This window comes from Pseudoalteromonas sp. KG3, assembly GCF_030436385.1.
GTDB classification, from domain to species: Bacteria; Pseudomonadota; Gammaproteobacteria; order Enterobacterales; family Alteromonadaceae; genus Pseudoalteromonas; species Pseudoalteromonas prydzensis.
On record NZ_CP098523.1, the window covers coordinates 3,456,715 to 3,514,385 of the forward strand.

The following is a 57,671-nucleotide window of genomic DNA, read 5'->3' on the forward strand; positions in this document are numbered from 1 at the left end:
TTCTTTTTTGTAGCATTGCTAATTGATTAACTCAGCAATACTGAGTTTCCCCGCTAACATTAAACTTTGCTTTATGGCAGCACGTATTTCATTAGGCTTGTTTTGACTAAGTTTAAAATTGCCACGCCATTGACTAGGAATAAATTTAATAAAGCTCAATTGTTGATACATTGCTTGGCGATGCTGTACGGGTACTTCATTAAGTTGCCATATATCAGTCGCATGTTCGCTAAAGTGTTGCTCAAAATGATCGGTTAATCGTTGCATTATCTGTGCTTTTTCATCTTCATTTGTGATCAGCTGCACCTCAGCCGTCACATAAACACTCGAATAAAGCCAGCTAGGCAAGGTTTTGTTATGCGCATAAGAGGGCGATAAATAGCAATCATCACCACTAAATAATAAGTTTACCGATTGACCATCAATTGATGATAGCGGATTGTACTTGGCCACATGGCCGATAAAAATCTCGCGAGTTGAGTCAAATAATAATGGCACAAGGCATACATCATTGAGTTGGCTTTGTGGATTTGGCATTAAAATGGTTGCCAGTGGATAGCTACTTACTAACTGTTGTAATTGCTTACTATCATGTTGTTGAAAATGCCTCGCTGGGTACATTATAGCTTTCCTTCTAACTGTGATTTTATGGTCGGCCATTGTTCATCAATAATGCTGAACTGAGCGGTGTTTCGATATGAGCCATCAGCAAGTAATCTGTCTTTATAACTAATACCTTCAAAGCGGGCGCCAAGGCGTGCTATAGCATTACGCGATTTTTGGTTTTGTTCATGGGTATTAAAAGTAATACGGACTAGGCCTAATTCTTCGAACGCATATTGCAGTAGCAAGTATTTCGCGTGAGTGTTTACAAAACTACGTTGCCACTGTTTAGCAATAAATGTGTGGCCAATCTCGGCGCTGCGATTTTGTTTATCTAGCCTAAATAAGCGTGTAGTGCCAAGCACCTGGCTACTTGCTTTATCAACGATGGCGTAAACGACTTGTTGTTCGGCATTAAACTGTGCTGTATTAATAAACCAATCATCGAGCGTTGCACGGGTTTGAGTGTAATTCATTAACACCCAACGCCATATTTGTGGATCTTGGCCTGCTTGATGCAGCTGCTCTAGGTGGTTTTGTGTCAGCGGCTCTAAAGCCAGTTTATTGGTTTGATGAATGTGTTTTGTAAACATGATAAGCCCCATACTTTGCTATTTATGATTAACAAAGGTACGCTACCTTGGTTAGTAATAAACAACCAGTTTTATCTTTTTAACTAGACCAGTTTAGAGTGTTTTGGAGTCGAAATGCAGCCGTTAGTTATTGAATTTGATGAGTCAGAGCTTGCCAAATATTTGCAACTGGCCAGCGCGATACGCAGTGCCATAATGCAAGGCAAGCTCGCGCCAGGAGTAAAACTCAGCTCGGCGCGTGTCATGGCAAACACTTATCAGCTCAATCGCCATACCGTGATGAATGCATTGCAATTATTAGTAGCGGAAGGCTGGCTTGAATCACAAGAGCGCGTAGGCTACAAGGTCACCAAGTCATTGCCCATTCAAAGTAGCGTCAGTACCTCAACGACCCCAATACTGAAAGTAAAACCCTATCAATTTGCGAAAACATTGGCTGTGCCTGCTGCTGGAATGGATTTAACTGCGTACAAATATAATTTTGCTGGTGGTTTACCGGATCTTGCCAGTTTTCCACAAAAAGAATTTAAACGCTCCGTCAGTCATGTCTGTAATCACTTAGATATCAATCAACTGCATTATGGGCAGGTCAGTGGTAACGAGCAATTAAAAGCGCATATTTGTGATTACTTATACAAAGCGCGTAATTTAAACGTAAGCGACGTATTGATCTGCAATGGCTCGCAAGAAGCACTGTTTTTAATCGCAAAAGCGTTTATAAAACAAGATGATTTTGTCGCAGTAGAAACGTTAGGTTACCCGCCTGCAAGGCAAGCATTTGCAGCGAGTGGTGCGCAGCTTATCGATATTAAGCAGGATGACGAAGGCTTATGCGTTGATGATTTAAAAGCTCAACTAGAATGTTATCCAATTAAAATGCTGTACTTAACGCCGCTGCACCAATACCCAACTACCGTGACCTTATCGCCAACCCGGCGCTTGCAAATTTATCAACTGTGTTATGCCTATAACGTGATGATCATTGAAGATGACTACGACCATGAATTTCATTATCGCTGTCAGCCATTACAACCTATGGCCGCCGATGACCCCGCGGGCATTGTTATTTATCTATCGACGTTTTCTAAGATTATGTTTTCAGCCGCACGTATCGGTTATATCTGCGCAGCGCCTGAAGTATTAGCGCAATTAACCGCGTGGAAGCAGTTAATGAACCATAAGAACGATGTGCTCATGCAATTAGCTGTGGCGCACTGGATGAAAGAAGGTGGCTTTGAACGGCATTTAAAGCGTATGACCAAACTGTATAAACAGCGCTATGAAGCGATGGATTCTTACTTAGCAGCGTTACAAGCTGATGGCTACCCAATTGAATATAAAAAGCCCGACGGCGGCATGGCAATGTGGGTAAACTTAAATAAAGACACTCAGCATTTAAAAGCACAGTTAGCAAAGCAAAGTGTTTACTTACAAACCGAAGCCGAGTTTTACTTTACCAACTCAGTACGTAGCTTAAAACCCATAAACTATAGCTATGCTCGGCTTGGTTTTGCAGGACAATCGAGTGAGAAGATGCAGCAAGGTTTACAGCTTGTAATGCAGGAGTTGTATGCCAGTGTACGAAAATAATATAGTAGAAAGTTAATCATAGATAACTTTATTGCTATTACTTTTGTTATGGCTTTAGTTATTAATTTTTCATAATCTGGATCTATATATAACTTTAAATATTTTATTAATCAGTCGGTTAATCATATAAGAATATGATTGAAAACTGAGCTAACATGTAGTGGGAGTAGGGGCTATGGACAACAAGTAAGACAGCTTACAGTTGAGTTGCATAAATTGAATTGGGGGGGGCTTAAATTTACAATGAGATTTAGTGTTCAAATTGAGTACTTGCTTGATGCTATTTTAAGGAACCAGTTCATCTTAGCAACATCAATTACTTCAGTGGATTTAAACCAACTCGAATAAACTAATGAATAAACCTGCTTTATCGGGAATAAAAAATTAAGGGGGATGATTATAATAGCTTTAACGTGGTTTTTTCTTATAATCCAATTAGTGGTTTTATTGATGACGCTAAAGAGTCATTTTTATATTTATCTTCTACTTTTCATTATAAATACACTTTTTTTATTTTTTTATAGAAAACGTAAGTATGAAGATGACGTATTTTTGCCACTTAGAATTGCTTTTTATTTAGGTTTATCACTTTTAGTATTTGCAATTGCATTTAGAATTTTAATTTTTTTAGAAATTGTTGATTAGAAAAAAAATAAATCGTGTCAGGTCTTTCTTTTTGCCTGTCAACTTATTTGAACTTGAATTAGAGTAAATACCTGTACGTAGCGTTAGTTGGCGCACCTTTAGCTAAAACTTCCGTGGAAACATGACGTGAGGTGACGGCTTCACCAGCGCGAGCTATAACGCTATGGGTAAACCCACGTAAATATTAAAAGATGTGCAAACCCTCAACTTTACTTGTGGCCCGCAACATCAGCGTTTTATGTAAGTGAACGCCAATGACACCACGTATTACAGCGACAAACTTTACGAAGAAGAAATTGACTGCACAAAAACCACGAACAAATAGGGTTCAGCTCACTTGCTTCATAATAGCTTGTCATAATTCCTCAGTGACGGTTTTTCGATGCTGGCATATAAGTAGTGTTATGAAGCAATAAACCTGAATCTGTAATTCTTAAGGCTAATATTTTTGCTTCAATAATACAAATAGCGCTATAAAGACTATTATTGCCAAAATAACCAAACAACCTGTGTAATTTGTTTCTAATTGCTTTCTTCTGGCTTCACTTTCTTGATCATAAGTGGCTTTAAACTTTACGACAGCTTGTTCTAATTGTGACTTCAATGAGTCTTTACTTGTAGCTTCTTGCTCTTTAGTGTCACAAGGTATTTTTTCTGTGACTAAAGCAAAATCACCTTTAAATGCATGTACGGTATAATTGTAATTCCCGTCTGCAAATGTATTTTTTTCAAAGCCTAAGTTTAATATTGCATTGTAACCAGCTTCTTTTGCTAGCTTTGTTATATGCTCACGGCCTTTGTTAGGATCTTTAAAAAAGCGAGTATTTATAGTGTTACGCAGTTCAACTTTACCATGCTTTGGTTGATTGTTTTTGCTTGTGAAAAAACTGACAAGTTGATCTTTAAAAAAGACCTCTGGAACTTTAACTTTTTTAGCAGCTAATCCTTTAGGGCTTGGAGTTGGATCAAATTCAATCACAACACCTTTAATTAACTTATTTTCATCTGCTTTATTGAGTAAGGTAGAAAAATGGAGGAAATAACGTTCTCCATCATCCCCATTAACAAAGCCAAATTTTTTATTTCGTACGTAAGATACCACTTTTCCTTTCACTACTGATTCCTATATATATGGTTAAGCGTAACAATTTTCACTTAGTGCCATTGTTAAAATTAAATAAATCATGTTCTTATACTATAATAAACTCATTCAAAAGTTATATTTCATTATGAATCGCCCCGAGTTCATCGGAGACCAGTTTGTTTAAGTCAGGCCACTTTACCTGACTCGTTTAAATTATCATAGTAGTCTGTTTCATATTGAGCTGGTGAAATATACCCAATTGAAGATAATAAGCGTTGATTATTAAACCAATTGACCCACTCTAATGTTGCGTATTCAACAGCATCAACATTCTTCCACGGGCCATTTCTGCGAATAATCTCTGTTTTAAATAATCCATTTATTGTTTCAGCCAATGCATTGTCATAAGAGTCACCCACACTGCCTACAGACGCTTGAATTCCAGCTTCAGCAAGTCGCTCAGTGTATCGTATAGACAAATATTGGCTGCCTCTGTCGCTGTGGTGAATTAACCCTTCGGGGTTGCCACGATGCCAAATAGCTTGCTCTAACGCATCAAGAATAAGCTCTGTGTGCATTGTCGTTGATACACGCCAACCTACAATGTATCGTGAAAAAACATCTATCACGAAAGCGACATAAACAAACCCACTCCATGTGGCAACATAGGTGATGTCAGCTACCCAAAGTTGATTTGGCTGCTCAGCAGTAAATTGACGATTAACTAAATCAAGTGGCTTATCTTGTTGCTCGTCAGGTATCGTTGTCTTATGTGCTTTACCCCGACGAACACCTTGAATTCCCATAACTCGCATCAATCGTTCGACTGTACAGCGGGCGACTTGATGGTCGTCAAGCTGTAGCTGCTTCCATATTTTTCTTGCACCATAAACTGACATATTATCCTCCCACACTTCGCGAATGAGTATTATCAGCTCAGCATCACGCTTTTTGCGGTTAGACAGTCGCTCAGGCTCTCTTTGTATCTGTTTATGAGAATAATACGTTGATGGTGCAATCGGCAATTCCTTGCAAATTGACTCGACACCGTAATGCTCTCTGCAAGCATCAATAAAATCCACTATTACTTCTGTTTGCGGTCGAGCTCCGCTTGGGCGAAAAAAGCGGCAGCTTGCCTCAGGATATCATTCGTTCGCTTGAGCTCTTTATTCTCGCGCTCTAAGACGGCAAGGCGTTCTTCAGTTGATTGCGTATTAGAAGAGGGTTTAGACGGTTGAGCTTGAGATTTCTTGACCCATGCTCTAAGTGTTTCTGGGGTACATCCCAGTTTATCTGAAATCGATACTAGCGCAGCCCAAAGAGAAGGGTATTCATGCTGTTGTGTGGTAACAAGCCTAATTGCACGTTCACGAAATTCTGATGTATAGCGATTTGATTTTTTCATAGTTCCAGTTTCTCAAGTTATTGAGTCTCTGGCAAACACGGGGCGATTCATTCACTCAATTCATCTAAATTTACTAAGCAATTTTTCTCAAAGTTATCCATAAATATTTGGACTTCTGGCATTTCTTTTTTATAGGTATCAAGTATTGCTAACAAGCGTTTTTCTATCGTTGAATGAATAGGGGTCAGATCACTTGCTTCATAATACTTTGTTATAATTGCTCTGTGTGGGAGAGTAGGGTCAGGTCTTTCTTTTTGACTTTTATAGTAAAAGGCATGATGCAAGACCCTGCTGATTCCTTTATATTGCGTAGTCATGTTTCTCGATTTAAGGCAGGTCTTGTATTGGATGGATTACAATCATGATACAAATTCAAACAATCGGCAAAGAGGATTTTCTTTGTTATAGCCTTGACCAGCTTTCACTAGCAATTAACAAAGTAGCTGGTTGCCATGCTTCAGTTAAGTATCGCCAGAGAAGTGGGCTTAGTAGAGTTCTGTATATAACAGTAACCGCTGGTGGCGTAATTAAAGATACCTATACTGAAAAAGTATTTGAAATAGATGAGCTATGGCGATTACATCTCATATAATCTCTAATATTGATTTCAATCGGTAGCCTATTTCTACAAATATGTTTTAATACATGCAATTAAACATTTGGATTAAAAAAATGAACTTCATAAAAAAATCAATCTTAGCACTATCAACGCTTTCACTGGCAGCTTGTATGTCTACTCAGCCACCTGTTATAACAATGGAATCAAATGAAGTTTATCAATTTGACGATGATGCTAGCTTTGCGTTGAATGTGGCTCAAATGACACGCAAAACGGCAGGTTTATCAGATGTAGCGTTACCAGAAGAAGCGCAATTCAAAGCTAATGGAGCATTAGTTGGGGCAGAGTACGCTATGTCTTTTCTAACTGGTGGCTTAATCGATTTAGCTGGGAGCATGGGTGCTCAATCAGAAGCAGACCGAGCCTTTAATTGGAAACCTATGCTTGTTTTTTTAGGTGATTTAGATAACCCAAATGTTGATGCTGATGCAGTAAAAATTGTAGAAGCTGAGCTTACTAAAACATTTGATAATATTGAGGACGCTAATTATTTAGGCTTGATGAGAGCAAGTACTGATGTTCGTGATGATAACTTTCTAATTTCTTTCGAAGGTCCTCTTTGTGACCAAGCTAAGCAAGCAAAAATCAATTACTCTAAAGTAATAAAAGCGGGTCTGTATACTGATGTAAAAGCTGAATATGATCAATCATGTGGAGCTGTCGTTTATATTGAATCACCGGGGAAAGTAAATTACAAAGGTGAAGTTTCAAGTGTAATTACTATAACGTTTATTGGAGGATACGAAACACTTTCAGATATTGTAGTTGGTACATCAGGCTTTGCTGTAGTTCCTAAAGTATATGGTCGTTGGGGAAGTGGCGTTCAATACACAGTTCCAGCCCCTTACGTAATCCATAACAATACTATGCATCTATTCACTAAAGACAATTCATCTTTTAAATTGAAATAGGTAACTTGCTTATTTGCCAGCCTATTAAGGCTGGCATTTAAACACATAAACCTATATCACCCGCCTTCTTCACTACCAAGTGTAAAGCCGAACTCACAAATTTGTGGACGAGGATACTTTGAGCAATCCAGCGGTTCATTCATTTTTTTCTTGATAGCTTTTGCCCCTTCTGCGGCATTGCTTGTTCTTTGCAAGGTCCTCTCAGTAGGCGTTTCTCTGTACTCAGAATTTTCATACCGCCCACTAGCACTCAAATCGTCTTCGTTTGATTCTGGTATTAAATTCGACTCAACCATTACACCAATCCATTCACTTAAATCGATTTGATTAAAATCTAACGCTTGTAATTCCTCATGCGTTAACCCTGAGCACTCAGTCATGCCCTGGGGTCAGGTCTTTCTTTTTGCCTTTTTATTTTATTATGATTAAAGCTTTGTAGTAAAATTTAAAATAACGTTGTTGGGAGTTTAATATGTTTAAAATTAGTGTTTCCTTGTTATGTGTTTTTTTTCAGTGCTGCTAGTTTAGTAGCAATGAAATGAACTGATGATCATTGGCGTGGTAAAGGTGTTGAAGTAGAAAATGTATACCTTCAGTGGGATAACCATTGGATACAATTTCATGGCAGTGATGGACGCTTTTATGTTTACTACTGGGGAGAGCAATTTTCACTTAGTGCCATTGTTAAAATTAAATAAATCATGTTCTTATACTATAATAAACTCATTCAAAAGTTATATTTCATTCACTCAATTCATCTAAATTTACTAAGCAATTTTTCTCAAAGTTATCCATAAATATTTGGACTTCTGGCATTTCTTTTTTATAGGTATCAAGTATTGCTAACAAGCGTTTTTCTATCGTTGAATGAATAGGGGTCAGATCACTTGCTTCATAATACTTTGTTATAATTGCTCTGTGTGGGAGAGTAGGGTCAGGTCTTTCTTTTTGACTTTTATAGTAAAAGGCATGATGCAAGACCCTGCTGATTCCTTTATATTGCGTAGTCATGTTTCTCGATTTAAGGCAGGTCTTGTATTGGATGGATTACAATCATGATACAAATTCAAACAATCGGCAAAGAGGATTTTCTTTGTTATAGCCTTGACCAGCTTTCACTAGCAATTAACAAAGTAGCTGGTTGCCATGCTTCAGTTAAGTATCGCCAGAGAAGTGGGCTTAGTAGAGTTCTGTATATAACAGTAACCGCTGGTGGCGTAATTAAAGATACCTATACTGAAAAAGTATTTGAAATAGATGAGCTATGGCGATTACATCTCATATAATCTCTAATATTGATTTCAATCGGTAGCCTATTTCTACAAATATGTTTTAATACATGCAATTAAACATTTGGATTAAAAAAATGAACTTCATAAAAAAATCAATCTTAGCACTATCAACGCTTTCATTGGCAGCTTGTATGTCTACTCAGCCACCAGTGATAACAATGGAATCAAATGAAGTTTATCAGTTTGACGATGATGCTAGCTTTGCATTAAATGTGGCTAAAATGACGCGAAAAACCGCAGGTTTGTCTGATGTAGCGTTACCAGAAGAAGCGCAATTCAAAGCTAATGGAGCATTAGTTGGGGCAGAGTACGCTATGTCTTTTCTAACTGGTGGCTTAATCGATTTAGCTGGGAGCATGGGTGCTCAATCAGAAGCAGACCGAGCCTTTAATTGGAAACCTATGCTTGTTTTTTTAGGTGATTTAAGTAGTCAAAACATCGATGCTGATGCAGTAAAAGTTGTCGAAAGAGAGCTTACTAATACTTTCAATAATATTGAGGGTACTAAATTTAACGCATTGCTACGAATAAAAAGCGATCACTTTGATAATAATTTTATGTTCTTTTATAAAGGCGGTGTTATATGCGATCCAAGTAAGAATACAACTTTCAATTTCACTGGTGAAATTGAAAACTCTAACCTTCTAAATTTTGATCGTAAGCTCAACGGTTCATGTGCCGCAGGCATAAAAATCGAAGTTGTTGGTAAAGTCGAATACAAAAATCAAATTAAAGATGTTATTACATTGACTTTTATTAATGGCTACGAAAGTTTTACTGATATGGCTGTTGCCACTTCTGGCTTTGCCGTTGTGCCAAAGTCTTATGGTGTATGGGGAAGTGGTATTAAATACACCGTTCCCGCCCCTTACGTAATTCATAACAATACTATGCATTTATTTACAAAAGAAAATTCATCTTTTAAATTGAAATAGGTAACTTGCTTATTTGCCAGCCTATTAAGGCTGGCATTTAAACACATAAACCTATATCACCCGCCTTCTTCACTACCAAGTGTAAAGCCGAACTCACAAATTTGTGGACGAGGATACTTTGAGCAATCCAGCGGTTCATTCATTTTTTTCTTGATAGCTTTTGCCCCTTCTGCGGCATTGCTTGTTCTTTGCAAGGTCCTCTCAGTAGGCGTTTCTCTGTACTCAGAATTTTCATACCGCCCACTAGCACTCAAATCGTCTTCGTTTGATTCTGGTATTAAATTCGACTCAACCATTACACCAATCCATTCACTTAAATCGATTTGATTAAAATCTAACGCTTGTAATTCCTCATGCGTTAACCCTGAGCACTCAGTCATGCCCTGGGGTCAGGTCTTTCTTTTTGCCTTTTTATTTTATTGTGATTAAAGCTTTGTAGTAAAATTTAAAATAACGTTGTTGGGAGTTTAATATGTTTAAAATTAGTGTTTCCTTGTTATGTGTTTTTTTTCAGTGCTGCTAGTTTAGTAGCAATGAAATGAACTGATGATCATTGGCGTGGTAAAGGTGTTGAAGTAGAAAATGTATACCTTCAGTGGGATAACCATTGGATACAATTTCATGGCAGTGATGGACGCTTTTATGTTTACTACTGGGGAGAGCAAGAGGGAGAGTAGAGTCAGGTCTTTCTTTTTGACTTTTATAGTAAAAGGCAAGATGCAAGACCTGACCCTGCTGATTCCTTAGTCACCGCCAGTATGAAAGGGTTTATGAATCCAAAAACCGGCACTTATGCTGATGCAGTGAGAAGAACAGCAATTGCAGGGGCTGTAGGTGGCACTGTGTCTAAACTGACGGGAGGCAAGTTTGCCAATGGCGCCATCACCTCAGCAATGCAATGGTGGTATAATGCAGAAGGGAATCCATCAATGGAAAGTAGGAGAACTTTGGGTATTACTAAAGAAGAGCGTGAATTTGCAAGACTAGGAAATCGAAATGAATCGCCCCGAGTTCATCGGAGACCAGTTTGTTTAAGTCAGGCCACTTTACCTGACTCGTTTAAATTATCATAGTAGTCTGTTTCATATTGAGCTGGTGAAATATACCCAATTGAAGATAATAAGCGTTGATTATTAAACCAATTGACCCACTCTAACGTTGCGTATTCAACAGCATCAACATTCTTCCACGGGCCATTTCTGCGAATAATCTCTGTTTTAAATAATCCATTTATTGTTTCAGCCAATGCATTGTCATAAGAGTCACCCACACTGCCTACAGACGCTTGAATTCCAGCTTCAGCAAGTCGCTCAGTGTATCGTATAGACAAATATTGGCTGCCTCTGTCGCTGTGGTGAATTAACCCTTCGGGGTTGCCACGATGCCAAATAGCTTGCTCTAACGCATCAAGAATAAGCTCTGTGTGCATTGTCGTTGATACACGCCAACCTACAATGTATCGTGAAAAAACATCTATCACGAAAGCGACATAAACAAACCCACTCCATGTGGCAAGTAGAGTAAGAGGCAGAGCGTAGTCGAACTATTTCTCTGCTTCTCCTCTCCGAACCGTACGTGCACCTTTCAGCGCATACGGCTCTCCGCTTAATTGTGGCTAACAGCCATTGCAACATCGTTATAGCGAGACGTGACGGTGTTTCTAATTTCATCTCTAAGATATGGGTTTGATTCGGGTAATCGCCATCGAAATTGTAATTTAGGACTACTCACTAACCTAAATAGTGATGCACCACATAAATTACCGCGATTACTTTCACCAAACAACACCCATGTCGTTGCCTGATTTGGCGTTGGCCGTTTGATCCATTTCATCATTAATGACTTAATAGAGCAGCGATATTTCCTCGCCAACCACTTAGCAAGTTTCCAGAAAATAATACGATCAATTTTACTGTAAACTTTAGCGGTATAATCAGTGTGTCGATAAAATTGTGACCAGCCCTTAAGTTTACGATTGAGCTGTTCAACTTTGTCTATCTTGCTACAACTATGATCTCCTGATAAAGCTTGGCTCAATGAATGAGAAAATGCTTTAGCTTTACCATGTGGAATACCAGACACCACACGCATATTACCTTTTGGTCCACGCTTTCGAATAATCCTATGTCCAAGGAAGATAAACCCATCATTTACATGGGTAATATGGGTTTTCTCCATATTAAGCGTAAGTTTTAGCTTACCTTCAAGGAAGTTTCGACACTGATCACGAATTGCTTCTGCTTGTTGTTTATTACCTTTGACAATCACGAGAAAATCATCGGCATAACGACAATAAGCAACCGCAGGGTTCCATTGTCTATTTTCCTTTAGTGCAATACTGCGCTTATCTTGAATAGTACGATTCCAGTACCAACGATTTTTACGTGCTTTCTTGCCTAAGTAACATTTATCCAAATACTGATCAAACTCGTTGAGCATGATATTTGATAGCAGTGGAGAAATAACACCACCTTGTGGTACACCTTCGCTTGTAGCACAGAATAAATTACGTTCAATGTGACCTGCCTTTATAAATCGCCAAAGTAATTTATTGAATCTCTGGCAACTAATACGCTTTCGCACACATTTCATTAATAATTGATGGTGAACTGTATCAAAGTAACTTGATAGATCTCCTTCAATTACCCAACGTCCCCTCGACTCATTTGCATCAGTTAGCTGTAGCTTAACTGTACGAATGGCATGATGAACGCTTCGCTCAGGTCTAAAACCATAAGATAATGAATGAAAGTCATTTTCCCATATTGGTTCCATCGCCATGAGCATGGCACGTTGCACTATCCTGTCTCTTAAGGTTGGTATACCTAAAGGGCGTTGCTTCCCATTGGCTTTAGGAATATAAATTCTTCTGGCAGGCATAGGTTGATAATTACCTGAGAGTAAATCATCTCTGATTTCATCTAGGTAGTCATTCAGATTAGCCTGTAAATGAATTTTCGTTATCCCATCAATGCCAGGTGTTTTGGCCCCCTTTGAAGAAAGCGTTACCTCGGCCGCTTGGCAAAGCCATTGCGGGTGACTGATAAGGCGCAGTAATCGATTAACGCGATGCGTTTTATCGGTTGCTGTCCATGTTGCTAATTTACGTTGCATTTCACTGATTATCAAAGGTCTTCACCCCATTAAGGTCAGATAATTTGCTCACGCAAATCAATTAAACTGCGCCCCTTCGCCATGTAATGGGCTTTCCCCATCTCGGACTACTACGAACGCTCCGCCAACTTGCGTGTCATCGGGGTCTTGCTCCCTTAACATTCACTGCAAGCCTTCCTCGGTTCACCTATTTGAACTCAAACATATTGGGGGGGATGCCGATCGCAGTCTTTAACCTTATCGTGCTGTAAGGTGATGATACTCAAACGCTTAAATTGTGACGTAAACTTTTGTCCATTAATAGATGCATATTTGTCATCTACTAAATCGAATAGAATGCACCTACCTATAACACTCTATTAGTATCATACTGCCTATTAATTCGTGTAGGCAGTGGCGACATTTCAGCCCACAGATGCGGGTTAATCGGTTCATGTTCTTCATCCGTCCAATACTCAGTCTAGAGAAGCATCTTGGCTTAACGAATTCGCCTCACTTCCCGTTGTCAGCAGGTTACGTCACCTCATTAGCATACAATGAGTCACCGCTGCCCAGACTCAACTACTTGCACAACCAAGTAGCGACGCAAATTAGCTAGCTTCTGCTATTTAATTTACGCATTTCAAATAGACTTGTAGTTCATTAAAGCAATCCTTGCTAGTGCTGAACTCCGAGCACACCATAGGTGATGTCAGCTACCCAAAGTTGATTTGGCTGCTCAGCAGTAAATTGACGATTAACTAAATCAAGTGGCTTATCTTGTTGCTCGTCAGGTATCGTTGTCTTATGTGCTTTACCCCGACGAACACCTTGAATTCCCATAACTCGCATCAATCGTTCGACTGTACAGCGGGCGACTTGATGGTCGTCAAGCTGTAGCTGCTTCCATATTTTTCTTGCACCATAAACTGACATATTATCCTCCCACACTTCGCGAATGAGTATTATCAGCTCAGCATCACGCTTTTTGCGGTTAGACAGTCGCTCAGGCTCTCTTTGTATCTGTTTATGAGAATAATACGTTGATGGTGCAATCGGCAATTCCTTGCAAATTGACTCGACACCGTAATGCTCTCTGCAAGCATCAATAAAATCCACTATTACTTCTGTTTGCGGTCGAGCTCCGCTTGGGCGAAAAAAGCGGCAGCTTGCCTCAGGATATCATTCGTTCGCTTGAGCTCTTTATTCTCGCGCTCTAAGACGGCAAGGCGTTCTTCAGTTGATTGCGTATTAGAAGAGGGTTTAGACGGTTGAGCTTGAGATTTCTTGACCCATGCTCTAAGTGTTTCTGGGGTACATCCCAGTTTATCTGAAATCGATACTAGCGCAGCCCAAAGAGAAGGGTATTCATGCTGTTGTGTGGTAACAAGCCTAATTGCACGTTCACGAAATTCTGATGTATAGCGATTTGATTTTTTCATAGTTCCAGTTTCTCAAGTTATTGAGTCTCTGGCAAACACGGGGCGATTCAGGTTTGGTGCCAAGTTCTCAAAATGCAGCTGGTGTAGTTTTAGAACCTGTGGGGAAGGGGTATCAATATATACAAACCATTGGGACAGACATTTGATAATATTGGACTGTTCAATGGTGTTCATGGCACTGTGATCGTACAGGGGATGACAAATTATGTCGAAAAAGAAAGCGGAAATTAAAGGGCAAGTTATGATTTATGCAATTTCCATGGCTTGTATATTATTTTTGCCGTTAGTTGCAGCAACAAAAGCTGCTGTTGAAACATATTTATTTTTACTAGCTGGAATTATTGCGTTAATTTTTTGGAAAAATTTAAGATTATTAGTTTTAAAAAATAAGTTGTTGAAGGGAGTTGTATTAATTAATTACCTTATATCATTAATAATTTGCTCTTTTAGTTTTTTTTATGAGTATCATATTCCAATGTTAATGGCTGTAGCTGTATATATGTTTTCTTTCAAAGCTAAAATAATCAAATATAGCGAGGAGATGATTCACCAAGAGAGAAATAAATAGAGGCAGATATTTCATTTTTCTTTTATTGCGATTAAAGCTTTATATTAAAATTAGTGTTTCCTTGTTATGTGTTTTTTTTCAGTGCTGCTAGTTCAGTAGCAATGAACTGATGATTATTGGCGTGGTGAAGGTGTTGAGATAGATAATGCAATACCTTCAATGGGATAACCATTGGATACAATTTCATGGCAGTGATGGACGCTCTTATGTTTACTACAGGGGAGAGCAAGTGATGCCTGATGAACAAGCAAACATGTTTTTCAATGTTATTAACAACATTTCACATACCTCGTTGAGTTTTCAGTCACTTTGACTGCAAATCTTCAGCATCAAAATAGAGCGGCTTTAAGGTGCCACAGTTGGCAAATTTATAGGTTAATTCGCTAGCATTTGGGACGCGTTTTGATGTGCGAAATTTTTGCAGACAGGCATTAGTTAAATCTGCAAAAATAAGGTGATTAAAACTCGGTGCTTGGGTTATTTTATGGATATAAATTCGCTCATTATTTTTGAGGGTGATCATGTCGTATTCTTGCCACTGCGATGATTCGTTCAAATCAGTTAATTCCCGCGCATAAAGTAATTTACTCATTACAATAGCTCTATGTTGATAAACCAAACTGCCATCGCGCTGGTAGTGTCCGGCATACACATCTGCCGTAATTGTTAGTTCTTCGCCACGCATTAGCCGTTGAATATTAAACGGTTGTGGTTTGATAGTAATAAGCTCTGCATCACGTACCAGGCTTAAAAAAGCGATATCTGGGTTTTCAATTTGATAAACAACTTGTACATCGTGAGGTAATTTATATGTCGGTAGGTTAACTGCAAAAATACGCGAGCCTTGATTAACGAGTACCATAGCATGTTCTGCATTATAAGCTGGGTTAATCGGCGGAAGTTCTTCTTTTATTGCTTCCTCTTCGGCAGTGGCAATACTCGACATAAATGCAAGTAATAAAATAAACAACAGTCGCATAATAATCTCAATAACGGTATGAATTTAAAGTGTAGTCAAAAATACTGTTTTAGCAGTTTTATAGTTTGCTTAAAAACGGGCAGCTTGCTCTACAACGATGGCGTGGCGTTTTGCAAGGCGCAGATGATCTTTGTCATAGCCACCGCCAATCACTGTCGCTACTGGAGTATTACTTTCAAGGCAGCGTTTAAGAACCAAGTGATCTCGTTTTTCAATGCCTTGCCAGCTAATATCAAGTTTGCCTAGGCCATCTTGTTGCCAAATATCGACACCGGCATCATAAAGGACTAAATCAGGGTTGAGTTCTTTGAGTAGAAAACTCAAGGTATCATCAACAATACCTAAGTATTCATCGTCTTGCATATTGTTGGCTAAACCAATGTCGAGATCGCTGGCTGACTTACGAAATGGGAAGTTTTTTTCACAATGAATTGAACAGGTATAGGCATAAGGTTGGTGTTGTAACATGGCGGCGGTGCCATCGCCTTGGTGAACATCTAAGTCAAAAATCAATACATTAGTAACTTCACCCGATTGGATCAGCGTTTGCGCAGTAAAGGCTAAATCGTTGACCATACAATAGCCAGAGCCAAAATCGCTGTGGGCGTGGTGTGTACCGCCTGCTAAATGGCATGCAATGCCGTGTTCAAGGGTTAAGCGTGCAGTTTGCAACGTGCCAATTGGCGCGGTAAAAGTACGTGCCATTAATTGTTCAGACCACGGTAGTCCAATGCGACGCATAGCTTTATCACCTAAGCGGTTATGCCATAAATCTTGAATGTAATTATCACAATGTACCAATTCAAGCGCCTCAGGGCTGCCAAGTTGAGGTGTTATAAGATTGCTATTAATTAATCCCAGCGCTTTGACTTGCTGGTATAAATTAGCAAACTTACTCATAACAAAGCGATGATTAGGATCAAAGTTAAACGAATAGTTGGGATGGTAAACCAGTGGTAGATGTGGATTTAGTGCCATAGTCAGATTGTGTTGCGAATTTTCTCTAGGGTAACCTACTGGATAACTGCAATCCAGTTACTTGCTTTACGCTCCATGGATCAAACTCTCAAGTTCACGATGCAATAAATCATCGTCGGCGAGATTCAACTCAATTAAGCGTTTTAAATGGGTGATACTATCAATATCAATATGGGTGCATTTTAAGCCGATATGTTGCTGCTCGATATGACAAATAGTGACCGTCATCGCGATGATGATATCGCTTTGTGGCAGTTTAAAGGCCAAAATAGCACTACTGTTTTTTGCAAAATTAAACTCACTATTGCGACTAACTAACGCACCATTTAATGAGATATCAAGCAACTGGCACGGATAACTGTGGGTATTATTGGTTAAATGCGCAGGGGTTGAAAATAAAATGCGCGTGTAATGTCGGCGATTTTTCATTGTTACTCCTTTTAGTTGCATTAAGTTAAGTATAGCGTGTTTTTTACTCGCTTGTAGCAAGCGTTTTTTGTTTCAGAAATAAAAAGCCCCACATAAATGCGGGGCTTAAAATATGTTTAGAACCTAGAACCTAGAACCTAGAACCTAGAACCTAGAACTTAGACCTAACCTATCTTCTTGTACTTAATACGCTTAGGTTGCGTAGCCGCAGTGCCTAAGGTCTTTTTAAGCCATTCTTCATATTCAGTGTAGTTACCATCGAAGAAGTTAATTTGGCCTTCGTCACGGTAATCTAAAATATGTGTTGCAATACGGTCTAAGAACCAACGGTCATGCGAGATACACATAACGCAACCTGGGAATTCTAAAATTGCATTCTCAAGGGCACGTAATGTTTCCACGTCCAAATCATTGGTTGGCTCATCCAGCAGGATAACGTTGCCACCGGCTTTTAATAACTTAGCTAAGTGTAAGCGGTTGCGTTCACCACCTGACAAGTCCTTAACAAATTTTTGCTGATCGTTACCTTTGAAGTTAAAGCGACTAACATAGGCACGGCTTTGGAATTCAAAGTTACCAATTTTTAGTACGTCTTGGCCGTTTGAAATTTCTTGGAAAACAGTATTGCTGTCATCCATATTGCCACGGAACTGATCAACGGTTGCCAGTTCAACCGTTTCACCTAGGTTAATTTCGCCGCTGTCTTGTTTGTCTTCACCGCTGAGCATTTTAAACAGCGTTGATTTACCCGCACCATTGGCACCGATAATGCCAACAATTGCGCCTTTAGGCACAGTAAAGCTTAGATCATCAATCAATACACGATCGCCAAAGCTCTTCTTCAAGTTTTTAACTTCAATAACTTGATCCCCTAAACGTGGTCCAGGTGGAATAAATAGCTCATTGGTTTCATTACGTTTTTGGTAATCAGACTGCTGCATTTCAGTAAATTGCGCCATACGCGCTTTTGACTTAGCTTGACGACCTTTTTGGTTTGAACGTACCCACTCAAGTTCTTGTGCAATTGATTTTTGACGGGCTTTTTCAGACTTTTGCTCTTGCTGCAGGCGCGCATCTTTTTGCTCAAGCCAAGAAGAATAATTACCTTCCCATGGAATACCTTCACCACGGTCAAGCTCTAAGATCCAGCCAGCTACATTATCGAGGAAGTAACGGTCATGGGTTACCGCCACAACAGTGCCTTCGTAATCATGCAAGAAGCGCTCAAGCCATGCTACAGATTCTGCATCTAAGTGGTTAGTCGGCTCATCGAGGATAAGCATATCTGGTTTTTCAAGCAGTAAACGACAGATAGCGACACGGCGACGCTCACCACCTGACAAAAATTCTATTTTAGCATCCCACTCAGGTAAGCGCAGGGCATCTGCGGCGCGCTCTAATACGTTGTCGATGTTATGACCATCGTGGGCTTGAATAATTGCTTCAAGCTCACCTTGCTCTTTGGCTAGTGCGTCAAAGTCAGCATCTTCCATCGCGTATTCGTTATATACTTCATCAAGACGGTTAAGCGCGTTTTTCACTTCGCTGACTGCTTCTTCCACAGTTTCACGAACCGTTTTGCTTTCATCTAGAATAGGCTCTTGCGGTAAGTAACCAATTTTAGTGCCCGGTTGAGGGTATGCCTCACCTTCAAACTCTTGATCAAGGCCGGCCATAATACGTAGCAACGTTGATTTACCAGAACCGTTTAAACCAAGGACACCAATTTTTGCGCCCGGGAAAAAATGCAAAGAAATATCTTTTAAGATAGTGCGTTTAGGTGGCACAACCTTAGATACTCGACTCATCGAGAATATAAACTTATCAGGTAAAACCATGAAAGGAGCCTTCAAATAATAATAAAAATTTCAATGTTGTATTGTAGTGGCTGACAGGTGAAACAGTCAACGAATCAACCAAATAACAATGTGCTAATTCGCGAGCAATACTCCTACACCGATTAAAGCAAGCAAGCCGCCTATTAACATTTTATTGGTAACGGGCTCGCGCTTTATAAACCAATGCTCATTACAATTAATGGCGCGGTTGCGAAAATCGTTTGTGCAATGGCTGGATCGGTATATTTAACTGCGCCAAGTTGAAGCCATAAACCAAGGAAAGTGCCTAAAAACACAGCCGCAAAAAACCATTGTTTGCCGCTAATTCCCCTCAGAGTTAGTGCTTGTTTAAATTCACAGCTTTTAAACACTGCAACAACTAAGGCCACAGTCATCGTACCTGCTGCTAATCTAATTAATGCCGCCCATAAGCTACTCATTTGTTCATTATTGAGTGCGCCTTCAGACATCACCATACCGAGCGCTTGGCAGATGGCAGCTACAAGGGCACATAAAACACCTTTGTGATAATGTTGCTGATCAACCTATGGCGATGTTTTTTCAGGCTTGATTGCTATTACTACGCCAATGGTGGTGAGTACAATACCGCACCATGAAAATGGCGATAAATAATGATTTAATAGCAGGATATTAAAAACCCCCACAAGGGCTGGAGCAAGGGACTCAATAATTAACGTGCGAGCAGGGCCAATATTTCGCAGCGCAGTAAAATAGGCGCTATCGCCAATTGCAATCACCCCACCAGCAATTAGCCAAAGCCAGCTTGTCAGATGATGTGGTAGTGCAGCGTCTTGAGTAATCGCAATGGTCGTTAACATCATGGCACTTGCTAACACGCTTTTACTGATGTTTAGCTGCATAGGCGTTAAGTGATGGCTAAAACCTTTATATAAAATGTTCGAAAGCGCCCAAACAATAGCTGCTAATATAGCAAAAAGTTCTCCTAAGCCTAGCCAATCAATCACGTTTACTATCTTAAAATAAAATCAACAGGCGCATTATGGCGAGCGGTTTTTAGAATGCAAAAGAATGGCTAAAATAAATTCATTTGGACATCTAAACATCTAGAGGTTGAAATTTCCAGCTATCCGTTCATAATTAGCCATTGGTTAAATATGCCTTGGAGATGAGTATGCCTATTACCGTTAAAGATGAATTGCCCGCAATTGCGAAGTTACGCCAAGAAAACGTATTCGTAATGCCAAAAAGCCGCGCTAAAACGCAAGAGATCCGTCCAATGCGGTTGGCGATTTTAAACTTAATGCCTAATAAGGTTGAAACCGAGGTGCAGTTTATTCGTTTGCTTGCTAATTCCCCCTTACAGGTAAATGTCGAGTTATTACGTTTAGACACTCATCGCAGCAGTAGTAACTCAGAGCAGCATTTAGACACTTTCTACCGTTATTTCTCTGAGGTGAAAGACAACAACTACGATGCATTACTCATTACCGGCGCACCATTGGCACATTTAGAATATGACGATGTAGCCTACTGGGATGAACTAAAGGTAATTTTAGATTGGGCAGAGCAGCATGTAACCTCAACATTATTTTCGTGTTGGGCGGCCCACGCGGGTTTATTCCACCACCATAATTTAAAGCGTGAATTAAAAGAAAATAAACTCTGCGGCGTATTTACCCACAAGTGTTATTTTGAACATGGCGCATTAACCCGTGGTTTTGACGACACCTTTGTAGTACCGCACTCGCGTTATGGCCATATTGATATTGAAAAAATTAACGCCTGTGATGACCTAGTAGTACTGGCAGGCTCAGAGCAAGTAGGTGCTTACTTAATAAAAAATAAATCCGGCAGCCAAGTGTATATTACCGGTCACCCCGAGTATGATGCAGACACCTTAAAAGGCGAGTATCAGCGCGATTTAGAAAAAGGCCCCGATGCGCCATTGCCTGAAAACTACTTTCCAGATAATAACCCAGATAACGAACCGTCGAAAACTTGGCAAAGTCATGCCTTTTTGCTTTTTTCGAACTGGTTAAATTATTATGTGTATCAAACCACACCGTATGATATTAATTTAGTTAGCCAAGCCGTAAGGACTAACAACTATGCCGAATAATTTAGAAAACAAACGTGTTGAGATAATTGACGCACTCAAACAGCGTATTTTAATCTTGGATGGCGCCATGGGTACTATGATCCAAGAGCATAAATTAGAAGAACAAGATTATCGTGGTGAGCGCTTTAAAGATTGGCATGTACTGATCAAAGGCAACAATGACTTACTAAGCTTAACGCAACCACAAATTATTGCCGATATTCATCGCGGCTTTTTAAATGCCGGTGCCGACATTATTGAAACCAATACCTTTAACTCGACCACCATTTCGATGGAAGATTATGACATGGCCAACATCAGTCGTGAGATTAACCTCGAGTCAGCTAAATTAGCACGCAGTATTTGTGATGAGTTCACGGCTAAAAACCCAGCAAAACCGCGTTATGTAGCGGGTGTATTAGGGCCTACTTCAAAAACCTGTTCGATTTCTCCGGATGTAAACGATCCTGGTTATCGTAATATTACTTTTGACAAGCTAGTTACCGCTTACGTTGAATCAACCCTTGCGTTAATGGAAGGTGGTGTTGATTTAATTTTGATTGAAACCATTTTTGATACCTTAAATGCTAAAGCTGCGTCATTCGCGGTTGAAGAAGCGTTTGAGCAAGCCGGTCGCAAGTTACCTGTGATGATTTCTGGCACCATTACCGATGCATCTGGGCGAACATTGTCAGGGCAAACCACCGAGGCGTTTTATAATTCGATTCGTCATATTAAGCCGATTTCAATTGGTTTAAATTGCGCGCTTGGTCCAGATCTACTGCGCCAATATGTTGAAGAGCTATCACGGGTTTGTGAAACCTTTGTATCAGTTCATCCCAATGCTGGTTTACCGAACGAGTTTGGTGAATATGACTTAGAAGCCCCTGAAATGGCAAAAGAAATTATCGATTGGGGTAAGTCAGGTTTTATCAATATTGTTGGCGGCTGTTGTGGTACTACGCCCGCGCACATCAGGGCATTTGCGAAAGGACTTGAAGGTGTTAAACCTCGTCCACTACCTGAGCTTGAAGTGCGTATGCGCTTATCGGGTCTTGAAGCGTGTAACTTAAATTAAGGTAGCCGAGATGACACAACAAATTGCAGTATTTACCAACGTCGGCGAACGTACCAATGTTACCGGCTCAGCCATGTTCAAGCGTTTGATCATGGAAGAAGATTACGAGACCGCCCTTAGCGTTGCTCGCGAACAAGTAGAAAACGGCGCGCAAGTGATTGATATCAACATGGATGAAGCCATGTTGGACTCAAAAGCCGCGATGGTTAAATTTTTAAATTTGATTGCTTCAGAACCTGATATTTCTAAAGTACCAATCATGGTCGATTCCTCTAAGTGGGAAGTTATCGAAGCGGGCTTAAAGTGCATTCAAGGCAAGGCAATTGTAAACTCAATCTCGCTAAAAGAAGGCGAAGAGCCATTTATTCGCCAAGCTAAAATTATTAAACGTTTTGGCGCCGCTGCAGTGGTTATGGCGTTTGATACCGACGGCCAAGCAGATACAGCCGATCGCAAGTTTGAAATTTGTGAGCGCAGTTACCGCATTTTGGTTGATGAAATAGGCTTTGCGCCAGAAGACATTATTTTTGATCCGAACATTTTCGCAGTTGCCACTGGCATAGAAGAGCACGATAACTACGCCGTTGAATTTATTGAAGGTACACGCCGTATTAAGCAAAACTTGCCACACTGTAAAGTGTCGGGCGGGGTGTCGAATGTATCGTTCTCGTTCCGTGGTAATAACCCTGTGCGAGAGGCCATTCACTCAGTATTTTTATATCATGCCATTCAAGCGGGCATGGATATGGGTATTGTTAATGCCGGGCAACTCGCTGTGTATGACGATATACCAGCAGAGCTTAGAAAAGCGGTTGAAGACGTTATTTTAAATACCGACCCAGGTGCAGGTGAACGCTTAGTTGAGTTGGCACCAAAATACTCTGGCATGGCACAAGCTGAGCGAGTTGAGGATTTAGAATGGCGTACTTGGCCAGTTGAAAAACGCTTAGAGCACGCGTTGGTTAAAGGCATTACCACCTTTATCGATGAAGACACCGAAGAGTGCCGCGCTGCTGCCGATAAACCTATTCATGTGATTGAAGGGCCGTTAATGGACGGCATGAATGTGGTAGGGGATTTATTTGGCGCGGGTAAAATGTTTTTACCGCAAGTGGTTAAATCAGCGCGAGTGATGAAGCGCGCAGTGGCCTACCTAGACCCTTACATTGAAGCTGAAAAAGAAGAAGGCGCCACCAACGGTAAGGTGGTAATGGCTACGGTTAAAGGCGACGTGCACGACATTGGTAAAAACATCGTGGGTGTTGTACTGCAATGTAATAACTATGAAGTTATCGACTTAGGCGTAATGGTGCCTGCCGATAAAATATTGCAAACCGCCATTGATGAAAAAGCCGATATTATTGGCTTATCAGGCCTTATTACGCCATCGCTTGATGAAATGGTGCATGTTGCCAAAGAAATGAAACGCCGTGGTTTTGAGTTGCCATTATTGATTGGTGGTGCGACAACCTCAAAAGCCCATACTGCTGTAAAAATTGAGCCGCAATATGACAAAGGCGTGGTGTATGTAAATAACGCCAGTCGCGCCGTGGGTGTGGTTTCTAACTTATTGTCGAAAGAGCATAAAACTGAATTTTTAGCAAAAACCAGCGCTGAATATGTGAAAGTACGCGAGCAGCAAGCACGCAAAAAGCCACGTTCAAAACCGGTTACTATTCAACGTGCCCGCGATAACGCCGCCAAGCTTGATTGGGATAATTACACCCCACCGGTGCCGAAAAAGCTGGGCGTGACAGAGTTTAAAAATGTCTCGATCAAGACGCTTCGTAAATACATAGACTGGACGCCATACTTTATGACTTGGTCAATCGCGGGTAAATACCCACGTATCATGACCGATGAAGTGGTTGGCGAGCAGGCGCAAAGCTTATTTAAAGACGCCAACGACATGTTAGACGATCTTGAAAAGTCAGGCAGTTTGCAACCGCTTGGCGTCATTGGTTTATTCCCTGCTAACCGCGTGGGTGACGATATTGAAATATATACAGACGAAACTCGCGCTGAACTATTAACCACGTCGTGTCACTTACGTCAGCAAACGGAAAAAACCGACTTTGCTAATTACTGCTTAGCTGATTACATCGCCCCGAAAGGTACACCTGATTACTTTGGTGCATTTGCGGTAACTGGTGGTCTTGAGGAAGATGACCTAGCCGATGCGTTCGATGCACAGCAAGATGACTATAATAAAATTATGGTTAAGGCCGTAGCTGATCGCTTAGCCGAAGCCTTTGCAGAGTACTTACACGAACAAGTGCGTAAAGAATATTGGGGTTATGCCCCCGATGAAAACCTCGCGAATGAAGATCTTATACGTGAAAACTACCAAGGTATTCGCCCAGCTCCAGGTTACCCAGCGTGTCCTGAGCACACTGAGAAAAAGAAAATCTGGCAGCTGCTTGATACAGAAAAACGTATAGGTATGCAGCTCACCAGCTCATATGCCATGTGGCCAGGCGCTGCGGTATCAGGCTGGTACTTCTCACACCCTGAAGCTAAATACTACGCCGTAGCTGCTATACAAAAGGATCAGGTAGAAGACTACGCTAAGCGTACCAACATGACACTAGCAGAAGCCGAAAGATGGTTATCGCCCAACTTGGGGTATGATCCGGAGTAAAAGATCAGCGGTCAGTTTTTAGCAGTCTGATCTGGCCCCGGTAAAGTAGACTCGGAGTTTCAATTCTGCGTACTATGGATGCTTACTAAGCTTTAGTGTTTTTTATTGTACCTATATTGAAATATATTGATATTCAGTATAATATTTGAACTTAATATCTAAAATTAAGGAAAGTTAGTGGAAAATCTCATGGAAATTAGATTAAGTATTAGTGGCTTTGGTATTGGCTTAGCTAATACCGGGTTTGGTGTCAATGCCGTTTCTGGTTGTTACGTTGAAATTCGTGAAAATTGAGGCGCTTCAACCAGAGTATATGGTGTTACAGATCATTTATCTCTAGGGTCAGATTCAAGTACTATATTAGTAGGGCATGTCTCTACCGAATGGATGAAAATAAAAGAAGGCAAGCCAAGAGAATTATTAAAACATACAAACCTAGTAGGCAAACTTTCAGATATAACAGTTTCAGGAACTACTATTGGCTCTAGTAACGCTGATGTTACTGTTAAGGTCGTGGATGATACGGGAACGCCGGTCACTGTAATTGATAAAATGGGGATTAAGGCTTCTGGTTTTCAGATATCCTCGACTAAAATAAGAGGAAAGCTTAAATCGCTCATAACAAAGCAACAATTAGAAGCAGTCAAAGGGAAATAAAATGAACCCTTTACCTTCTATAAAAAATGAAAGGGTCAGCTTGTGGAAACGGGTTCTGAATTCTGGGCTGTTATTTTTCCTTATAGTTTTGTTATTAGGGGTTTCAGTTATAGCATTCGACCGCGAGAGGTTTAGAGCTATTAGCGATGCAACATACGGTAATAGTGCTATTTTAATGCAATCTAACTTAATAGATATATTCGTTTCCCCTTGGTTTGCATATTTGTGCTTAGCTTTAATTCCAGTGGCTTTAATGAAAGAGCGATTATTGAAGAGTTATAACCCTAGGATTTACATAAATGCATTGGCTTCTCTTCTATTCGGAGCAATAACTTTTATATTTATAATTAATCTTTATAGATTGTAAAAAAGCATAAAATTTATGAGCTAATAATATTATGAATTTACTAATATAGTCATAAGCGAGCCTAATTTGGCTCGCTTTTTTGTGGTCAGGTTAGTAAAACAATTTTTAGTTTTTTATTCTCAGCTTATTTGATGTATTGATTTATCATGTTAAGTAAGATTTTGTTATCGTTAAATAATATAGAATGAGTTGTTATTGTTGCACAAGGAGGTTTTTTTATGAAAAAGTGGATAATTCCAATCTTGAATTCAAGTATTAAGTGCAATCATTATGCAGCCACCAGAACTTCTGATTGCCCCGTAAATAATTCATGAGGGGTTTTATACCCTCTTGTTTTTCTTGGCCGATGGTTGAGCTTATCAACTGCCGCCTGTATCTCTGCTTCACTTAGCGCCATAAAGTCAGTTCCCTTGGGGAAGAAGCGTCTAAGTAAGCCGTTGGTATTCTCATTTATGCCCCGCTCCCATGATGAATAGGGATGAGCGAAATACACATCAGCTTCTAATTTTTGTGCAACATGCTCATGGTGAGCAAACTCTTTTCCATTATCTAACGTCACGGTAATAACCTTACCTTTATATGGTGTCATACACGTGATCAGCGCATCGGCTGTTATTTTCGCATGCTTGCTTTCAATTCTGTGAACGACTGTATATAACGTTTTACGTTCAACCATTGTGACAAGCGCATTTTTACGCCCTTTACCTATCACTGTATCGCCCTCCCAATCACCAATCCTAGACTTTGAATCCACAATACTTGGGCGTTCATCAATGCTGACTCGATTAACTATCTGTCCACGTTTATCATAGCTTCCATAGCGTTTTTTATACTTTTTACATGCACGAGTGAGTGTCTTATGTAGCTTGCCACCACGAGCCTTGTCTCTGTAAATATATTGATAAATTGTTTCATGATGTAAAACGACCTGTTTCTCTAAAGCTAAGCGGCCTGCCACTTGCTCAGGGGAAAGTCCGTCATGCAACAATTTATTAATCCAGTGAGTGACGTCCTCTGTTAACTTACTTGCTTTGAAAGATGACTTACGTCTTTGTTCAGCAAAGTTATTGGCTTGGTTAGGCCGATAGCCTTTAAGTCCTTTATTGCGTTTTAGCTCTCTAGAAATAGATGACGGTGAACGAGTTAGTTCTTCAGCTATCTGCTTTTGGTTATTTCCTGCTTTTATTAACGCGTAAATCTGGTATCTTTCTTCTTGTGTCAGCTGTTTATATTTCATTAAAGCAATTTCCTTTGGCGAGAAAATGGCCGAATTATAACAGCTGGCCATCTAATCTGAGAAATTGCACTTATTATCCGAATTTAGGAATGATATTATTGGGCAGGGCAAGAGCATGAAAAATCACTTGCTATTCAATACCTTTTCTAGATAGCACTCGTTTCGAGCTGCTTTTAGCTGTTTAGCCCGCACACCCTTCTTAAAGGATGTCTCTTTCTTTAATAAATTCAATGCAATATGTCTTACACCAGCTAGCACTTCTGCCGCGCCGTCGCGGCGTATACGGCAACCATCTTCATTCATTGCCACATCCAAACACCAATGAAGACTGTTTTCAATATGCCAATGCGCTCGTGTAGCTTCAGCTAGCCTTTGCGCACTCATGTTTGCAGAGCTGATGTAATACCTATATGTTAATTCACCTTGCTGTTGGTTATCCGCTTTACGGTAAGACACTATCACGCCTACACTTTGTAAATTGGGCCAACTAGCACTTGCAGGAATTTGAGCCATATCATGGCAGACAACAGCCGCCCTGAATTCTTCTCGACCTCGCTGATAATCTACTTCAGTTAATAAGCTATCAGTCGCTATCTGGCGTGATATTTCTGGTTGTAAGAGCTGTTTTACTTGTTCAAATAAGTTGCCCTGATTGGCTTTGAGAGCCAGCAAATAATCCGCTTCCTTTTCTATAATTTGCTTCGCAATCTCCTTTTGACAACCCATCGCATCAATCGTCACTAAGCAACCTTTTAGCTCTAGTAACTGAAGCAACTCTGGGATTGCGGTGATTTCATTGGACTTCGAGTCGGTCTTACATTGACCTAACGTCACACCATTTTCACAGGCAAACGCACTGACAATGTGGATAGCATCTTTTCTATCTGGTTGTTTAAATGAACCTTTTAGTCTTTTTCCATCAATGGCAACCACACTGCCGTCTGTGAGTTCACTACAGCTTTGCATCCATTGAGAGAAACAGGCTTGAAACTGGGTCATATCAATGCGGCTTATGACCCGTGCAATCGTGTCATGCCGAGGCACACCGTTCGATAGTGCGATAAATTTCCGTAACCAAGATAGTTTGTCATGGGCAAAATCTTCTATTTCTTCCCAGCCTTGGCAACCTGCGATTACGGCACTGATAGTTAGAAACAGAATATCGAATAACGGATGTTGCACTTTGCCTTGCTGGCGTGGGTCATCAATGGAAGAAAAATGTTCGAATAATGTATTGGCTGACATAATTGGGCTGCTTAATCTGAAAAGCAGTATAAGATCATAAATTTATGTCAAGGTAAAGTTCATGATCTTGCCCTGGCTTTTAATTCCAACTGAAACTCGTATCTTGAGATGGTTTGGGTATAATCAGCAAAATGGTTATTAATGGTAAAACGTGTGTTACCCGTTGAAGATATTTATACAGAACTTGTTACCCAACTAAAAACTCAGCCTATAGCTTTATTACAAGCGCCACCAGGGGCGGGTAAATCAACGTGGTTGCCGCTGCAATTAATGCGTGATGGACATTTTCAGCGAATTGTTATGCTTGAACCGCGTCGTCTTGCAGCACGTAACATCGCCAACTATTTAGCCAGTTGTCAAAATGAGCCTGTCGGGCAAAGTGTTGGTTTACGGATCAAGCAAGAAACCAAAGTTAGTGTTAATACCCGCCTTGAGATTGTCACCGAAGGCATGCTTACCCGTATGCTACAAAACGATCCTGAATTGACTGGTATCGACTTAGTTATTTTTGATGAGTTTCACGAACGTTCACTCGCCGCTGATACAGCGTTAGCCTTTGCGCTGGAATCACAAGCTGCACTGCGTGATGATTTAACTATTTTACTGATGTCGGCAACCCTTGATGGGCAGCGTTATCAGCAGTTTTTTGACTGTCCCATTATTGAATCAAATGGACGTAGTTTCCCTATTGATGAAGTGTACATTCCAGTAAAAGACGAAAGCCGCTGGCTCGAGCAAATACCTACAATAATCACTCAAGCCATCGAAGAACAAGCGGGTAGTGCGTTGGTATTTTTACCAGGCCAACGAGAAATCAATCGAATCCAACAAGCACTTAAAGAGTTACCTGCTGATTGTCAGGTTTTTACACTTTTTGGTGAGCAAGATAAGGCAACTCAGCAAGCAGCCATTGCACCCGCTAAAAACGGAATGCGCAAGATTGTATTGACGACCAATGTTGCTGAAACCAGCTTAACCATTGAAGGTATTCGAATTGTTGTGGACAGTGGCAAGCGTCGTGCCGCCAGTTTTAACTTAAAAACCGGTGTTACTGAGCTGACAACACAAAGTATTTCTCGTTCTTCAGCCGTGCAAAGAGCTGGTCGAGCCGGGCGAATAGAGCCCGGTGTAGTATATCGGCTTGGCTCAAAGCAAACCTTTGAGCGACGTAACAGTCATGATGCGCCGGAAATGGTGAGCACCGATATAAGCCAATTATTATTAGAGGCAAAATGTTGGGGCGCTGAGTTAAGTGACTTGAGCTTGTTAGATCCACCTACGCAACAACAAGTTCAGCAAGCAACTAAACTACTCCAAATGTTAGAAGCACTCGACGGCAAAGAAAAGCTCACTGCTCTTGGTACACAGATGCTAGGTTTTGGTACTGACATTCGCTTAGCGCACATGCTTATTAAAGCGCAGCAATTAGAGTCGAATATGCCCGGCATTTATGGTTTAGCTGCATATTTAGTAGCGTTATTAGAAAGCCGTGTTAGTCATGCTGCCGATTTAAACTTAGCATTACACAGTCAACATGCGCGGCCACATCCGCTATTTAAGCAACAACTAAATTATTGGTTAAAGCGCTTAAAACTCAGCCCAATTAATGAGTTAAAGACGGGGTATTTAGCGTTATTGGTCGCGTTTGCATTCCCTGATAGGCTCGCTAAAAAACGAGGTAACGGCTATTTACTTGCCAATGGTGCTGGCGCCGAGCTTAGTGAAGAGTTTTGGCATAACGATGATTATCTTGCCATCGCCAGTATGGGCGGACATAAAGGCGGACGCGTGTTTGCTGGTGTTGCTTTTACACCAGCTGAAATTGAAAGCGAACTTGGGCATTTATTTTATCAGCAAACCCGCTGCGAATTTGACGAAAAAACCGGGCGTTTTATTCACCAAGATGAAGTGAAGCTTGGGGCTATTACCCTCAGTAGTCAACCAAGTAAACATGCTCTTGATAAAAGTGAGCGAGCTAAAGCATGGCTTAACATGTTTAAAAAGCATGGCTTTAGCATTTTCAATGAACAGGCTGACAGTGAGCAGTTACTTATACGTATGTGCTTAGCCAGTAAATTATTACCAGAACAGTTTCCAGCCATGACTGAGCAGTCACTCATTGACAATGCCGATAGCTGGCTTGGTGCATACCTAGAAGATATAAAAACGCTAGAACAACTTAAAAAGTTTAATTACTGTGAGGCACTACAAAATGTCTTTGACTGGCAGCAACAATCAGCTTTAAAAGCGTTATTACCACTTAGATTAACAGTGCCGAGTGGCTCAAATATTAAAATAAACTACCAGCTTGACGGTCCGGCAAAACTCAGTGTACGGATGCAAGAAGTATACGGCATGACCAGTACGCCATTACTCGCACAAGGCAAGCTTGCCCTATTAATGGAGTTGCTTTCACCTGCAAGGCGGCCATTGCAGCTCACGCAAGATCTTGCAGGGTTTTGGCAGACTAGTTATCGTGATGTGCAAAAAGAAATGAAGGGTCGATATCCCAAACATTTTTGGCCAGACAGCCCTGCAACCAGTGTCGCGACCAGTAAAGTAAAAAGTAAAATGTGACGGCGCTTGCAAAGGTAAAGTGATTATAAAAGAGTGTTTTATAGTTTAATAAGAGCTAGGCTAAAAGGCTTAGTCATACGCATAAACAAGGAGTTATTTAATGCCACATTTTATTGTCGATTGTTCGCAGAGTATCTTGGCTTACCATGATGAAGATACTATTAATGAACAAATTCATCATACTGCAAACGCATCTGGATTGTTTGCTGAGCACGAAATTAAAGTTAGGGTAAACCCTTATAAAAACTATTTAGTGGGTAACAAACGAGATGAGTTTATCCACGTATTTACTCATATAATGCAAGGACGAACGACTGAGCAAAAAGCTGAATTATCAAAGGCGATAGTAACTCAGCTTACTCAGATGTTCCCACATATTGATAATATTGCGATGAATGTGAGTGACTTTGAAAAAGCCACTTATTGTAATAAAAACCAACTCTAGTAGGGTGAATAACATGTTACGGTTGAGGAGGTTTAAAACTGACGACGCGTTATTGCTCATCAATTACCTTAATAACCCAGAGGTAATGCAGTTTTTATCGCCAAAAATTCCAAATCCTTACACTATTGATGATGCACGCTGGTGGATTGAAACTGGTTCAAAAGCAGGGCATACCTTTGCAATTGAACAGAACGGGCATTTTATTGGTTGTATTGGCGCTGTTGCGGGTGAGTTTGAATACAGTAAATCAGCGGAAGTGGGTTATTGGTTGGCGAAAGAGTATTGGGGACAGAGAATTACCTCTCAAGCATTAGTATTACTTATTGAGAAAATACAACAAAGCAACGATATAGTAAGGTTGCATGCAGTTGTTTTTGAAGGTAATACACGCTCAGCTAAAGTACTTGAAAAGGTTGGCTTTGCTCAAGAAGGATGTTTACATAAAGCAATTTATAAGCAGGGAGATTTTCATAATGCGCTGGTTTATGGCAAAGTTATAGCGTAATCGTCGGCAAAAATAGTAGGACTTAAAATGAAGAATATAATTGCTGTTTTATGTTTATTTATAAGCACATTCACTGGAGCGCAAACATTAAAGGTTGTTGATGTTGCAACAGAAATCGCCCCAGCGACTAGCTGGTTAGAAGTGATTGATAGTGGTAAATATGCCAATAGTTGGCAACAGGCTGGGGCGTTTTTTCAGGAAAATGTGCCTCAGACACTTTGGGTATCTAAGTTGCAGCAAGTTCGTACTCCGCTTGGTGCTGTTCAATCTCGCCAAGGTGTTAGCCGTCAAGTGTTAAGCTCGATTCCACAATTACCTGACGGTGAGTATGTGATTTTAGAGTTTCAAACTGATTTTGCAAATAAAGCGGGCTCTATTGAAACGGTTACCTTAAAAAAATCAGCTCAGCAGTGGCAAGTAATAGGCTACTTCATTCAATAAGGCCATAAAATGAGCGCGGCTGTTTCTAAGTCGTAATACGTTAAAAATCATTATAAATTGTATCTGGGTAACCACTATTGCTAATTGACGCATAGCAACCTCTGGACTCCATTTGCTTTAATCAATACCTTAGCGTATTTTTAGTTATTAGCTCTGTTAGCTTTAATAGGAATTAAAATGAATAAAATAATTGGTATTGCGCTGATCTGTATTGGTGTTGCATTAGCTTTTTGGGGTTATGACGTCTATGACTCAGCAAGTTCGCAAATTACCCGCACTTTAAATGGCGAAACTCCGCTTGAAGCGTGGGCGGCCATGGTTGGTGGGGCTGTGTGTATTGTATTTGGTGCATTTAAAGTAAAAGGGTAACTTTTTTGTTGGGCTACTCGCTTTTATTCATCATTAAACTGCAGTTTTAGCCATTGTTTGAGCTGCAGTATATTCGCATTTTCAGCCTTTCCTTTTGCGCTCACGAAGTGAAATTGTTGGTATGGATTCAAAATAGGCTCACCTATTTGCACTAGCATGCCATGTTTAATATCATCTTTTACAAACTGTTTATGGGTAACCACTATACCTAATTGGCGCATAGCCGCTTGTGTTGCTTGCACCGATATACTAAAAGTTAAGTTTTTATGCTGTTGTGGCATGGCTAACTTTTGGGCGTCGCACCAGACTTGCCAATCGGTATAGCGACGTGGGTTTTCGACAAAAATTGCAGGGTATTTACTCAGCATTGTTTGTAGATTTTGCGTTGGATCGAGTAGTTGTGGGCTACACACTAAAATTAGCTCGTCATCACCTAACTTTTCACACGCGTAGTTAGTCCAATCTTTGGCATTGCCATGAATTAATGCAACATCAACTCCTTGCTGCTCTAAATTAAACTCACCAACCAAATTTGATAAACGTACATCGAGCTCTGGCGCGTAAGCTTGTAACTCAGCGACGCGGGGGATCCACCAATGCAGCGCCATAGAATTAACCATATTTAAGGTTAAATAGTTATCTGTTTGCGTTTGCGATGCTTCGTCACTGGCGGCAATAATCTCATTAAGCGCGGGCTGTACTCGTTGATAATAGCGTTTGCCCGTGCTGTTTAACTCAACTCGGCGACCCACTCGGTTAAACAGAGTTGTATTGAGCTGCGATTCAAGCGACTTAATCGCTTGGCTTACCGCTGAGTGACTTATATGTAGCTGCTCTGCAGCAAGTACCATGCTGCCTGTTTGCGCTACTGCCACAAAACTATGCAGTGATTTTAATGGGATTGAATGAGCCATATCGTCTCTTTATTAAGTTTTACTTACAGGTTTGTGCACTATTACTCGCTTTTTAATTCTACGCTTTCACGCTACTTTAGCGGCCAAACTTATCTTAAGCTTATTATTCTCAATATAAAACGTATTTAGTTATTGAGGAAGGGGTTGTTATGGCGACTATATTACGGCCCAGTATATTTATGCTGTTGTCCACATTTACTTTAGCGTTGAATGGCTTGTTATCAAAATTTTTAACGATTCATTTTAGTGACGCTATTTTAGTTATGCTGCGTTTACTCATTCCCGCCTTGGTGATGCTGTTGTTGGCGATGGCTAGCCATTGGGTTATGCCAAACCAAGCTGCTTGGCGTGCATTTACCCTACGGGCAATTTTTATTGCCAGCTGTCAAAGCTGTTTTATGTTGGCGCTGAGCTACTTAAGCTTAATCGAAGCGGTGGTGTTATTTAGTACCGGGCCATTATTTATCCCGCTGCTGGAGCGGTTTTTCTATAAAACCAAGATTAGTAGGCTAGTAATGCCGACTTTAATAGTGATGATAATTGGTGTGGTAATGCAAAACTTAACTACACAAGGGATCATTTGGCGATGGGAGCTTTTAATTGGCTTAGCGGCAGGGGTTTTTAATGGCTGCTCGCAAGTTGCCTTATTCAGAGCCAGTAAAATTAATTTACCAGTGCTGGTGATCAACGGCTGGTGTTTTGCGATTGCCGCATTATTGGTATTGCCGATAATGCTGATGTTTACAGAGCAATATGAATACCAGCAGAGTGTGCAATTACTCACAAATATTGAACAAGGGATCCCGTTGTTATTACTATTTTTGGGGTTGTCGACGGCGTCCACGCAATTTTTTCGCTCTAAAGCATATCGATTAGTAGATTCAAACTCAGAGCTTGCACCGCTTATCTATACTAATTTAATTTTTGCGATGATGTTTCAATTAATATTTTTTGATACATCAATGAGTTTAATGCAAATATTAGGAACTGGATTGATAGTGCTTGCGACATTATTAAACACATTTGCGCCGTATTATTTTAAACGGATTCAAGTACAAAAAGGAATAATCTGAAAGGAGTTGAAGGTGTTCCCCAAGTATGCGGCACTCGGTGTCAGTCCTGAAACCATAAGGTCTCAGGGCGGGGATCTGCGGTTTGCCGTAGGCTTCTCGGTACATGCCGAGCTTGCACAATAGCAGACGAACAGAAACCCTAACATAAAATTTATCGGCTCAGGGACTTAACCAAGCTCCAACACCCTAGGGAACGACTTAAGTATATAAGACATAATCCAATCCTTACACCCCAAATTGAAAAAACTTATACTGCTTGCTTGCTTTTTCAACGCTGGTAACGGCACATTTACTTTTTGGATTGCTTTTTGACCTCAATCATACTTTTCATTGGAGTTGCCATTTATCGAGTGGTAGCATTAACTTAATTAGCCAAGTGAAAGATGCCAGCATGAACGAATTACCAGATTACCAACAAGCTCAATTATTACTTGAGAAGAACGAAATTTTTGTTACTCCAGCAGAGGCCCACGGTGTGATCAGTGGGTTACTCGCCTGTGGTTTGAACATTGAAGCCAAAGAATACTTAGGCTTATTAAGCGATGTGTTTAACGATGGCCAGTCATTTAGTCATGACTTAAAAGAATTTTTTGCTGTGATTTATAAGCAAGTAGTTGCCAGCTTTAACGACGAAGAGTTTCAATTTGATTTATTTTTACCAAGTGATGATGAAACCTTAGTTGATCAAGCCAATGGTTTAGTATCGTGGGTAGCCGGATTTATGCTGGGTTTTGGTTTAAAGCAAAAAGATTACGGCACACTGTCGGCTGACGTCAAAGAAGTGATCAGCGATTTTAGCGAAATAACTCGCCTCGATACCATGTTTGATGAAACCGAAGAAGATAGCCAAGCACTGCATGAAGTCATTGAGTATGTGCGTGTATCGGCATTACTTTGTTTTGCAGAGCTTGGCAAAGAGCAAGCACCAGCAAGCACTAAAAAAACACTTCACTAAGTTAAAATTAACAGTATAAACAGGGTTTATGATGCCAACAGTGAGTATTGAAAAAGCTGAATTTAAAGCACGCCGCGAACGTTTATTAGCGATGATGGAGCCAAATAGCGTGGCTATCATCCCTGCTGCGAATGAAGTAACTCGCAGCCGTGATACCGAATATGCATTTCGTCAAGATAGCGATTTCTATTACCTAACTGGCTTCAATGAACCTGACGCTATTTTAGTGCTCTGCCCAAGCAGTGAGACACCCAGTACACTGTTTTGTTTAAATAAAGACAAATTAGCTGAAATTTGGCATGGTCGTCGTATTGGTTTTGAAAAAGCAAAAACAGAGTATTTATTCGACCAAACCTGTGCGCTGACTGAACTAGATGAGCAATTATTGAATTTGGTGAACGGCCAGCAGATTTTATTTTATGCGCAGGGGACTTATCCGCAGTTTGATGACAAAGTGTGGGGGCTGTTAAATACTCTACGCGGCGCGCCTAAAAAAGGCTACAAAGCACCGCATACAATTAAAGATATTCGTGGCTTAGTTCATGAAATGCGCTTGTTTAAATCACCTGCAGAAGTGGCAATTATGCGCAGAGCATGTGAGATCAGTGCGCAAGGTCATATTCGTGCTATGCAGTTTGCAACACCCAGCGCCACAGAATACCAATTAGAAGCGGAACTACACCACCATTATGCTATGCATGGAGCTCGTCATCCGGCATATGGCACTATTGTAGGCGGTGGTGATAACGCGAATATTTTACACTACACCGCAAACAGCGACACACTTAATGACGGTGATCTAGTATTGATTGACTCAGGTGCTGAGCTGCAAGGCTATGCGGCAGATATTACGCGCACCTTTCCTATCAATGGCAGATTTAGTGAACCTCAAGCACAGTTGTATAATATTGTACTTGCGGCACAAGAAGCGGCATTTACAGAAGTTAAACCCGGCGGCAGCTTATCTAAGGCTAACCAATTAGCGATGACGGTCCTAACTCAAGGCTTACTGGATTTGGGTATTTTGCAAGGTGAATTACAAGAGTTACTTGATAATCAAGCCTGTAAAGCATTTTATATGCATGGCTTGGGTCACTGGCTTGGCCTTGATGTGCACGATGTTGGTGACTACAAGCAAGATGAAAAAGAGCGCCCATTCGTACCGGGTATGGTGCTTACAATTGAGCCTGGCTTGTATATTGCGCTAGATGCCAAAGCGCCTGAGCAATATAAAGGCATTGGTATTCGTATTGAAGATAACCTCTTAGTGACCGAGCAAGGTCATGAAAATTTAACCGCTAGCGTGCCAAAAAGCATTAGTGAAATAGAGGCCGTGATAAACATGGGCAAATGCTAGGAGCAACCGTGGCAAAGCAGTTTGATGTAGTCATTATTGGTGGCGGCTTAGCCGGCGCTAGCTGTGCCTTGAGTTTAGCCAAATCAGCACCTGAGCTGAATATTGCTGTTATTGAAGCGCACCAACCTAGTGGCGACCACCACCCCAGCTTTGATGATCGCAGCATTGCACTGGCGCAGCAATCAGTGCAATTTTTACGACAGCTTAATTTATTTGACCCCACAGCAAATTTTTCCGCAGCGATAAAAAAAGTGACGGTTTCAGATCGTGGCCACTTTGGTAAAACCCATATTGATTGCCAAGAATTTAACCAGCCGGCATTAGGCTACGTGGTTGAGGTTAATCCATTTGGCCGCTCTTTACACCAGTTGTTAACGCACTCCAAGGTTGAGCTTTTTTGCCCCGACAGTGTGGCAAGTTTAAGTTACCAGCAAGACTACGCCGCGATAACTCTGAACTCTGGGCAGAAAATTCAAGCTGCTTTAGTGGTTATTGCTGACGGCGCGCAGTCACCGACACGACAATTAGCCAACCTTAATTTTGCCACTGAGCCTTATTCACAAGGGGCAATAATTGCCAATATTGAAGTTGTAAGTGGTCATCATAATCATGCTTTTGAACGCTTTACGGAGCAGGGCCCAATGGCACTTTTGCCGATGAGTAATAACCGTTATTCATTGGTTTGGTGCATGGAGCCACAGCAAGTGAGTGAGCATATGTCACTCACTGACGACGCGTTTTTAACAGCACTACACACTGCATTTGGTTATCGAGCTGGGCAATTCACTAAAGTCGGTATGCGAGCAAGCTACCCACTGGTATATGGCCGCGCGGAGTCGTTAACTGCGCATCGCACTGTTCTCATCGGTAATGCAGGACATGCAATTCATCCTATTGCTGGGCAAGGGTTTAACTTAGGCCTGCGCGATGTACAAGTATTGTGTGATCTTGTTAAAAGCAAACAGCCGTTGGGGAGTTATGCGTTTACCCGCGATTACGCCAAACAACGCAGCCAAGATATCAATACTGTGATGACTTTAACCGATGGCTTAGTACGATTGTTTTCAAATAGCTCGCGATTACTCGCTTTGGGCCGCAGTTGTGGCTTATTCTCGATGGATTTATGTTCTTCATTAAAAACCCCACTGGCAAAGCAATTAATGGGGCAAGTTAAACAAGGTAAACGACTATGAAACAGGCGCAAGTATGTGTTGTAGGTGGCGGCTGCGTTGGCTTAACGCTTGCACTAGGGCTGGCAAAAGCAAATATTAGCGTAGTGGTTATTGATGCAGCAGCAAAGCAAGTGTTACCTGGTGCAGATTACGCACTGCGCGTAAGTGCATTAAGCTTAGCCAGCCAAGCATTATTTGAATCACTCAATGTGTGGCCAGAGATCATCGCCCAGCGAGCGCGCGCCTACACCCATATGGATGTTCGTGATCAAGACAGTTTTGGGAAAATTGCCTTCAATAGCGCTGAGTTAGATTTACCACAATTAGGCCATATTGTTGAAAATGATATTATTCGGTATGCGTTGATCAAAGAGCTCGAAAAGCACAGCCAAGCAACATTGATGCTTGATACTCGCTATCAGCAAATTCACCAAAGCGATAACGATGTATTTATTACGCTTGATTCTGGCGAGCCCGTTATAGCGAAATTGCTGGTGGCGGCCGATGGTGCTAATTCAGCAATTCGTAAACAGTTTAATTTGCCGATCACTTTTAAAGATTATGACCACAATGCCATTGTTGCCACGGTAAAAACCGCTGAAGTGCATAACAATACCGCACGACAAATATTCTTGCCTAGCGGGCCATTGGCATTTTTACCATTGCCAGATGAACATAGCCACTCAATCGTTTGGTCAACAACACCAGAGCATTGCCAGCAATTACTGGCAATGGATAATACGCAGTTTAATAAAGCGGTGATGGCAGCCCTTGATGGTCAATGTGGTTTATGTGATGTGCAAAGTGAGCGTGTCGCGTTTCCACTTAAAATGCGTTATGCGCAGAAGTGGCTCAGTGGCAAAGTGATATTAATGGGCGATGCAGCACATACTATTCACCCATTAGCTGGGCTTGGCATGAACTTAGGTTTAAAAGATGCAGCCTATCTAACCCAGTTATTAAGCTCGCAACAGGGCGAGTTTGCCAATGAGCGATTACTTCGCGATTACGAGCGTACTCGCAAACTTGATGCCCAAAAACACATTGCCATGATGCAAGGCTTGAAAGAGTTATTTGCCGGTACTAACCCCATTAAAAAGCTTGTTCGCGGTGTGGGCTTAACTATGGTTGATAACTTAGGCCCAATTAAACAGTTGTTTGCTAAACAAGCGATAGGCAAATAATAAAGCGAGTTTTATACCAGAGATTTTTGTCGTAAGCGCTTTCTAAACTGAGATGGAGTAGAACCCTTTAGTGCAAGAAAGCGCCGATTAAAGTTAGAAATATTCTTAAATCCACACTGATCACTAATGGCAGTAATAGCACGATTCGTGTTGATCAATTCTTTGCAGGCCTTGCCGATCCTCAATTGGTTAATAAACTCAGTTAATGTGCGCTCCATACGCTTTTTAAAAAAGCGATGAAAATGGTTGGTGCTCATATGCGCCATTGTAGCTAGCTGCTCTGCGCTGAGTGATTCTGTATAGTGTTGATAAATATATTCAACCACCTTGTCAAACTTATCTCGCGCTGGATCATTCTGCTCTAAATAATTAAACGTTGAACTTGATAGTGTGCGTGCTTCCCTGTCTTTACTCAATAGGTGCAGCAGCTTAAATAACCCCAAATACTGAGCAAATGGATCCGCTTGCTCAATTTCTTCAAAAATAGCTTTGGCTTTGATTGCAGTGGCTAAGGAAAATTTTGATCCTCTATGTGCAGAAATAAGCATAGGCTCTAGGACTGCAAATTCAGGGTTGCTGGCAACTTGTTGCTGAAGCCATTTTTTTGGAATTTGTGCTACATGTACAACCTGCAAGCTGTCATCGTCATTAACGGATGACTGCCAAGTATGGGGGAGGTCTGGACCTAATATGACTAAATCTAATTCTGCATAAGGTGCGATATAATCACCAATATGACAAACACCGCTGCTGTTAAGCGTTAAGTAAATTTCAAACTCGGGATGGTAATGCCAATTAAATGGAATAAAATCAAGAGTGTACTTAAAGTATCGCCATGATGAATTGGAGTTTGGAATAACTTTTTCACACATAGCACGCATTATTTTTCCCTCGCTATAATTATTATTTATTATGATAAAAACAACTTTTAGTTGGGCAGTCAATATTTATATATAGGTTTTTAGTATTAGCTTAGCGACTTACCTAATTACGGAATGATAGTTGAAAAGTATCACAATCTCATAGCTTAGTGCAGCATAATAATTATTCAAGGTGCAGACTAGAAACTCAATTTAGAGTGGTGATCACACCCTTTGAGTCATTTTGTTTGTATGCCCACGAACTAATTGAGATCACCGCTCTGCTTATAATTTTAGGTAGAACAACAATGAAGTCACATTACTTTATCGTAGCACTAGTGCTGTGCACTTTTTGTTATTTCGTTTATAACTAACTTAACTGCATATGCTGAAACGTGACGCCGGTAAAACACTGCTGACGTCCGTAAAATCATGCACACAAAACCATATATTGGTATGTAAGGGCACTTGTGGTCAGTGGTTTATTTATGTAAAGGGCGGTCATTACTTCTTTAAGCAATAACCATTTTCAACTTTTCTCAATAGAATAGTGCAACAGTGGTGACTATTTTTTGTTTTTTAAAAATGATAGCGCTGTCATTTTTGTTGGTGTATGATTAATTAAATGTAATAAAAATGGTTTTAGTGTTGCTCAGCCTCGGTTTTAAAGCTTTAACGGTGTAATACTAAAATAAAAAATTAAAATAAATTGTTGGGATATTTTTATGGAAGCAACCGTCGAGTGTGAAGCAAATAGCAAACATAGTATTTGGCTACCAATGACATTGGCAGGCTCAATGTTCTTTATTCTAGGCTGCATAACCTGGTTAAATGGTGCAATTACGCCATTTTTACAACAAATGCTGGTGCTATCGCCACTGCAAGCTTCGTTCATTATTTCCTCATTTTATATTGCCGTAACAGTCGCTGGCATCCCATCTGCAATGCTTATTAAGCGTGTAGGTTACAAAAATGGTATGGCAATTGGCTGTGCGGTTATGGCTGCGTCTGCTTTGATGTATATTCCTGCCGCTAAAATGCAGATGATTGAAATATTTTTATTTGCACAGTTAATGATTGGTGTTGGGCAGACTATTTTACAAACAGCAGTAAACCCCTATGTAGTAAAAATTGGCCCTGAGAAATCAGCGGCAGTTCGCGTATGTATCGTAGGTTTATTAAATAAATTTGCTGGGGTTATCGTGCCAATTATGTTTGCTGCCGTAGTTGTTACAGGTGTGGTTGATGGCAGCGGTCAACTTTCACAACAGCAAAAAGACATTATGGCAGATAGCTTAGTAATGCCTTACGTACTGATTGCTGGTTTGATTTTCTTATTTGCAGCCTTTGCTAAATTAGTACCATTGCCAGATTTAGTGTTTGAAGAGTCTGAAGGTAATGGTAAGGGTGAAGTAAAAGAAGCATTACAACACCCACACTTAGTGCTTGGTGTAGTGGCTATTGCATTATATGTGGCAGTTGAAGTGATTTCAGCGGATACCATCGGTTCTTATGCATTGCAGATTGGTATTGCAGATTATTCGGTGATGACCTCGTATACGATGGCCTGTATGTTAGTTGGTTATGCCATAGGTATTGCACTGATCCCCCGTTTTATGTCGCAGCAAAGTGCACTTACAATGTCAGGCATCGCAGGTATAGTTACGGTGTTCGCAGTGGTTATGGGCAGTAATGATTCGTTTATTATTACTAACTTCTTATTAGTACCGTTTGGTGGCCCAGAGCTTCCTGATCCATTGTTATGCATTGCATTACTTGGTTTTGCCAATGCCATGATGTGGCCTGCAATTTGGCCCTTAGCGCTAGCAGGGTTAGGTCGACTAACTGGCACGGCTTCTGGCTTATTGATCATGGGTATTGCTGGTGGCGCGTTAGGTCCATTGCTGATTGGCTTAGGTAATGTAGCAGGCCTAGGCGCACAAGGTGCTTATGTGGTAATGCTGCCAAGTTATATCTTCATTTTATTCTATGCGCTTAAAGGCCATAAAATGAGAAGTTGGAAGTAGATTAAAGTTGGCGAGTTAGCGAGAGTAAAGTTAGCTAGTTAAGAGAGTTTGTAAGTGACCAAGAGCGCGGTTTATACCGCGCTTTTTCTTTTCAAATTAGTGATTTATTTGATTTCATACTGAGCTAACAACATATCGACTTCATCTAATTTAAGCTTCAAGTCGCCATATACTTCGGGGTAGTCATTGTAAAAACTGAGGTTTTCTCTAAAGTGCTGATTAACAAGTACAGCTTTATCAAAAATCTCTTTGTTACTTACTATTCCTTGCTGCAGCTTATCCGCTAAAAGACCCATATAACAACTAGATATACAGTTTGCATCCATAGAGTCATGCTTGCATTTTAAAACATAATTTTGAAAGTGTGGAAAATAAATATTAAAAAGTGGTGGAGTGATTTCCCTTAGCTCACTGGTGCTCTCAATAACATTTATACCAAATTCCACGAATATTTGTTGTTCTGTACGATTAAAAAAGTTTTGTTTGGCATATTTTACGTCAGGGGATGCGTCGGGTATGGCAAAGCATTCATCCCATAAAGCCTCAAGGTCTAATTCAGTTTCCATCAAGTCTACTCCTAGAAAATGAGCTGCAATATGCAGCTCATGAAAATATAGTTATTTTATTCTACAGACGATGCCTGTTATTACTCTTGCGATTCCTCTACCAGAACCTTTACATTATGACTTTTCTTTTTCTCTTTAGATTTGATATTTATCAAAAAAGCCGTGCTTGACTGAACAAACACGGCTTTTATAATTTTAGCCTTTAGCCTTTAGCCTTTAGCCTTTAGCCTTTAGCCTTTAGCCTTTAGCCTTTAGCCTTTAGCCTTTAGCCTCTAGCCTCTAGCCTAGAAAGCGTAGCTATAACCTAGTTGTAACGTGCGAGGTTTACCTGGTTGAATACCACCATTTGCGCGGTTGGCAATGTAGGTTTTATCAAATAGGTTATCAACTGTTAGGTATACTTTTTGATTGTCATCAATTAAGTATTTAGCGGCTAAGTCCCACACTACGCGACTGTCGATTGCATTTAACCCTGTAGGGCTTAAGTTTGCATGTGAGTCAGACACATAACGCATTTGCGTATCAAATACTAAGCTTGAAAACTCAGCACCAAATGATAATGCAACTTGGTTTTCAGGCACGTAAGGCATTGCATCGCCTTTATTTACTTGACCCCATAGGCCTGATTCAAAATCGTTTTCAAATGTTGAGTCGGTATACGTGTAGGTTAAACGAACAGGGAATGCTGCACTATCAGTTGCAAATGTGCGGCCTGCACTTAATTCAAAGCCTTCAACAGACACTTCACCGTAGTTGTACTGATCGCCAATGTTATCATCGCTACAACCAATAGCAGCTGTACAGTTGCCGTGCATGTTGTCGTAATCAGAATTAAAGTAAATCACTTCACCATTGAAACCTGCGTAATCATAACGACCACCCAGCTCAATGTTTAAGCTTTCTTCTTCTTGTTGATCTGCATTACCAGGAGCGGCAGGTGCATAGCCTTGTTGAATACCGGCAAGTAGTGTCAAGTTGTCGTTAACTGTGTAAGTTGCACCCAATGATGGCACTAAAATTTCGGTGTCATTACTGATGTCTTTTGTTAAACCATTTTCACGCTTAGGATCAGACTTTGACCATTCTTCGCGAGAAATCGTAATGTCTTCATAACGAAGGCCGGCACTAATCACTAACGCATCAAGTGTCCATTGATCTTGTACAAATAAGGTTGTTGCTTTTGCGCTATCAAAGCGGTTGCTGTCTGAGCCTGGAGCACCTTGACTGGTTAGCGTCATTGATAAGTCTTGATTTAGTGTGTATTCGTCTTGCCATTGGAAGCGGTCCATTTCATCTTCATGGTAACGCACACCAACAGTAATGTAGTGGTCGCCTGCTGGGATATGTAACTCTGACTGGATCCCTTTTGCTTGGTAATTACGGTTATTGGCTTTTACACCAATACCTTCAATACCTTCACTGGTTGGGTTTGCTTCAAAGTCGCTGTATTTTTCTAAGTCGCTAACGCCAACTTTACTGGCTTTATACCAGTTACGGTGAAAGTCATTTAAATAAGCAGTTGCTAAAAACTCATAACCATCACCAAAGCGATAGGCATAGTTAAGTTGATACGCATTGTGCTGAGTGTTCATTTCATCTTCTTGAGATGCAGCATAACGACGATACGGTGACGCTTTATAATCAGCATCTGTTAAACCCATATAGGTTTCATCAGAGCGCTCATCTGAGTACTTTATTTTCATTTCAAGGTTATGCGCTTCGTTTTCGCCAAAATCAAAACCAAACTTTAGTAACACGTCATTTTTTTCAAAGCCGGTGTTATCGCTGCCTACCGGTAACTCTTTAAAGCCATCTGCGCCGTAACTAAATACTTCAATTAAACCAGCTGCATTGTTTTTCTTTTTGCCAAAATAAGCATGGCCTTTGTAAAATCCGTCACTTCCCAGCTCAGCATTAACTAAACCGGTTGAGCCTTCAGTTGGTAAACTACGTGAAACTAAGTTTAATACGCCACCTGTGGTACGTGGGCCATATTTAACAGAAGCTGCTCCTTTTAATACTTCGATTGCTTGCATACGGCCAGTTGTAGGGAAGTAGTAAGCAGCAGGAGCAGAATAAGGAGCCGGAGCAACTAGCACGCCATCCTCCATCACTGAAATTTTATCGTTACGGCCAGTACCAGTTCCGCGCATACCAATATTTGGGCGTAGGCCATAGCCGTCTTCTTCTTGAACATACACCCCAGGCACAGAACTTAAGACGCGTGAAATATCGGTGTATTCAAATTTTTGTAACTCTGCTTCACTAATAAAAGTAGCAGAGCCTGGAATATCATTGATTGCTGCTTGTGAGCCAATAACGGTAATTTGTTCAAATGCTTGCTCTTTGTCAGTTGCATCTTTAGCAATAGCACTGGTGCTAAGTGATAAAGTAATGGCTGCAGCTAGAGTAGAAACAATAAACTGAGATTTCATCGAAAGTCCTGTATTTTTTATTGAAATAAAATAAATTACCCAATTTAAACACGGTAAAAAATACGAATCAATGTCATTTCAATTTTACGAACTCATTTTTATATAAAATAAGCTGTTGGTATGGGTTTAATGCCATGAGCTAGGTAAAATAGACTGTTAAGCTAAACGTAAACTAATAAATTCAGCCAGTTTAGCTACGGCATGCTCTGGTCGCTCCGCGCGATTTATTAAACTAATACCAATGCGACCAAGCTCTGGTAAGTGCTTAGTATGTAACTGGTAGTTTAATTCATGTGGCACGGTGCTTTTGGCGAGTACCGTAATCCCCAAGCCTTCTTTTAAAGCGGCGGTAAGGCCTGTTAAATCAGCGTTACTATAACTTATGCGGTATTTAATACCCGCTAGCTGTAGCGCCTCGATAGCACGACGACGATATATACAGCCCTCTGGCGCAGTGACTAAGGTGACAACTTCATTCTGTGCTAACGATAAATCGCCCACCCAAACGAGTTGGTCTTGCATAAACACGGGGAATTTTTCAGAGTTTAAATCTTCATTTAATGCCAATACTAAATCGAATTGATCTTCACGGGAGACAGATAGCAAATGTTTACTAAGCCGTGACTTCACTTCTAACGATACATCAGGGTAGAGCGCTACAAAATCACCAATAATTGAGGGCAGGATCCGCGCGGCAAATTCGCTGGGGATCCCTAAGCGGACTTTACCGGTCACATTCTCTTTGGTAAACAGTTGTAAAATACTATCGTTTTGCAGCAGCATTTGTTTTGCCATTGGTAATAACAGCTCGCCATATTGATTAAGCACTTGGCGTTGGCCCTGCTTTTTAAAGAGCTTGTGGCCAAGCACGTCTTCTAGGCGCTTTATTTGTAAGCTTACCGCTGGTTGCGATAAACCTAATAGTTCACCTGCTTTGGCAAAACCACCGACTTCTACTACGGTTATTAGGGTGCGTAAGCCATCTGTCGAAATATTCTTCATATAAAAAAATTCAATTTATAGAGTTAAACACATAAGTATTATTTATCAATTGATAAAAAATTACAATTTGTTGTTATACCCCTTGCACAATATACTTTTGCCACTAAAGATTGATAGGTGTCAATGATGACTTTTACTCCAATAATGTTTGCTCGTCACAGTCAAATAGACGCGCCGCAAAGCAATACTTTGCAGGCCGATAATAATAGCGTAGCAATCGATTTTAGTGGCACTGAAGCAATCCCATTTTTAACCACTATTTTAGGGTTAGATTTAAATAAATTAACTGCCAGTGGTTTAGGTTTAAAAGGCACCTTAGACGGTGACTTAAATAGCACATATAGCTATGCACTTTATTACTTTAGCGCAACGGCGTTTAGATTTGTGTTACATAGCGATGGCGCAGCACAGTTACAAGCGCTGATCAGCGAGCAACAACTGCGTTATGACATTGAGTTTGTAATGCGCACAGATTTAGCGACGCTAACTTTATCCGGTGAGCAGGCCTTTGATGCCTTAGTTGACGCATTTAAACTCACTCCAGGGTTGCGTTTATCTGATGCAACGAGTTGTTATGGGGCACAAAGTGGTGAAGTATTCATTACAGCTATAGATAAACAATCTACGCAGTATTTTCAGCTGGTGGCTAAACTCCCTGAGCTGGAAAAATGGCAAACTTATCTAAAGCAACGTGGCTTTGCTATGTCACTTGCTGAGGTTGCTTAACAGATTTTATAAGCTGGCTGGTGTAATGAACACTTGCCAGTTTTTTTGTCGTTTATTTAAAACAACAAATCGCAATTTGGGTGTCAGTGCAGTACAACTTATGTATAATCGCCGCCCATGTTATTCCCCCTCATTAAATTGAGGCCACGCCCAAAATTGGGTTAATTATAAAGTGAAGGAATATTATGACTTCTAAAACAGTTTTACATGCAAAGCACCTAGAATCAAAGGCTAAAATGGTTGATTTTCATGGCTGGGAAATGCCAATTAACTATGGTTCGCAAATCGAAGAGCACAACGCTGTGCGTACCGATGCCGGCATGTTTGACGTTTCACACATGACGATTGTTGATGTCAAAGGCGAGCAAGCACAAGCATTCTTACGTAAATTAGTGGCTAACGATGTTGCTAAATTAACTGTCCCAGGTAAAGCGCTTTATACTGGCATGCTTAATGAGCAAGGCGGCGTAATTGACGACCTTATTATTTACTTCTTCTCAAACACTGATTACCGTTTAGTAGTTAACTCTGCAACGCGTGAAAAAGATTTAGCGCACATGGCTAAAGTTTCAGCTGATTTTGCCGTTGAAGTGACTGAGCGCCCAGAGTTTGCCATGATTGCAGTGCAAGGCCCTAATGCTAAAGCTAAAACCGCGACTATCTTAACAGCTGAACAACAAGCTGCTGTTGAAGGTATGAAGCCATTTTTTGGTGTGCAAGCGGGTGATTTATTTATTGCAACAACGGGCTATACTGGCGAAGACGGTTACGAAATTGTAGTACCGAATGAGCAAGCGGCTGATCTATGGCAACAACTGCTAGATGCAGGTGTAAAGCCTGCAGGTTTAGGTGCACGTGATACACTTCGTTTAGAAGCAGGTATGAACCTTTACGGCCTAGATATGGACGAAAGCGTTTCACCACTTGCTGCTAACATGGCGTGGACCATTGCATGGGAACCTGAAGATCGTGACTTTATTGGTCGTGACGTATTAATGCAGCAACGCGCTGATAAAAGCACTGATAAACTCGTTGGTTTAGTGCTTGAAGAAAAAGGCGTATTGCGTAGTGGTTCAAAAGTAATCGTTGAAGGTGGTGAAGGGGTTATTACCTCAGGTACTTTCTCACCTACACTTGGTTTTAGTGTTGCCCTTGCGCGTGTACCACGTTCAACAGGCGAGACAGCCCAAGTAGAAATGCGTAAAAAATTAGTTAACGTAAAAGTAGTTAAACCAAGCTTTGTACGTAACGGTAAGTCAGTACTTTAAAGTATTAATTATAAATTTGGTGTTATCACCCAATATAAACCAAAGGATGAATAAAATGAGCAATATCCCTAGCGAGTTAAAGTATGCCTCTTCACACGAGTGGGTTCGCGACGAAGGTGATGGTACTTTCACTGTAGGTATTTCTGAGCACGCACAAGAGCTGCTTGGTGACATGGTATTTGTTGAATTACCAGAAGTTGGCGACGAAGTAGACGCTGGCGAAGATTGTGCAGTTGCTGAGTCAGTAAAAGCAGCATCAGATATCTACGCGCCAATCAGCGGTGAAATCGTTGCAATTAACGAAGACCTTGAAGATGCACCAGAAACAGTAAACAACGACGCTTACGGCGACGGTTGGTTATTCCGCATTAAAGCATCTGACGAGTCTGAGCTTGAAAACTTGCTTGACGCTGAAGGTTATGCACATACGATCGACGAAGACTAATCATTAGTTTTACTCGATATTAAAAGCCCCACAAACTTGGGGCTTTTATGATTTTACTACTTACTTTTCCATACGTTGTAAGTTATTAAATCAAAAAGCTTTTAAGTTATTGCTGGTCACCCATTAGTAATAACCATTTATTTTTTGGATCATAGGAATCTGGACAAATGTCAAACGCCAAATCTCTTGAACAATTAGAGCAAACGCAAGATTTTATTCGCCGCCATATTGGGCCAAGCCCGGCACAAGTAAGCGATATGCTAAGTGCTCTTGGAGTATCGAGTGTTGAAGAGCTGATCGGTCAAACTGTACCTGCAAGCATCCGCTTAGAGCAAGGCCTAACAGTAGGCGAAAGCCGCACTGAAGTTGAAACACTAAGCTACTTAAAATCAGTAGCAAGCAAAAATAAAGTGTTCAAATCTTATATTGGCCAAGGCTACCACCCAACTCACGTACCACACGTAATTTTACGTAACGTACTTGAGAACCCAGGCTGGTACACAGCGTACACTCCATACCAACCAGAGATTGCGCAAGGACGTTTAGAGTCATTACTTAACTTCCAAACTATGACCTTAGACCTAACTGGTCTTGATTTAGCAAGTGCATCATTACTTGATGAATCTACCGCTGCAGCCGAGGCAATGGGTCTTGCAAAGCGTGTATCTAAAGCTAAAAAAGCCAATATCTTCTTTATCGCAGACGACGTACACACACAAACTATCGACGTAGTAGCAACGCGTGCCGATCAGTTTGGTTTTGAAGTTGTGGTAGGGCCTGCTGCTGATGCTGTAAATCACGAGATTTTTGGCGCGCTATTCCAATACCCGTCAACATCAGGTGAAGTAGTTGATATTACAGACTTAATCGCTGGCGTACAAAGCAAAAAAGCGATTGCCTGTGTTGCAGCCGACATCATGAGCTTATTACTATTAAAAGCACCAGGTAAACTTGGCGCAGACGTAGTACTTGGTTCAGCACAGCGTTTTGGTGTACCTATGGGTTACGGCGGTCCTCACGCTGCATTTTTCGCAACACGTGATGCATACAAACGTTCATTGCCAGGTCGTATCATCGGTGTATCAAAAGACCGTTTAGGTAACGACGCACTGCGTATGGCAATGCAAACGCGTGAGCAACACATTCGCCGCGACAAAGCCAACTCAAATATTTGTACAGCGCAAGTATTACTTGCCAATATGGCAGCGTTTTACGCGGTGTACCACGGCCCACAAGGCTTAAAAACAATCGCACAGCGCATTCATCGCTTTGCTGATATTTTAGCCGCAGGCCTACAAGCGAAAGGCGTGAACCTTAAGCACAATACATGGTTTGATACATTAACGGTTGTTAGTGATAACAAAGACGACGTAGTCGCACGTGCAATTGCAAACGGCGTTAACTTTGCAACTAACCATGCAGGCGAGTACTCAATCTCAGTATCTGAGACTACAACGCGCGCAGACGTAGCTGAGCTTTTCGACATCATCCTAGGCGAAGGCCATGGCTTAAGCGTTGACGCACTTGCCGCAGATATCGAAGCAAACGGCAGTGATTCAATCCCAGCAAGCTTAGAGCGTGATGACGAAGTGTTAACACACCCTAACTTCAATTCGTACCACAGCGAAACTGAAATGCTGCGTTATATCAAGCGTCTTGAAAACAAAGATTTAGCGCTTAATCATTCTATGATCTCGTTAGGTTCATGTACTATGAAACTAAACGCGACTGCTGAGATGATCCCAATCACGTGGCCTGAATTTGCAAACCTTCACCCATTCTGCCCGCTAGACCAAGCAGAAGGTTACCAAATAATGATTAACGAGCTACACGATTGGCTAGTTAACATTACCGGTTACGATGCGGTTTCATTGCAACCAAATTCAGGTGCACAAGGTGAATACGCAGGCCTTATCGCAATTCGTAAATACCACGAGTCACGAGGGGACGCGCACCGTAACGTATGTTTAATCCCAAGTTCTGCACACGGTACTAACCCAGCATCGGCACAAATGGCCAGCATGAAAATTGTGGTTGTTGATTGCGATAAAAACGGTAACGTTGATATGGCTGACCTTAAAGCGAAAGCAGAAGAAGTGTCAGAAAATCTATCGTGCATCATGATCACATACCCGTCTACGCACGGTGTATACGAAGAAACAATTCGTGAAATTTGTGACATTATTCATCAACACGGCGGCCAAGTTTACATGGACGGCGCGAACATGAATGCCCAAGTAGGTGTTACCAGCCCAGGCTCTATCGGTTCTGACGTATCGCACCTTAACTTACACAAAACCTTCTGTATCCCACACGGTGGCGGTGGCCCAGGTGTTGGCCCAATCGGAGTTAAATCACACCTTGCGCCATTTATGCCTAACCACAGCGTAATTAACGTGCCAGGTACTAACGAAGGTAATGGTGCGGTATCAGCAGCGCCATACGGCTCAGCAGCTATTTTACCTATCTCATGGGCTTACATCACCATGATGGGTAGCGAAGGCCTTAAACAAGCCACTGAAATGGCGATTGTGAATGCTAACTACTTAACTCACGAGTTAAGCCAGCACTACCCAATTTTATACCGTGGCCGCAACAACCGTGTTGCTCACGAATGTATTGTTGACTTACGCCCACTTAAAGAGCTTTCAGGCATCACTGAAATGGACGTAGCTAAGCGCTTACAAGATTACGGCTTCCATTCACCAACTATGTCGTTCCCAGTGGCTGGCACGTTGATGATTGAGCCAACTGAGTCTGAGTCTAAAGTTGAGATCGACCGTTTCATCGAAGCGATGGTGTCAATTAAAGGCGAAATCGACAAAGTGATCTCCGGCGAATGGTCTATCGAAAACAACCCGCTTGTGTTTGCACCGCACACACAAGGCGACGTACTTGGTAATGAGTGGGATCGTGCATACGACCGCTTCTACGCTGCGTTCCCAGTACCAGCTGTTGCAAAAAACAAATTCTGGCCTACAGTAACGCGTATCGATGACGTATACGGCGACCGTAATCTAGTGTGTTCATGCCCAGCGGTAGAGACTTATCGTGATTAATTTTGAAAATGATCAAAGTTGTTATAGTTTGGGAATGATAATTATAGATTGGGAAAGTTATTAAAGATTGGGAATTCTTTTCCCAAACTATAACTCTTGAAAAGGTGAGCGAATTAGCTCACCTTTTTTGTTTTCAGCTGTAGTTGTTATGTTGAAACAACTTTTGTGTTAATCTCAATTGAAGAATAATAACTAAATTTAAATTACGGAATAGTAGTTCCTGATGGAGTAACGGTTTAAATGTTAAGGGTTTTATGTTTTGTTCTTTTTTCTGCCAATTTAGCAGCCAGTGAAGTAAAAAGTGAAATAGATAAGGTTCTTTATGGTTATACAACTAGAGCTGAATCGAGGGCTATTTTAGAAAAATTAGAACAAGGAATACCATATAAAAATGTGCTTGATGATGCCCGAGTAATGACATTTAAGTGTTGGTTCTCTGATGTAGCTACACCGAACGGACTTATCACCTATAAACACTTTTTAAAACAAGCGAGCTCGATCATTCAAAAGTCGAGCGTTCAAGTTCTAAAACACGAGTTCATAGCATGTAAAGCCGCCCAAGAATACATTCAAGGCCATTACCAAGCAGCGACAACTCTTTTAAAGCCTATAACCAAAAACTCTGAACACGCTAAAAGCCCAAAAGAGCTAAACGTCATTGCTACAGCTAACATTATATTAAATCGCATTTACTTAGCTCAAGGAAGATATGAGGATGCATTCCATGCAGCGCAAAAAGCCTATCAGCTATTTGAAAAATCTGGAAATAGCTACGAACAAGCCCTTGCACTAAAAGAAATAGCAGATATTCATATAGCCCTTTTTAACTTTGATCTTGCAATTGAACAACTGCAACGCGCCGCAACTGAATTAACACAATTTAATGAACAAGAACATTATAAAGTAATCGATCAACTCGCTTTTGCCTATGAAAAAAGCGGAAATCGCCCTAAAGCTATAGAGTTGTATCAGTCAATTAAGAACGATGTAAGGTCTTACGAAAGCGATGACGGTTATGCTTACGTATTGATAAAGTTAGCTGAGCTGTACACCGAACAAAATCAACTCAATGCTGCAAAATCATATTTAACAGCTGTTGATAAACTAAAAATAGATAGTAGCTGGATCACAGTATTGCTAACCATGACACAAGCCCAGTGGCACTTAAAAAGTAATAACCTAAACGCAGCCCTCACTTTATTTAACAAGTTACAAACTGAGCAAAATTCATGGTCAGTCAGTTTTAAAGAAAGATACTTTAACTTTGCCTCATTACTAGCTGAAGTCACAAATGATTCCTCGTTACACATCGATGCTCAACAACAATTGATAACGATAATAAAACAAAAGCAAAAAGACATTGCTAATAATGCGCTTATATCAGCAAGACTAAACTTTGACCTAGAACAACAAAAACGAGAAATAACTCGGCTTGAACAAGCATCAGCTCTGCAAAAAGAGTTACTAACCGTAGCTGAAGGTAAGGCTTTTTGGCAGCGCTTAACACTCATTATTGCCAGCGTATGTTTAATCCTATTTGCCATTTACAGCTTTAAGCAAGCCCGTCAAAAAAAGCACTTTGAAGTACTCGCTTTAAAAGACGAACTTACAGGCATTGCTAATCGCAGGGCTATCATTAATTTGAAACGAAGTGTCATGCAAAAGAATTTACACAATAAGCGAGTAAGTTCATTGATTTCCATTGATATTGACCACTTTAAAGCTGTAAACGATCAATACGGCCATGATATTGGTGACGAGCTAATCATTTCTATCGTAAATTCGATCGTGAGTACAGTTCGCTGTTCAGATATGGTGGGACGAGTTGGTGGTGAAGAGTTTTTGATAGTCCTTGAAAACCAAACCCTTGAAAATGCAAAAGAGATAGCAGGGCGTATCAGGCATTCAATAGCAGAAAAACAACATACTTCCTTAGGCATTAATTCGACTGTAAGCATTGGTGTTATTGAAATAACACCACATGAGAATGCTGAGCAGGCAGCAAAGCGTGTTGATTTGAACTTATACAAAGCCAAGCAAAATGGCCGGAATAGTGTGGTGTTTTAGTTACTACAAAGCCTTTGAAGATTTTCAGAGGCTTGTGTCAGGCGAAAATGAAAAGCATAGGCAAAGGGTTTATGATAAAGCTTAAATATTCCCAAATTTTAATTATGACTAACAATAGGGACTTCACTTTTAACAAATAGATTCCCAATCTATAATTTAAAATTGGGTAAAGTAAAATGAGCATTTTGAGGTTACATTTTCCCAAACTTAAATAACTCTGATCACGTGATTAATTTTGAAAATTTCCAATTAACGATTGGGAATTATAAAATTTAAAAAGCCGTTGCAGCAATGTAGCGGCTTTTTTGTGCGTGGTGGTAAGCATAGAATAAACCCACCCACTGTATAGACAGATATGTATTTATAACTAATAGGTGGAACTAATTCCCGCTAGAGGGGAGCGTTAATTACTCTTTTGATAGGGATATATTAAATGTAGTTTCTGATTTGTTGACTAAGTTTTTTTTTTAGGTAAACTATTTTTACTTGAATATTCTTTCATGGAGGGATTAAATATGAATATTTTAAATAGAGATACTTTTAAGCAAAAACAGTTAAAAAATAAACTTGATTTATACTTGGACAAAGATAGTTTATTCAAAGCTATAGACAAGGATATTCAGTTATCTGGGGCTGGTATTGTGTATATAGATGAAAATTTCACTGTTGTTACTATACGAGAATTTCAGCCTATATGTCGTTTGACGCCCGTTAAAATTATATTAAGAGAACCTCCAAAACGTAGTTCTGCAAAAGAGTTTACTAATGAGCTTAAGCATAGCTCTGTAAATCCAAGAGAAAGTAGATTTGTATCCGAGGTTTCAGGTACCTTGCTTGCATGTGCTGGCGCTGTAATTTCTTGGGTTGCTTTTGTTGCGTCTGGCGTAGCTACCCCCATCTCATTTGGAACTAGTGCTGCTATTTCTGTTATTTCTTTCAGTGCGGCATCTGCAACGACATTACAATGCGGTAATGGCCTAATGAGGAGTGGCGCAGAAAAGTTTGCTCCAGAACTTAATGATTGGCTAGATTCTGAAGAATGGTACGTTAATACAACCCAAGCTTTGGATTATATATCTTTAGCTGGAGCAACAGCTGCAAGTGCTATTGCAGTTCGAACTTTAAAATTAGCACGCGCAAATGGTATAAGTTTCAAGCAGTTGTTATCAAATAAAAGTCGACAAGAGAGAGCCCGAATTACTCGTGAAATAATTCGTTTAAAAGTACCTGGTATTTCTAATAAAATGTTAAAGCAAATGGTTAGAAATAATAGTTTTCCTAAGAGGTTTAAAAATATACAAATAAATAATGAGTTACGAACACGTTTACGTGATTCTGTTGCTGCTGCTTTAGCATTTACTGGAAGCGCATATAATGGAGAAATCAAAGGTATAGCTATTGGCGTTTTTGAGAGCCTAGATAGTGAAGGTTGAAGATTTATCTGTAAGTGATTCAATTCCGAAACTGAAGTACAGTTTAGCTTGTGCTGTAGCGGTTGTATCAAGTGTTATCAGCTATTCATCATTAGCATTTACAATATTAATCATGCTTTGGCCATACAATACTGTGAATGAATTAGGGCCTAGAGTTATCGTTTTTTTTATTGGCATATGTATATTTATTGCTCTTGGCGCGCTTATATCAGCAGGTAGGTATTGGGTGATTAAAGTTTATAATTTAGTGGCCGGATGCGCTATATTTGTGTCCCTAATTTATGTTTTAGGTTTTATCTTTAAACGTGAAGGTGAGCTTTCATTTAATGGTGTAGGGCTTTCTGTCGTATTTATCGTGCTTAACTCTGTGTTGATGCTCTTTTTTAAAAGTAAGCATTTAAAGGTGAGTGTTAATGTAATTAAAAGGCTCAAAAGGCGTCAGAAAAAGCAAATGGAATACCTAAAAAGTCAGCTCTAAACTTTAGTACATAAATAAATGAAAGTAACAATAATAAGTACTTGTAACGTAGGCGGCGAACGCGGCTTAGTTTGTTCATGCTCAGCGGTAGATACATATCGCGATTAATAATTTTATCAATTTCTAATTAAAGATTGGGAATTGATAAAATTATTAAAGCCGTTGCAGCAATGCAGCGGCTTTTTTGTGCGTGGTGATTAACCGTAAATTATTTGAACGTAGGCTGGGTTGAGTGAAACCAAACCCAACGATTCTCCAACATCATTACCATCTCCCAAGCACGTAAATATGTATTGTTTGTAGGAGATGGCTTCAGCCACGAATGATTTAACACCAGTGGTAAGTTAACCACCGTAGGCGCTGAGCTTGCTGGCGCGTGTGGTTTGTAGGTTGGGCTTTAGCCTAAAGTATCCCCAAAATTAGCCTTTATATATCAATGAACTAATAGTGTTAAAAAATATGGGTAGTGAGGGAACATTCATGGTGTTTTGTGATCTTATGAATCGCTTAAAAACAACAGAACTAAACACCATGAATGCGTCTACTATTTTGCACAATATGCTCCGCGCTGTCACCCCTAACTCTATTCATAAAGCCAGATTTAATACTCTAGTCGCTGCCGTTAAATCTCTTTTGCACTGTCAGCAATGCACCTTGACATCTATTGGTCGCAATTTGGATTCAAAAACAACTGAAAAACATGATATTAAGCGTATTGATCGACTACTCAATAACCACGAGCTTTTGCGTGAATCGACATCGGTTTATGTTCGCTTAAGCCGTTTTGTGGTCACTGAAAAGCATCCCGTCATATTGGTTGATTGGAGTCATGCAGATACACAAACCAAATACTGTATTCTGCGTGCTAGCATTGTCAGTGAAGGTCGCTCTTTGACCTTATACCAGGAAAGTGCATTCAGCTTTCAATATCATTGCCCAAAAGTACAAAAACGGTTCTTAAAGATGCTCAAACTGATCTTGCCGAGTGATTGCCGCCCCGTCATTGTGACGGATGCGGGCTTTAAAGTTCCCTGGCTCAAAGCCGTGCGGAACAATAGCTGGCATTATATCAGCCGGGTTCGAGGTACGGCACACTTGAAAACGCAGGACAGCGATGAGTTTATTCCATGCCAGTCACTATTCAAGAACAATCAACGTAAGAGCCGGTATCTTGGCGCGACCGAGCTGACCAAAAGTGCAAAATATCAAACGCATGCAGTGTTGGTTGGCAAGGGACATAAGTTATTAAAAAGAGATAAAGAACGCGGTTATAAAGAGCCTTGGCTACTCGTTTCTTCACTTCCAAAAAGGCACCATTTTCTCGAAAAAGTGCTCAAGCTATATGGTATGAGAATGCAGATAGAGGCAGGGTTTCGAGATCAAAAAAGTGTTAGATTCGGCTTAGGCTCAGATCTGCACAGAACGAACAAACTCAATCGATTAGACATACTTTTACTGCTCGCAACTCTGGTTCATTGGTTCTCAATGATGCTGGGTGCAGTGATAGACAAAACAGGAAAGACAGGCGCTTTTCAAGCTAATTCAACCAAAAAAAGACGAGTAGTGTCATGGGCATTTGTTGGGCTGCGATACTTCAAAAAACAGTCCATAAAACTGCGACGGCGAGATTATTTGGCAGGGCTAGCCTATTTCGTACAGGTGGTAGTGAAACTCGATTGGAAAAATATGGATGTGAGTGATGTAATTGAAACTTAATGATTATTTCTGGGGATCCCTTAGGGCTTTAGCCCAAAAAGTTGTATCACCTTGGCTGATGGTTTTTACTGCTAACTCTTGTCGGGATAAATCCGCGACCTACATTAGAAACCTTGTTCAAGGTTTTATCGCGCTGGCGACAGCAGCCAAAGAGGGGCTGCCGCTGACCCCTCTCTGGACTCTCCCAGCGCCACCCGAGCATCACGCGTAATCCTTCAAATAATTAATTGATGTGAACGTAAACGCCATGAAAGCACATCCATGTGCAAGCATGGCTTTCATTTCATC

General features: G+C 40.6%; 56 protein-coding genes, 1 other RNA gene, 1 pseudogene and 2 other annotated features. Of the genes and pseudogenes, 32 read left to right on the plus strand and 26 right to left on the minus strand.

The genetic code is table 11. From position 1 onward, the window contains the following. Positions 1 to 18: 18 nt before the first annotated feature. Together NDQ71_RS16200 and NDQ71_RS16205 are read right to left on the minus strand one after the other, a co-directional pair. Positions 19 to 621, minus strand: a complete 603-nt coding sequence (locus NDQ71_RS16200; protein ID WP_301561847.1) for an FMN-binding negative transcriptional regulator — start codon at positions 619 to 621, stop codon at positions 19 to 21. Then, on the minus strand, positions 621 to 1,196 hold the full coding sequence (locus NDQ71_RS16205; protein ID WP_192541534.1) for a GNAT family N-acetyltransferase: 576 nt from the start codon (positions 1,194 to 1,196) through the stop codon (positions 621 to 623). The genes NDQ71_RS16200 and NDQ71_RS16205 overlap by 1 nt, the downstream gene beginning before the upstream one ends. Before the next feature lie 114 nt (positions 1,197 to 1,310). Here NDQ71_RS16205 and NDQ71_RS16210 point away from each other — a divergent pair, with 114 nt between their 5' ends. Next, complete coding sequence (locus NDQ71_RS16210) at positions 1,311 to 2,786, plus strand: PLP-dependent aminotransferase family protein (protein WP_301561848.1); 1,476 nt, start codon at positions 1,311 to 1,313, stop codon at positions 2,784 to 2,786. Between the two features lie 1,084 nt (positions 2,787 to 3,870). Here the strand turns inward: NDQ71_RS16210 and NDQ71_RS16215 are convergent. From NDQ71_RS16215 to NDQ71_RS16225, 3 genes are all read right to left on the minus strand, one after another. Then, positions 3,871 to 4,545, minus strand: coding sequence for a cold shock domain-containing protein (locus NDQ71_RS16215; protein ID WP_301561849.1), 675 nt, complete (start codon positions 4,543 to 4,545; stop codon positions 3,871 to 3,873). 155 nt (positions 4,546 to 4,700) lie between these two features. Then, positions 4,701 to 5,920, minus strand: a protein-coding gene (locus tag NDQ71_RS16220; RefSeq protein ID WP_223230517.1) for an IS3 family transposase whose coding sequence is annotated in 2 segments (ribosomal slippage) — positions 4,701 to 5,632 and positions 5,632 to 5,920 — 1,221 coding nt in all. Because the reading frame shifts where the segments join, the coding sequence is not laid out codon by codon here. Then, positions 5,526 to 5,642, minus strand: a sequence feature (AL1L pseudoknot). (Overlaps the previous gene by 117 nt.) 47 nt (positions 5,921 to 5,967) lie before the next feature. After that, positions 5,968 to 6,237 (minus strand): hypothetical protein, encoded by a 270-nt coding sequence (locus NDQ71_RS16225; RefSeq protein WP_301561850.1) that lies wholly within the window; start codon positions 6,235 to 6,237, stop codon positions 5,968 to 5,970. A 44-nt stretch (positions 6,238 to 6,281) separates the two neighbouring features. Between NDQ71_RS16225 and NDQ71_RS16230 the strand changes: the two genes are divergently transcribed. Both NDQ71_RS16230 and NDQ71_RS16235 read left to right on the plus strand, forming a co-directional pair. Further along, positions 6,282 to 6,512 carry a hypothetical protein gene (locus NDQ71_RS16230; RefSeq protein ID WP_301561851.1) on the plus strand — a complete coding sequence of 77 codons (231 nt, stop codon included), beginning with the start codon at positions 6,282 to 6,284 and terminating at the stop codon, positions 6,510 to 6,512. 53 nt (positions 6,513 to 6,565) lie between these two features. After that, a complete protein-coding gene (locus NDQ71_RS16235) occupies positions 6,566 to 7,450 on the plus strand; it encodes a hypothetical protein (protein ID WP_301561852.1) in 885 nt (294 codons plus the stop codon). Between the two features lie 56 nt (positions 7,451 to 7,506). On the opposite strand, the gene NDQ71_RS16240 is transcribed toward NDQ71_RS16235, so the two are convergent. Then, positions 7,507 to 7,830 (minus strand): hypothetical protein, encoded by a 324-nt coding sequence (locus NDQ71_RS16240; RefSeq protein ID WP_301561853.1) that lies wholly within the window; start codon positions 7,828 to 7,830, stop codon positions 7,507 to 7,509. Between the two features lie 361 nt (positions 7,831 to 8,191). Next, entirely contained in the window at positions 8,192 to 8,461 is a 270-nt protein-coding gene (locus tag NDQ71_RS16245) for a hypothetical protein (RefSeq protein WP_301561850.1), read from the minus strand. 44 nt (positions 8,462 to 8,505) lie between these two features. Between NDQ71_RS16245 and NDQ71_RS16250 the strand changes: the two genes are divergently transcribed. Further along, a complete protein-coding gene (locus tag NDQ71_RS16250; protein WP_301561851.1) occupies positions 8,506 to 8,736 on the plus strand; it encodes a hypothetical protein in 231 nt (76 codons plus the stop codon). Positions 8,737 to 8,789: 53 nt separating this feature from the next. Continuing rightward, positions 8,790 to 9,677, plus strand: a complete 888-nt coding sequence (locus NDQ71_RS16255; protein ID WP_301561854.1) for a hypothetical protein — start codon at positions 8,790 to 8,792, stop codon at positions 9,675 to 9,677. 56 nt (positions 9,678 to 9,733) lie between these two features. On the opposite strand, the gene NDQ71_RS16260 is transcribed toward NDQ71_RS16255, so the two are convergent. Further along, on the minus strand, positions 9,734 to 10,057 hold the full coding sequence (locus tag NDQ71_RS16260) for a hypothetical protein (RefSeq protein ID WP_301561853.1): 324 nt from the start codon (positions 10,055 to 10,057) through the stop codon (positions 9,734 to 9,736). Positions 10,058 to 10,447: 390 nt separating this feature from the next. On the opposite strand from NDQ71_RS16260, the gene NDQ71_RS16265 reads away from it, so the two are divergent. Continuing rightward, positions 10,448 to 10,750: a hypothetical protein gene (locus NDQ71_RS16265; RefSeq protein WP_301561855.1), complete on the plus strand. Its 303-nt coding sequence runs from the start codon at positions 10,448 to 10,450 to the stop codon at positions 10,748 to 10,750. Here the strand turns inward: NDQ71_RS16265 and NDQ71_RS16270 are convergent. The 4 genes and pseudogenes from NDQ71_RS16270 to NDQ71_RS16285 form a co-directional block, all read right to left on the minus strand. Further along, positions 10,714 to 11,199, minus strand: a pseudogene (locus NDQ71_RS16270) (IS3 family transposase); the annotation flags it as partial. The gene NDQ71_RS16265 and the pseudogene NDQ71_RS16270 sit on opposite strands and share 37 nt — an antisense overlap. A gap of 83 nt (positions 11,200 to 11,282) precedes the next feature. Further along, entirely contained in the window at positions 11,283 to 12,806 is a 1,524-nt protein-coding gene (gene ltrA, locus NDQ71_RS16275; RefSeq protein WP_192543234.1) for a group II intron reverse transcriptase/maturase, read from the minus strand. A 642-nt stretch (positions 12,807 to 13,448) separates the two neighbouring features. Further along, entirely contained in the window at positions 13,449 to 13,889 is a 441-nt protein-coding gene (locus tag NDQ71_RS16280; RefSeq protein WP_283709528.1) for an IS3 family transposase, read from the minus strand. Beyond that, positions 13,818 to 13,934: a sequence feature (AL1L pseudoknot), on the minus strand. It overlaps the preceding gene by 72 nt. Beyond that, a complete protein-coding gene (locus NDQ71_RS16285) occupies positions 13,892 to 14,212 on the minus strand; it encodes a transposase (protein WP_008130909.1) in 321 nt (106 codons plus the stop codon). It overlaps the preceding feature by 43 nt. Before the next feature lie 205 nt (positions 14,213 to 14,417). Here NDQ71_RS16285 and NDQ71_RS16290 point away from each other — a divergent pair, with 205 nt between their 5' ends. Both NDQ71_RS16290 and NDQ71_RS16295 read left to right on the plus strand, forming a co-directional pair. Further along, positions 14,418 to 14,780, plus strand: a complete 363-nt coding sequence (locus tag NDQ71_RS16290; protein WP_301561856.1) for a hypothetical protein — start codon at positions 14,418 to 14,420, stop codon at positions 14,778 to 14,780. 145 nt (positions 14,781 to 14,925) lie between these two features. Then, a complete protein-coding gene (locus NDQ71_RS16295) occupies positions 14,926 to 15,093 on the plus strand; it encodes a hypothetical protein (protein ID WP_210796376.1) in 168 nt (55 codons plus the stop codon). Here the strand turns inward: NDQ71_RS16295 and NDQ71_RS16300 are convergent. The 6 genes from NDQ71_RS16300 to NDQ71_RS16325 form a co-directional block, all read right to left on the minus strand. Next, positions 15,085 to 15,759 (minus strand): hypothetical protein, encoded by a 675-nt coding sequence (locus tag NDQ71_RS16300; protein WP_301561857.1) that lies wholly within the window; start codon positions 15,757 to 15,759, stop codon positions 15,085 to 15,087. The two genes, NDQ71_RS16295 and NDQ71_RS16300, sit on opposite strands and share 9 nt — an antisense overlap. A gap of 69 nt (positions 15,760 to 15,828) precedes the next feature. Further along, positions 15,829 to 16,737 (minus strand): histone deacetylase, encoded by a 909-nt coding sequence (locus tag NDQ71_RS16305; RefSeq protein WP_301561858.1) that lies wholly within the window; start codon positions 16,735 to 16,737, stop codon positions 15,829 to 15,831. 66 nt (positions 16,738 to 16,803) lie between these two features. Next, positions 16,804 to 17,166, minus strand: a complete 363-nt coding sequence (locus NDQ71_RS16310) for a PilZ domain-containing protein (RefSeq protein ID WP_301561859.1) — start codon at positions 17,164 to 17,166, stop codon at positions 16,804 to 16,806. A 164-nt stretch (positions 17,167 to 17,330) separates the two neighbouring features. Then, positions 17,331 to 19,004: an energy-dependent translational throttle protein EttA gene (gene ettA, locus NDQ71_RS16315; protein WP_064665634.1), complete on the minus strand. Its 1,674-nt coding sequence runs from the start codon at positions 19,002 to 19,004 to the stop codon at positions 17,331 to 17,333. Positions 19,005 to 19,177: 173 nt separating this feature from the next. Continuing rightward, positions 19,178 to 19,474 carry an EamA family transporter gene (locus NDQ71_RS16320; protein ID WP_301561860.1) on the minus strand — a complete coding sequence of 99 codons (297 nt, stop codon included), beginning with the start codon at positions 19,472 to 19,474 and terminating at the stop codon, positions 19,178 to 19,180. A 75-nt stretch (positions 19,475 to 19,549) separates the two neighbouring features. Beyond that, the gene (locus NDQ71_RS16325) at positions 19,550 to 19,990 is read right to left on the minus strand and encodes a DMT family transporter (protein ID WP_301561861.1); all 441 of its coding nucleotides are present in this window, start codon (positions 19,988 to 19,990) and stop codon (positions 19,550 to 19,552) included. A 167-nt stretch (positions 19,991 to 20,157) separates the two neighbouring features. Here NDQ71_RS16325 and metA point away from each other — a divergent pair, with 167 nt between their 5' ends. From metA to NDQ71_RS16350, 5 genes are all read left to right on the plus strand, one after another. After that, a complete protein-coding gene (gene metA / locus NDQ71_RS16330) occupies positions 20,158 to 21,105 on the plus strand; it encodes a homoserine O-succinyltransferase (protein WP_064665637.1) in 948 nt (315 codons plus the stop codon). Then, positions 21,095 to 22,162, plus strand: a complete 1,068-nt coding sequence (locus NDQ71_RS16335) for a homocysteine S-methyltransferase family protein (RefSeq protein ID WP_192541539.1) — start codon at positions 21,095 to 21,097, stop codon at positions 22,160 to 22,162. The genes metA and NDQ71_RS16335 overlap by 11 nt, the downstream gene beginning before the upstream one ends. 10 nt (positions 22,163 to 22,172) lie before the next feature. Continuing rightward, on the plus strand, positions 22,173 to 24,803 hold the full coding sequence (metH, locus tag NDQ71_RS16340) for a methionine synthase (protein ID WP_301561862.1): 2,631 nt from the start codon (positions 22,173 to 22,175) through the stop codon (positions 24,801 to 24,803). A 387-nt stretch (positions 24,804 to 25,190) separates the two neighbouring features. Continuing rightward, complete coding sequence (locus tag NDQ71_RS16345; RefSeq protein ID WP_301561863.1) at positions 25,191 to 25,460, plus strand: hypothetical protein; 270 nt, start codon at positions 25,191 to 25,193, stop codon at positions 25,458 to 25,460. Position 25,461: 1 nt separating this feature from the next. Beyond that, complete coding sequence (locus tag NDQ71_RS16350) at positions 25,462 to 25,827, plus strand: hypothetical protein (RefSeq protein WP_301561864.1); 366 nt, start codon at positions 25,462 to 25,464, stop codon at positions 25,825 to 25,827. 268 nt (positions 25,828 to 26,095) lie between these two features. Here NDQ71_RS16350 and NDQ71_RS16355 read toward each other — a convergent pair whose 3' ends face one another. Together NDQ71_RS16355 and NDQ71_RS16360 are read right to left on the minus strand one after the other, a co-directional pair. Then, entirely contained in the window at positions 26,096 to 27,064 is a 969-nt protein-coding gene (locus tag NDQ71_RS16355; protein WP_086959932.1) for an IS30 family transposase, read from the minus strand. A 123-nt stretch (positions 27,065 to 27,187) separates the two neighbouring features. Then, on the minus strand, positions 27,188 to 28,309 hold the full coding sequence (locus NDQ71_RS16360; RefSeq protein WP_138563584.1) for an ISAs1 family transposase: 1,122 nt from the start codon (positions 28,307 to 28,309) through the stop codon (positions 27,188 to 27,190). 153 nt (positions 28,310 to 28,462) lie between these two features. Here NDQ71_RS16360 and hrpB point away from each other — a divergent pair, with 153 nt between their 5' ends. The 5 genes from hrpB to NDQ71_RS16385 all read left to right on the plus strand — a co-directional run bounded on the left by hrpB (position 28,463) and on the right by NDQ71_RS16385 (position 32,646). Continuing rightward, entirely contained in the window at positions 28,463 to 30,886 is a 2,424-nt protein-coding gene (gene hrpB, locus NDQ71_RS16365; protein WP_301562679.1) for an ATP-dependent helicase HrpB, read from the plus strand. Positions 30,887 to 30,986: 100 nt separating this feature from the next. Then, positions 30,987 to 31,331, plus strand: a complete 345-nt coding sequence (locus NDQ71_RS16370; protein ID WP_192542511.1) for a 5-carboxymethyl-2-hydroxymuconate Delta-isomerase — start codon at positions 30,987 to 30,989, stop codon at positions 31,329 to 31,331. 13 nt (positions 31,332 to 31,344) lie between these two features. After that, a complete protein-coding gene (locus NDQ71_RS16375) occupies positions 31,345 to 31,836 on the plus strand; it encodes a GNAT family N-acetyltransferase (RefSeq protein ID WP_192542512.1) in 492 nt (163 codons plus the stop codon). A 27-nt stretch (positions 31,837 to 31,863) separates the two neighbouring features. Next, on the plus strand, positions 31,864 to 32,277 hold the full coding sequence (locus NDQ71_RS16380) for a DUF4019 domain-containing protein (RefSeq protein ID WP_192542513.1): 414 nt from the start codon (positions 31,864 to 31,866) through the stop codon (positions 32,275 to 32,277). 177 nt (positions 32,278 to 32,454) lie between these two features. Further along, positions 32,455 to 32,646, plus strand: a complete 192-nt coding sequence (locus tag NDQ71_RS16385) for a DUF3185 family protein (RefSeq protein WP_064665684.1) — start codon at positions 32,455 to 32,457, stop codon at positions 32,644 to 32,646. 23 nt (positions 32,647 to 32,669) lie between these two features. Here NDQ71_RS16385 and NDQ71_RS16390 read toward each other — a convergent pair whose 3' ends face one another. Further along, positions 32,670 to 33,560 (minus strand): LysR substrate-binding domain-containing protein, encoded by an 891-nt coding sequence (locus NDQ71_RS16390; RefSeq protein ID WP_064665685.1) that lies wholly within the window; start codon positions 33,558 to 33,560, stop codon positions 32,670 to 32,672. A gap of 149 nt (positions 33,561 to 33,709) precedes the next feature. On the opposite strand from NDQ71_RS16390, the gene NDQ71_RS16395 reads away from it, so the two are divergent. Next, positions 33,710 to 34,633 (plus strand): DMT family transporter, encoded by a 924-nt coding sequence (locus NDQ71_RS16395; protein WP_064665686.1) that lies wholly within the window; start codon positions 33,710 to 33,712, stop codon positions 34,631 to 34,633. Between the two features lie 12 nt (positions 34,634 to 34,645). Here NDQ71_RS16395 and ssrS read toward each other — a convergent pair. Beyond that, a non-coding RNA gene (gene ssrS / locus NDQ71_RS16400) (6S RNA) lies at positions 34,646 to 34,829 on the minus strand. A 195-nt stretch (positions 34,830 to 35,024) separates the two neighbouring features. Between ssrS and NDQ71_RS16405 the strand changes: the two genes are divergently transcribed. Genes NDQ71_RS16405 through NDQ71_RS16420 form a run of 4 tightly spaced genes read left to right on the plus strand, consistent with a single transcriptional unit; the run spans position 35,025 to position 39,301 of the window. Continuing rightward, a complete protein-coding gene (locus NDQ71_RS16405) occupies positions 35,025 to 35,588 on the plus strand; it encodes a UPF0149 family protein (RefSeq protein WP_064665922.1) in 564 nt (187 codons plus the stop codon). A 31-nt stretch (positions 35,589 to 35,619) separates the two neighbouring features. Next, entirely contained in the window at positions 35,620 to 36,945 is a 1,326-nt protein-coding gene (gene pepP / locus NDQ71_RS16410; protein WP_192542526.1) for a Xaa-Pro aminopeptidase, read from the plus strand. 8 nt (positions 36,946 to 36,953) lie between these two features. After that, positions 36,954 to 38,138 (plus strand): 2-octaprenyl-6-methoxyphenyl hydroxylase, encoded by a 1,185-nt coding sequence (gene ubiH / locus NDQ71_RS16415; protein WP_192542514.1) that lies wholly within the window; start codon positions 36,954 to 36,956, stop codon positions 38,136 to 38,138. Next, a complete protein-coding gene (locus tag NDQ71_RS16420) occupies positions 38,135 to 39,301 on the plus strand; it encodes an FAD-dependent monooxygenase (protein WP_192542515.1) in 1,167 nt (388 codons plus the stop codon). Before ubiH ends, NDQ71_RS16420 begins: the two co-directional genes overlap by 4 nt. 11 nt (positions 39,302 to 39,312) lie before the next feature. On the opposite strand, the gene NDQ71_RS16425 is transcribed toward NDQ71_RS16420, so the two are convergent. Next, positions 39,313 to 40,182, minus strand: coding sequence for an AraC family transcriptional regulator (locus NDQ71_RS16425; RefSeq protein ID WP_192542516.1), 870 nt, complete (start codon positions 40,180 to 40,182; stop codon positions 39,313 to 39,315). Between the two features lie 704 nt (positions 40,183 to 40,886). Between NDQ71_RS16425 and nagP the strand changes: the two genes are divergently transcribed. Next, entirely contained in the window at positions 40,887 to 42,188 is a 1,302-nt protein-coding gene (gene nagP / locus NDQ71_RS16430) for an N-acetylglucosamine MFS transporter NagP (RefSeq protein ID WP_192542517.1), read from the plus strand. A gap of 104 nt (positions 42,189 to 42,292) precedes the next feature. On the opposite strand, the gene NDQ71_RS16435 is transcribed toward nagP, so the two are convergent. From NDQ71_RS16435 to NDQ71_RS16445, 3 genes are all read right to left on the minus strand, one after another. After that, on the minus strand, positions 42,293 to 42,754 hold the full coding sequence (locus NDQ71_RS16435; RefSeq protein ID WP_192542518.1) for a hypothetical protein: 462 nt from the start codon (positions 42,752 to 42,754) through the stop codon (positions 42,293 to 42,295). A gap of 284 nt (positions 42,755 to 43,038) precedes the next feature. After that, complete coding sequence (locus NDQ71_RS16440) at positions 43,039 to 45,189, minus strand: TonB-dependent receptor (RefSeq protein WP_192542519.1); 2,151 nt, start codon at positions 45,187 to 45,189, stop codon at positions 43,039 to 43,041. A gap of 156 nt (positions 45,190 to 45,345) precedes the next feature. Then, positions 45,346 to 46,191, minus strand: coding sequence for a LysR family transcriptional regulator (locus tag NDQ71_RS16445; RefSeq protein WP_192542520.1), 846 nt, complete (start codon positions 46,189 to 46,191; stop codon positions 45,346 to 45,348). Positions 46,192 to 46,317: 126 nt separating this feature from the next. Here NDQ71_RS16445 and NDQ71_RS16450 point away from each other — a divergent pair, with 126 nt between their 5' ends. The 8 genes from NDQ71_RS16450 (at position 46,318) to NDQ71_RS16485 (ending at position 57,383) form a co-directional block, all read left to right on the plus strand. Then, a complete protein-coding gene (locus NDQ71_RS16450) occupies positions 46,318 to 46,917 on the plus strand; it encodes a hypothetical protein (RefSeq protein ID WP_192542527.1) in 600 nt (199 codons plus the stop codon). 185 nt (positions 46,918 to 47,102) lie between these two features. Further along, positions 47,103 to 48,185: a glycine cleavage system aminomethyltransferase GcvT gene (gene gcvT / locus NDQ71_RS16455; protein ID WP_064665695.1), complete on the plus strand. Its 1,083-nt coding sequence runs from the start codon at positions 47,103 to 47,105 to the stop codon at positions 48,183 to 48,185. Between the two features lie 55 nt (positions 48,186 to 48,240). Beyond that, entirely contained in the window at positions 48,241 to 48,630 is a 390-nt protein-coding gene (gene gcvH, locus NDQ71_RS16460) for a glycine cleavage system protein GcvH (protein ID WP_016708738.1), read from the plus strand. 167 nt (positions 48,631 to 48,797) lie between these two features. Further along, on the plus strand, positions 48,798 to 51,689 hold the full coding sequence (gcvP, locus tag NDQ71_RS16465) for an aminomethyl-transferring glycine dehydrogenase (protein ID WP_301561865.1): 2,892 nt from the start codon (positions 48,798 to 48,800) through the stop codon (positions 51,687 to 51,689). A gap of 240 nt (positions 51,690 to 51,929) precedes the next feature. Continuing rightward, complete coding sequence (locus NDQ71_RS16470; RefSeq protein WP_192542522.1) at positions 51,930 to 53,756, plus strand: diguanylate cyclase; 1,827 nt, start codon at positions 51,930 to 51,932, stop codon at positions 53,754 to 53,756. Between the two features lie 515 nt (positions 53,757 to 54,271). Further along, complete coding sequence (locus NDQ71_RS16475; RefSeq protein ID WP_192542523.1) at positions 54,272 to 55,189, plus strand: hypothetical protein; 918 nt, start codon at positions 54,272 to 54,274, stop codon at positions 55,187 to 55,189. Further along, positions 55,179 to 55,667, plus strand: coding sequence for a hypothetical protein (locus tag NDQ71_RS16480; protein ID WP_192542524.1), 489 nt, complete (start codon positions 55,179 to 55,181; stop codon positions 55,665 to 55,667). The genes NDQ71_RS16475 and NDQ71_RS16480 overlap by 11 nt, the downstream gene beginning before the upstream one ends. 498 nt (positions 55,668 to 56,165) lie before the next feature. Continuing rightward, positions 56,166 to 57,383 (plus strand): IS4 family transposase, encoded by a 1,218-nt coding sequence (locus tag NDQ71_RS16485; protein WP_301562680.1) that lies wholly within the window; start codon positions 56,166 to 56,168, stop codon positions 57,381 to 57,383. Positions 57,384 to 57,671 lie beyond the last annotated feature (288 nt).

What these genes read in the sequence shown, in the direction of transcription:
- NDQ71_RS16335 (WP_192541539.1), top strand. Translation starts at nt 21,095, where the DNA reads ATGCCGAATAATTTAGAAAACAAACGTGTTGAGATAATTGACGCACTC.
- NDQ71_RS16360 (WP_138563584.1), bottom strand. Translation starts at nt 28,309, where the DNA reads ATGTCAGCCAATACATTATTCGAACATTTTTCTTCCATTGATGACCCA.
- NDQ71_RS16205 (WP_192541534.1), bottom strand. Translation starts at nt 1,196, where the DNA reads ATGTTTACAAAACACATTCATCAAACCAATAAACTGGCTTTAGAGCCG.
- NDQ71_RS16240 (WP_301561853.1), bottom strand. Translation starts at nt 7,830, where the DNA reads ATGACTGAGTGCTCAGGGTTAACGCATGAGGAATTACAAGCGTTAGAT.
- NDQ71_RS16305 (WP_301561858.1), bottom strand. Translation starts at nt 16,737, where the DNA reads ATGGCACTAAATCCACATCTACCACTGGTTTACCATCCCAACTATTCG.
- gcvP (WP_301561865.1), top strand. Translation starts at nt 48,798, where the DNA reads ATGTCAAACGCCAAATCTCTTGAACAATTAGAGCAAACGCAAGATTTT.
- NDQ71_RS16250 (WP_301561851.1), top strand. Translation starts at nt 8,506, where the DNA reads ATGATACAAATTCAAACAATCGGCAAAGAGGATTTTCTTTGTTATAGC.
- NDQ71_RS16450 (WP_192542527.1), top strand. Translation starts at nt 46,318, where the DNA reads ATGACTTTTACTCCAATAATGTTTGCTCGTCACAGTCAAATAGACGCG.
- NDQ71_RS16320 (WP_301561860.1), bottom strand. Translation starts at nt 19,474, where the DNA reads ATGTCTGAAGGCGCACTCAATAATGAACAAATGAGTAGCTTATGGGCG.
- NDQ71_RS16300 (WP_301561857.1), bottom strand. Translation starts at nt 15,759, where the DNA reads ATGCGACTGTTGTTTATTTTATTACTTGCATTTATGTCGAGTATTGCC.
- NDQ71_RS16420 (WP_192542515.1), top strand. Translation starts at nt 38,135, where the DNA reads ATGAAACAGGCGCAAGTATGTGTTGTAGGTGGCGGCTGCGTTGGCTTA.
- NDQ71_RS16230 (WP_301561851.1), top strand. Translation starts at nt 6,282, where the DNA reads ATGATACAAATTCAAACAATCGGCAAAGAGGATTTTCTTTGTTATAGC.
- NDQ71_RS16395 (WP_064665686.1), top strand. Translation starts at nt 33,710, where the DNA reads ATGGCGACTATATTACGGCCCAGTATATTTATGCTGTTGTCCACATTT.
- NDQ71_RS16385 (WP_064665684.1), top strand. Translation starts at nt 32,455, where the DNA reads ATGAATAAAATAATTGGTATTGCGCTGATCTGTATTGGTGTTGCATTA.
- NDQ71_RS16445 (WP_192542520.1), bottom strand. Translation starts at nt 46,191, where the DNA reads ATGAAGAATATTTCGACAGATGGCTTACGCACCCTAATAACCGTAGTA.
- NDQ71_RS16290 (WP_301561856.1), top strand. Translation starts at nt 14,418, where the DNA reads ATGTCGAAAAAGAAAGCGGAAATTAAAGGGCAAGTTATGATTTATGCA.
- NDQ71_RS16370 (WP_192542511.1), top strand. Translation starts at nt 30,987, where the DNA reads ATGCCACATTTTATTGTCGATTGTTCGCAGAGTATCTTGGCTTACCAT.
- NDQ71_RS16485 (WP_301562680.1), top strand. Translation starts at nt 56,166, where the DNA reads ATGAATCGCTTAAAAACAACAGAACTAAACACCATGAATGCGTCTACT.
- NDQ71_RS16405 (WP_064665922.1), top strand. Translation starts at nt 35,025, where the DNA reads ATGAACGAATTACCAGATTACCAACAAGCTCAATTATTACTTGAGAAG.
- NDQ71_RS16295 (WP_210796376.1), top strand. Translation starts at nt 14,926, where the DNA reads ATGCAATACCTTCAATGGGATAACCATTGGATACAATTTCATGGCAGT.
- NDQ71_RS16375 (WP_192542512.1), top strand. Translation starts at nt 31,345, where the DNA reads ATGTTACGGTTGAGGAGGTTTAAAACTGACGACGCGTTATTGCTCATC.
- gcvT (WP_064665695.1), top strand. Translation starts at nt 47,103, where the DNA reads ATGACTTCTAAAACAGTTTTACATGCAAAGCACCTAGAATCAAAGGCT.
- NDQ71_RS16435 (WP_192542518.1), bottom strand. Translation starts at nt 42,754, where the DNA reads ATGGAAACTGAATTAGACCTTGAGGCTTTATGGGATGAATGCTTTGCC.
- NDQ71_RS16265 (WP_301561855.1), top strand. Translation starts at nt 10,448, where the DNA reads ATGAATCCAAAAACCGGCACTTATGCTGATGCAGTGAGAAGAACAGCA.
- nagP (WP_192542517.1), top strand. Translation starts at nt 40,887, where the DNA reads ATGGAAGCAACCGTCGAGTGTGAAGCAAATAGCAAACATAGTATTTGG.
- metA (WP_064665637.1), top strand. Translation starts at nt 20,158, where the DNA reads ATGCCTATTACCGTTAAAGATGAATTGCCCGCAATTGCGAAGTTACGC.
- NDQ71_RS16210 (WP_301561848.1), top strand. Translation starts at nt 1,311, where the DNA reads ATGCAGCCGTTAGTTATTGAATTTGATGAGTCAGAGCTTGCCAAATAT.
- ettA (WP_064665634.1), bottom strand. Translation starts at nt 19,004, where the DNA reads ATGGTTTTACCTGATAAGTTTATATTCTCGATGAGTCGAGTATCTAAG.
- metH (WP_301561862.1), top strand. Translation starts at nt 22,173, where the DNA reads ATGACACAACAAATTGCAGTATTTACCAACGTCGGCGAACGTACCAAT.
- NDQ71_RS16475 (WP_192542523.1), top strand. Translation starts at nt 54,272, where the DNA reads ATGAATATTTTAAATAGAGATACTTTTAAGCAAAAACAGTTAAAAAAT.
- NDQ71_RS16285 (WP_008130909.1), bottom strand. Translation starts at nt 14,212, where the DNA reads ATGAAAAAATCAAATCGCTATACATCAGAATTTCGTGAACGTGCAATT.
- NDQ71_RS16440 (WP_192542519.1), bottom strand. Translation starts at nt 45,189, where the DNA reads ATGAAATCTCAGTTTATTGTTTCTACTCTAGCTGCAGCCATTACTTTA.
- NDQ71_RS16245 (WP_301561850.1), bottom strand. Translation starts at nt 8,461, where the DNA reads ATGACTACGCAATATAAAGGAATCAGCAGGGTCTTGCATCATGCCTTT.
- NDQ71_RS16225 (WP_301561850.1), bottom strand. Translation starts at nt 6,237, where the DNA reads ATGACTACGCAATATAAAGGAATCAGCAGGGTCTTGCATCATGCCTTT.
- gcvH (WP_016708738.1), top strand. Translation starts at nt 48,241, where the DNA reads ATGAGCAATATCCCTAGCGAGTTAAAGTATGCCTCTTCACACGAGTGG.
- NDQ71_RS16425 (WP_192542516.1), bottom strand. Translation starts at nt 40,182, where the DNA reads ATGCGTGCTATGTGTGAAAAAGTTATTCCAAACTCCAATTCATCATGG.
- NDQ71_RS16345 (WP_301561863.1), top strand. Translation starts at nt 25,191, where the DNA reads ATGAAAATAAAAGAAGGCAAGCCAAGAGAATTATTAAAACATACAAAC.
- NDQ71_RS16255 (WP_301561854.1), top strand. Translation starts at nt 8,790, where the DNA reads ATGCAATTAAACATTTGGATTAAAAAAATGAACTTCATAAAAAAATCA.
- NDQ71_RS16235 (WP_301561852.1), top strand. Translation starts at nt 6,566, where the DNA reads ATGCAATTAAACATTTGGATTAAAAAAATGAACTTCATAAAAAAATCA.
- NDQ71_RS16380 (WP_192542513.1), top strand. Translation starts at nt 31,864, where the DNA reads ATGAAGAATATAATTGCTGTTTTATGTTTATTTATAAGCACATTCACT.
- pepP (WP_192542526.1), top strand. Translation starts at nt 35,620, where the DNA reads ATGCCAACAGTGAGTATTGAAAAAGCTGAATTTAAAGCACGCCGCGAA.
- NDQ71_RS16200 (WP_301561847.1), bottom strand. Translation starts at nt 621, where the DNA reads ATGTACCCAGCGAGGCATTTTCAACAACATGATAGTAAGCAATTACAA.
- NDQ71_RS16355 (WP_086959932.1), bottom strand. Translation starts at nt 27,064, where the DNA reads ATGAAATATAAACAGCTGACACAAGAAGAAAGATACCAGATTTACGCG.
- NDQ71_RS16350 (WP_301561864.1), top strand. Translation starts at nt 25,462, where the DNA reads ATGAACCCTTTACCTTCTATAAAAAATGAAAGGGTCAGCTTGTGGAAA.
- NDQ71_RS16310 (WP_301561859.1), bottom strand. Translation starts at nt 17,166, where the DNA reads ATGAAAAATCGCCGACATTACACGCGCATTTTATTTTCAACCCCTGCG.
- NDQ71_RS16390 (WP_064665685.1), bottom strand. Translation starts at nt 33,560, where the DNA reads ATGGCTCATTCAATCCCATTAAAATCACTGCATAGTTTTGTGGCAGTA.
- NDQ71_RS16470 (WP_192542522.1), top strand. Translation starts at nt 51,930, where the DNA reads ATGTTAAGGGTTTTATGTTTTGTTCTTTTTTCTGCCAATTTAGCAGCC.
- NDQ71_RS16260 (WP_301561853.1), bottom strand. Translation starts at nt 10,057, where the DNA reads ATGACTGAGTGCTCAGGGTTAACGCATGAGGAATTACAAGCGTTAGAT.